Here is a 56,601-nt window from a genome sequence, read left to right as displayed (position 1 = left end):
TTGATTGACACCCGCTCTATCGGACATACCGCCATACCAGAGACGGAATCTCAGCGCGTATTGTTCGAGGTGGATCGTGCCCATGATGCGCTGGAGCTGCTTCAAGGCCAGGAAGCGGGTATTGATAACGGCTTGATATGGATCAACTCTGATCGCGAGGGCATCGCTGCTGCTAATGCAAGGCTGGTAGCCGCCGGCTTCAAGGTATATGCGATTCGCGTCCAGAACATATCGCTGGAGGATCAATTCCTCGAAATGACTGGAGGCGGACGAATTGTATAATTTCCTGCAGCTTGTACGTAATGAGAATATGAAAATATACAGTCGCGTGCAGACATGGATCATGATCGGTTTAATCGTTTTATTCCAGCTTGGTTTAAGCTTGTTATTCCTGTTTGCTTCCGAGGATGTTAAGATTGACAGCTGGTCGGCCATGTATGATGAGACGTATATTATTTTCTTTTTCGTTGCTCTCTTCACAGTAGTCGTCGCATCCAATAGTGTGGCGAACGAATTTTCCAGCGGGACGATCAAGCTGCTGCTAATCAGACCGTGGAGCAGATCCAAAATTCTGCTCTCCAAGTATATTAGCATTCTGTTGTTCGGGCTGCTGCTGGGCGTCATCATGTTCGTGCTTACTTGGGGTGTCAATCTGCTGCTGTTCCAACTGGACAATAGCCAGTCGATCGTTGAGAATAAGTTCGGGTCAACGAAGGATATAACACCACTGCAATACATGCTGCTATATTATGCCAACAAATTTATTGAGCTTGTTATGCTGATTACCATTTCCTTTATGATCTCAGCAGTATTCCGCAGCAGCATGCTTGCTATCATTATCTCGTTATTGATTCTTACATCGGGCGTTTTGATTTCGCGGGCGCTGTTCGCGTTTGGGTTCGAGTGGGTTGATTATGTGTTGTTCTTGCATATGAATTTCATTCGCTATCTGGACGAAAACCCGCTTAAGGAAGAGTTCACACTTGCCTACTCCGTAGCCGTGTACGGTGTATACTATGTTATTTTTATGGCAACGACATGGTTTGTATTCAACAAGAGAGATGTCTCCAACTAAAACAGCAAGTGGCTATACAGGGACCTGAGCCCTGTATAGCCACTTTTCTTTTCTGCTATAGGACAGCCTCGAACGGTTAGTTATCCGGCTTGCCGGGCTTTCTCATTATTAGCTCCGTCCTTGCTCTGCTGGGTCTCTGTGGAAGATACAGCGGCGGATTTGGCTTCTGGTATGGGTGCCCGCTCCATCCGGCAATTGCCGGTGAACACGCCCCCGTCTTGAATGAGCAGCGTGCCGGCGGTTATGTTGCCGTGCAGCTGTCCGGTTGCTGTAACGGTCAGACGGCCTTTTGTTGTAATGTCTCCGAAGATTTTGCCGGCCACGGTCACATCTCTGGCAGTAATATTGGACCTGGCTATGCCGCATTCCCCGATGATGACATCGCCTTTGCATTCGATATCGCCCCGATATTCACCTTCAATGCGCAGTCCGGCTTCGCTGATAAGCGTACCATCGACATGCGTCCCCTGACCAATTAGAGTGTCGGTGGAGTCATATCTCTTCTTATCCTTGAACATGGGCATTAATCCTCCTTCACCAAGCGCAAATATTTGAGCGGATTGACAGGCTCGTCATTCTGCATGATTTGAAAATGAAGATGGGGCGCGGTGCTTCGTCCTGTCGTTCCGAGCAGCCCGATCTTCTCGCCTTTAACGACCGTATCGTTTCGTTTGGCATCAGCGCGCTTTAAATGATAATAGACCGTCTTAAGCTTGTTGTGATGTGTAATTACGATATAATTACCTTTACTGGCATTGGAGCCTGTCTCCGTCACAGTGCCATCAGCTGCAGCGAAAACAGGATCACCCTCCTGACCGCCGATATCGACACCTGCATGAAAGGTTGAGCGACCCGTGAAGGGGTCCTTCCGATAGCCGAAGCTGGACGTTAGCTTGTGTGATTGGGTTGGCCAGCCTGACGGCAGGGCAGCCAGCTCGGCTTGACGGAGCTTTGTCTTGCGAAGCGAATCCGCCATCGTTACTTCCATCGTATCAACCAAGTTTGCAATCGCGCGAAAATCCAGATCGGAATCTGTTGCCAGCTTCGCCAATGCGCGCGCTTCATCTGCCGCAGAATAGCTGCTCGTCGATACCTCCTTCTTTCGGGCGTTCACGGATTTGGACGGGCGGACTGTGCTGCCGTATGTTTCGGTGAACTGCTGCAGCTTGGCCTCCAGCTGCTTCAGATCGGTGAGCTTTGTCTTCATCTCCGTCGTTTGTTTCCTGAGGCGTTCAACCTCGTGTTGGAGTGAGACTACACTCTCGTCTTTCTCATTGATCGTATGGACATAAGTATTCACTTGGGCCGCCATGACATCCTCTACGCTGCCTAGCTGGTAGGCAGAGCGTAGCTGAAGCAGGGCGATACAGCCCGAAACCGCAAGTACAGCAGCGGCTGGTGCAGCGACGACCGATCGTTTCGACACACGGAATTGTTTCACATTCTGATCCGCGTCGCGCAAGATCAATAGCGACCACTTACTTTTCCGAGCTCGTTTCAATAGGCGTTCTCCTTCCGGCCGGCAATGAGTTTCGAACGTTCTATAGCTATTTATTCCTGAAAAGCTGGAAACATGCCTAATAATCAGCGAATATGTCAGGGATGCGGAGCCAAAACTATATAAACATGTCAAGATTGACAGGGGCGGAAATATGATCTGGTTAGCGCTGGCACTGCTTATTTTTATTTTCCAAATTGCTACGATTCTTATTCTGGAGTTTCGTCATCCTTCCAAGACGGTAGCTTGGCTGCTTATTTTATTTATTTTCCCAATCATCGGGTTCGTCATGTATTATTTTCTGGCAAAAGAATATCAACGCCGGCGGACTGTTCGCAAGAGCCGTGTAGTAGCGGAGGAAATTCGGCTGCAGGCGCTGCTTCGCTGCAAGCTGGTCAACCGGCCGACCGATATCAACAGCGGGCAGTTCGCTCATCAGGAGCGGCTGTACCGGATGCTGCAGAGCATGGCGCTGTCTCCCATAACAAGCTGCAATGAGACGCGGGTGCTGACCAATGGGGAGGAAACCTTCAGCGCGATATTGGAAGCGATCGATAGTGCGAAGCATCATATCCATTTGGAGTATTACACGATTCGGGATGACGGCATAGGCCGGAAGTTCAAGGATGCGTTAATACGCAAGGCGCATGAAGGCGTCGAGGTGAGAGTTATTTATGATGGAGTAGGCAGTCTGGAGCTTAGCTATCAATATTTGCGGGATTTGCATGATGCGGGCATTGAGACGACCTGCTTCCTGACGCCGCGCCTGGCGTTCTTCGATAAACGAATGAATTATCGCAATCATCGTAAAATCGTCGTCGTTGACGGTCTGATCGGCTTTGTGGGCGGCATTAACATTGGGGACGAATATTTGGGCGGGAACAAGAAGCTTGGCTTCTGGCGGGATACGCATCTGCAGGTAAAGGGGGATTCTGTATATTTTCTGCAGGATATCTTCATGCGGGACTGGTGGTTTACGACTAAGAAGCGATTGAGTGATTCTGCCTATTTGCCGGAGCATGCGTGTACATCCAACGAACAGGTGCAAATCATCTCCAGCGGACCGAACAGCATCGCAGACTCTATTCTGGAGGTTGTGTTCGCGGCTGTGTCCGTAGCGAAAACGAGAATATACATAACGACCCCTTATTTTATCCCCGATGCCAGTGTGTTGATGGGATTGCGGACAGCGGCGCTCAGCGGAGTGGATGTGCGGCTCATTATTCCTTATGTGGCAGATTCGAATTTGGTGCTGTACGCCTCCTTGTCCTATGTGGAGGACATGCTCGCGGCGGGTGTGCGCATTTATCGGTACAAAAAAGGCTTTGTCCATTCCAAAGTGCTGATTATTGACGATTTGATCGCTTCTGTAGGTACGGCGAATATGGATATGCGCAGCTTCTTCAGCAATTTCGAATTGAATGCGCTGCTGTTCGACCAATCGGCGATCGACAAGCTGGTACATGATTTCAATGCAGACATGAGAGACAGCGAGGAAATTCATCTGCATGTATTCAAGCAGAGGCCGCGATGGCAGCGTGCGAGCGAGGTGATTGCGAGGATGCTGTCTCCCCTGCTATAGCCCGCCGTAGGCAGATGAAATGCTGCAGAGCTGAGATGTTAAAAGCTAAAGGGCTGAAAAGCTGAAAAGCTGAAAAGCTGAAAAGCTGAAAAGCTGAAAGCCCTCGTCATCGCAAAGCGCGAGGCGAAGGCTTTTTTTTACTGGGAAGAAGGGGACTGATCTTATACTCGATTGAGCTGGGTGGTGCGGTCAAGCTTTACAATATGGGCGAGCTGATGGTCGTCCCCTCGTATAAGGTCGCGAAGCAGGCAAGAGGCGATCATGCTGTAAACAGAGCCATTGCCTCCGTACCCCAGACAATAGTAAACACCGGGCCATGCTGGATCTTTGCCGATGAAGGGGAGGTTGTCCCGCGACTCCCCGAATGAAGCTGTCCAATCATATGCGATTGGAGCAGTGAAGGCTGGGAACAGGTTCTGCAGCTGCTGAAGCAGCTTATCTGTTCTTGCATGCCGCTGCTGATCATTATGGAGGGGCTCAGAATTATTCTCATCCAAACCGCCAACGATAACGCGCCCATCGCCGGTTGTTCGCATGTAGATGTAGGGGCGTGCGGATTCCCAGATGAGATATTGCTCATGCCAGGGGGCGATATCTCTTTGCGGCTCGGTTACGATGGCATAAGTGCGGTTAATATCCGCTTTAATCAACTGGCCGCGCAGCTCTTCCGGCTCATAGCCGATAGCATAGATCACATGGTCTGCTTCAATGACTGCGCCTGTGGCGGCCGTTAACCGGTGCAAGCCGAAATCTTGTGTATCATGAGTAGTTATATCTGTATGCTCATATATAACAAGGCCAAGGCTGGTAGAAGCCTCTGCAAGAGCATGAACGAACAGTAGCGGGTTAATCTCAGCATCTCCGTGTGTGACAATAGCTCCGGGCTTGCGGAATGGAAAATGCCGTTCAATTGTATCCGGCTCCCAATACTCCACTGGAAAACCATTTGCAAGCAGCGTTTCATATTCACGTTTCAGCTTGGGAACTTCTTCCTCGGTGCTTGCATAATAGAGGCTGCTTCTTCTCGCAAACCCATCACCGATGTTGAGCTCATCGACAATTTCGCCAAACTGCTCCACTGCTTTCTGGCAGGCTTTATAGAATTGAACAGCATCGGCCTCGCCAATTTCTTCAATGAGATCGGTGAGCATAATATCATTGCAGAATTGAAGCAGCCCCGTGTTGGCGGAGGTACTGCCTCCGGCAACCTCGCCGCGCTCCAAAATGACAGTGTTGATCCCGCTTTTGGCTAATACATATCCGCATAGCAAACCGGAAATTCCCCCTCCGACAATAGCGACACGATAGCGCGCGTTCAATTGAAGCGGTGGATAGGAGCAATTATTGCTCAGCGTTGTGGGCCAATACAGATTTCCATTATGTAGATCCTTCATTGGATTAAACCTCCCCATCATATCGTGCCCAATTGCGCCAATATATTAAGCGTATCATGCATATTTGCTGCTGCACGGGTCTTCAGTTCTTTACAATGGGTAGAAAAACAGAGGGGTTTCCCCCTCTGCATGATCCAGCGTTATTCTTGTATGGGATCAGGAATCCATCCATCCTCTTGAAGCTGGGAGTTGGTCTTCATCCCTTTCATATCATTGCCAAGCCGCTTCATATCCTGCTCATCTTGAACCATGGAGCCGTTCCTAGCTTGCTCAATCGGTTCTGTTTTGCGTCCCGCTTGGCCTGAGGCTGGCTGAGAGTTAGGGTTGAGACCTTTCAATTGCCGCTCCGTTCGATGATCCATTGGGACTCACTCCTTCTTCATTGCGCTTCATATTCTGGAAGACAGTAGCTGTTTGCTCAGCAGCTGATGCTACTTTAGTGGCCGCTGCTCTACCGATTTCATTTACTCGGGTGCTGACATCACTGGCTTTGTCTTTTGCCTGGGACGCTAGTGTGCCGGCACGGTCACGGGCTGCTGTGGACAGCTCGGAGGATTTGCGGCGAATCGTTTCCCGCATATCCTTGCCTGATTTAGGCGTCATCAGCAGTGCAGCTGTTGCGCCCACCGCGCTGCCAATAATGAGGCCTTTCAACAATTTACTGCCACCTGCTTGTCGATTATTCACGTTTTCCATGATCGTCAACTCCTTATATTTTGAATGGTGAGAGAATTGGCTTAGAAGCAGTGCTTCCGCCTTGATGTTTTGCCTTCATGTTTCTTTTATACCCCCGTCCTACGACAATTGAAACGAACCGCTCCAGGAACGAATAGGTTGAATGCAATGGAGGAAACGTAGTCGAAAGGTGAAAAGTTCACGCTATACCAGCCATTTGCGGCAGGAAGGAGAGACAGGGCAATGTCGAAAGAGAAGGGATTGCGAGCTGTGAAGGTGTGGGAAGGAGAATCGGGATGTGGTGGAGAGATCGGACGGGAGGGCAGGGACGTGATGGCGATGTCGGACGGGAGGTAGAGACGTGATGGAGATGTCGGATGACGGACTGCGGGATGTGGCTGTAGAGATCGGAAGAAGGACAGGGGTTGCTGAGATGTCGGACGGATGGTAGGGACGTGATGGAGATGTTGGATGACGGACTGCGGGATGTGGCTGTAGAGATCGGAAGAAAGATAGGGGTTGCTGAGATGTTGGATGACGGGCAGAGGGATAGGATGGAGGCTTTGAATAGAGAGCAGTTGGATATGGTGGAGGCTTCGGCTGGAGAGCAGGGGGGCAAGATGTCGATGTCGGTTGATGGGCAGATGGACGGGATAGAGGCTTTGAACGGAGGACAGGGGGATCAGGTGGAGATGCGGAATAACCGCCTGTGGGCTTCCGTTGAGAGTGTATCTGGTGCAGCTTTGGTCTATACGACTAGGGGGGACTTGGTGGAAAATGTTCATCGGGGCCATGTCGCTGTCGTGCGGGCAGATGGAGAGCTTGCCGCAGAGGCCGGGGATGCCAATGTGTGGACTTATATGCGATCTGCAGCCAAGCCTATTCAGGCGATGGTTGCTTTAATGTCCGGTGCTGTGGATGCGCTCGGTCTGGATGATGAGGCGTTGGCACTCATGTGCGCCTCTCATCAGGGCGGGACAGCGCATATTAAGGTTCTAGAAAGAATGCTGGCCCAGACGGGCGTAATGGAAGACGAGTTGTCATTCCATCGAACGCTTCCTAGCGGATTAGTGGAGCGAGAGACTTTCCTTCGCAGCGGAGGCGAGCGACGCAAGCTGTATCATGTTTGTGCGGGCAAGCATATTGCGATGCTTGCCGTGAGCAAGCATCAGGGCTGGTCGCCAGCTTCCTACACCGAGCCAGATCACCCGCTGCAGCAAAAGGTGCTGCACAGCCTGAGCTTGTTTGCAGGCTTGCCGCCGGAGGAGCTTAGGCTCGCTGTCGACGGCTGCGGCCTGCCTGTTGCTGCGCTGCCGCTATGGCGGCTCGCGCTAGCCTATGCGCGCCTTTCCGTCCAGCCGGAGGCTTGGGCGGACGCGGCGCTGAGAGCCGCGGCTGCGCGTATCGCCGCGGCAATGAACCGCCACCCGGCCCTCGTCGAGGGCTCCGGGCGGCTGGCAACAGCCATGCTTGGCGACAGCAATGTCGTCGCAAAGAGCGGCGCGCAGGGCATCTTCGTCTTCGCCCTGCGTCAAGAGCAATTAGCCGTCGCCATCAAGCTGGACGACGGCGGAGAATCGGCTTGGCCGCAAGCTGCCTGCGCCGTGTTGGAGCAGCTCCGCGTTGGCGGCGACCTCGCCGATCGCATCCGCAGCCAGTTCCCGCCGACGATCGTCAACGACGTCGGCGAAACCGTCGGCAGCCGCGTACCATGTCTGCGGCTGCGACTATTATAGAGCGGCTCGCGGCAGCAGAGAGCCGCGCGTTGCTATTCCGCGTACAGCAGGGAATAGTAACGCGCGGTGTTCAGTAACAATGAAAAATCCATTTTACAGTTGGCAACTTGGAACTCCACCCATTGCATGCAATCTCCGTTACTGCGAAAATACAGTTAATAATGGGCAGAATGGACCGTTTTAAGCAATCGCCTGCAAAAGTGCAGCAAAATCGAAGAAAGCACCATTTATATGGGCTTCTGGGTCATATCTGATGTATTTTTGCAGTTACTCTGTCTGTTAGCGGCACTATTTGATGCAGGAGATGTATTTTTGCAGGTATGTGCGATTGATAGCACGCATAGTTGGGGGTTGCAACTCATTTTGGTTTCTCAACAGCCTGAAATCCCGCAGTTACCTAAAATCCATATCCCCGTTCAGCGTAGCTCTATATTCCGTCATATAGCCAAACTCCAAATCCCGTAGCATTCTAGCCTCATATCTCGTCATAATCCAGCTCGATCCCCGCTCAGCGTAGCTTCATATTCCGTCATAGACAAACTCCAAATCCCGCAGCATTCTAGCCTCATATCCCGTCATAATCCATCTCTATATCAGCGTAGCTTTATATCCCGTCATAGCCTGGCTCCATACCCCGCCCAAATCCGGCCCTTCTGCCCAATAAATTGCTTGTTTTCGAAAAGCACTGGCATTGCAATTTTCGCTCTCTTACTTTTTCGGCCAGCGTTTCACCGTTGCGGACAATGGTGTATATGCAACATAGAACGTTGTAAGACGATTCCACAAAGGAAGGGTGAAAGTCTATGTTAGGATGGGCGCTACTATTTTTCATTGTTGCAATTGTAGCCGGTGTGCTGGGATTTTTCACACTTGCTTCAGCAGCGGCGGGCATCGCAAAAATCTTGTTCTTCGTATTCTTGATCTTATTCGTTGTCTCCCTTATTTTCGGCAGAAGACGAGTCTGACCCCGCACATAAGACTAAAAGACAGAATATAAGCTCTAACGCGAAGCTCCCAAGCTAACGCGAAGCTCCCAAGCTATGGGTATCTCCCTAGTTAACGCGAAGCTCCCAAGCTATCGGTAGCTCCCAAGCTATCGCAAAGCTTGCAAACCATCGCAGAACGTACAAGCTATTGACAAGCAGTATGGAAACTGGATAAGGCGGGATCAACCTGCACCTATGATGAGGAGGAATAAAATATGGCTATTACAACTAAAGTGACAAGTGTACATGCAGTGAGCACCATTCAAGAGGCAAGAGAGCAACTGGATCGCTATATACTGCAAGGCTACAGTAGAGACCAACTGTTCGTACTGGCACACGAAAAAGATCGAACAGAGCGAATTGCCGAGCAGACCCATGCCGAGGAGATCGGCATGAATGAGGAGGGACTCGGCACAGCTATCGCGAACATATTCCGCTCTCGCGGTGCGGAGCTGCGTGCCAAGATGAGGTCGGTCGGCATAAGCGAGGTAGAAGCCGAGCGGCTGGAATCAGAGATGGACCGTGATCGAATCGTGGTCATCGCTTGGGGCGGGAAGCCTTACGAGGACGATAACTACGATCCAAACATCATATACTACCCGCCGATTATTTAATCAATTCGCCGATTATTTAATCAATGATTAGTGGTCAACCGACCGGCTGTCATGCAGCTATTCTGCCACCGCAGCCGCTCCTGTTCCAATCGTTCGTCCATTGAGTTAAGCAGCAAGTAGACCGTTCATCCGCGAACGGTCTACTTTTCTATAGAAGAGGAGGGGGAGCTAATGCCGCAAAGCCGTTTGTTCCGTGTATCAATAACGATAGTAGCCATGCTGCTTATTATTTATTTACTGGCTAAAGTCAGCTTCCTGTTCCAGCCGATCATGGCGATGTTTCATCTCCTGATTGTTCCATTCATGCTGGCTGGCTTCTTCTATTATTTGATGCGGCCAATTGTCCAATATCTTATTCTTCGCAAAGTGAACCGAACAGCGGCAATTCTGCTGATCTATTTGGCGATGGCCGCTGTTGTTGCCATTTTTGCTATCGTCGTTTGGCCGACTCTAATGAAACAACTGGATACATTCGTCAAAGAAGCCCCGGCCTTCATAGAGAGCTTCAAAGGGCAGGTAGAGAAACTTCAGCACAATCGCCTTGTCGCAATGTTCAGCTTGGAGCAGGCGGATATCTCGACCAAGCTGTCAGAATATCTGGATCAGGCGATTACGACGGCTTCTGATTACGTGTCCAATGTCATTGCGGCCATCACGAGCTTCTTCATCGTCGTCGCGACAGCGCCGATTATTTTGTACTACATGCTCAAGGAAGGCGAGACCATCCCGAAATCAGCGCTGCATCTTATACCGAAGCGGTACAACAAGGATGGACAAGAGGTGCTGGAAGAGATTGATGCTGCGCTAAGCGGATTCATTATAGGGAGGGTCATTATCACATTTCTGCTGGGCGTTATGATGTATGTAGGTTTCATACTCATTGATCTGCCATACGCGCTTCTGGTTACGGTCATTGCAACCGTATTGAACATCATCCCTTATATCGGGTCGATCCTTGGCGCAATACCGTGTATTCTCGTCGCTTTTATCGATTCGCCGTCCATGGTGCTCTGGGTTATTATCGTCACAATTGTAACGCAGCAGATCGAAGGCAATTTGCTGTCCCCTCATATTTATGGCAAACGTCTGGACATCCACCCGCTCACAACGATCGTTCTGTTGCTTATTGCGGGCGAGCTATGGGGAATAGTTGGTGTTATTCTCGCGATCCCGATCTATATGGTGCTCAAAATCATTACAGTCCGGCTATATCGGCTATTTTTGGCCGAGAAGGTGGAGGAGCTCGTCGAATAGAACAGCAGTACTTCGCTTCTATTGCTTATCCATAAATTGCAGCCGCTGCATGGCTTCCCGATAACCGCTTGGAGAGTAGTCGTAGAATCGGCGAAACTGCTTGGAGAAATAGAGCGGGTCTTGAAAGCCGACAGAGGAAGCGATCTGTTCAATCGTCAGCTCGGTTCTTTCCCGCAGCAGCAGCCGTGCTTTGTCAAGACGGAGCTGAAGCAGGAAGGCTACAGGGGTAATACCTGTCCGCTGCTTGAACAATCTGGAAAGATATGCGCGGTTGTAGCCGAGCGTGCTTGCCATTCTCTCGATAGATACCGGCTCGGCATACTGTGATGACAAGTACCGAATCACCTGTTGAAAAAGCGCCTCGCCATTATCCGGGGCCACAATGGAAGGGTCGCTATTGTCGGCCGGCAGCGAGCTGAACTCCGCGAACAGCAGCTGCAAATAACCGGCTGAGCGCAGCTGGACAGCAGCTGCGGAGCCGCCTTGTCTGAATGTTCGCTCCATGCTGCGGAATAGGGCGCCGATACGCCGATTGGCGCCAGTATCGATAATCGGCTGCTCGGTCGACAAGCCTGCTGAAGCAATCAGCTCCTCGGCTTGCCTGCCTTCGAAAGCGATCCAACGATAGTGCCATGGAGCTTCAACGTGAGATTCATAGCTGATAAGCTGATCTGGCTGGATGAGAAAGGATTGCCCGGCATGCAGCGTGTAGGTTTGATCCGCACAGGTGAAAGTACCCGAGCCTGCAAGGACATGGTGCAGCAGATAGAAACCATATACTTTGGGGCCAATCCGATGGTTTGGTTTCGTTTGACTCTCACCAGTGAATAATACATATAAATCACCATGCAATGCAGGTACGGGATTGGATACGACGGTATAGCCTGCCTGTTTGCCCATTATGAGAACCCCCCTTGCATAATCCAGCTTTCAGGTTGCAGATATCATATCACATTGACTGCTGTCTATTCGACAAAAAGTCATATTAGTCCATGTGCGGCACACATCGCACCATTTCGCTGCCCTTGAATATCCGCTATACTATGGCTAGATAATGAAAACGATCCTTTAGAGAAAGCGAGAACTGTCATGGCTAACATCCAAGAGCTAATACGGCGTTTCGAGGAGCTATACGGCAAGTCCTTGTCAGCAGAACAGATCCGCGTTTTTCATGCGCCGGGCAGAGTGAATTTGATCGGTGAGCATACGGACTATAATGGCGGGTATGTTTTGCCAGCCGCGCTAACATTCGGAACAACACTGCTCATTCGCAAGCGGGAAGATAACCAGCTTGGAATGGCTTCGACGAACTTTGCCCTTCATAAACAGATTTCAATGGATGCCATCACGTATGATGAAGCAGACGAGTGGATGAATTATCCCAAAGGAATCGTCAAGGAGCTGCAGAAGAGCGGCTGCCGCTTCGAGAGCGGCTTTGACCTGCTGTTTCATGGCGAAATACCGAATGGCTCAGGACTTTCCTCCTCGGCTTCTATTGAAGTTGTGACCGCCTTTGCGCTGCATGCCCTGAGCGGCTGCTTCGAGATGGACACCATCGACATTGCGAAGCTTTGCCAGAGGTCGGAGAACGAATTCAACGGGGTGCAATGCGGCATCATGGACCAATTCGCGGTAGCGAACGGCAGGAAGGACCATGCGATACTGCTCATGTGCGACACGCTGGAATATGATTTGATCCCGTTCAACACCGGCAGCTACCAGCTAGTCATTGGCAACACGAACAAACGCCGCGGTCTTCTCGATTCCAAATACAACGAGCGGCGAAGCCAGTGCGAGCAGGCGGTTAGGGAGCTTCGTGCTGCCTTTCCAGACTTGACGCTGCTGGGCCAGCTTACGCTGGCGGAGTACAATGCGAACCAGCACCTCATAAGCGACGAAATCATTCGCAGTCGTGCTAAGCATGTCATTGAAGAGATTGACAGGGTCCATCGGTCTATTGAGGTGCTGCGGGTCAATGATCTGGAGGCATTCGGCAAGCTGATGAATGAATCACATGATTCTTTGCGCGATTTATACGAGGTAACAGGCGCCGAGCTGGATGCTATGGTCAATGCGGCTCGAAGTGTGCCGGGTGTGCTCGGTTCGCGAATGACCGGGGCGGGGTTCGGCGGCTGTACGGTATCGCTTGTGCATGAGGATCATATTGAATGGTTCAAATTAGAGGTAGGACGCAAATATACGGAGCTGACAGGTCTAAATGCTGAATTTTATACTTGCAAGATCGGCAACGGTGTGGAACAGTTGATATAGCAAAACAGATTACAGTAGTTAATAGGAGGTACTAATAATGGCAGTTCTGGTTACTGGTGGAGCAGGCTACATCGGCTCACACACCGTTGCTGCTCTTCTGGAGCGCGGGGAAGACATCGTTGTGGTGGACAATCTGCAGCAGGGGCATAAGGATGCGGTGCTGGGCGGCAAAATGTATGTTGGCGATCTGCGCGACAGCGATCTGATGGACCGGGTTTTTGAAGAGAATTCAATCGAGGCCGTCATCCATTTTGCTGCGAATTCTCTGGTCGGCGAGAGCATGAGCAATCCGGCCAAATATTATCATAACAATGTGTACGGAACATTATGTCTGCTTGAAAAAATGACACAATACAACGTCGGCCGTATCGTATTCTCATCAACAGCGGCAACTTACGGAGAGCCAGAGAGCGTGCCCATTCACGAGCATGATCGAACGATGCCGACGAACACATACGGCGAGACGAAGCTTGCGATGGAGCGGATGATGCATTGGTTCGATGTTGCACATGGCTTGAAATACGTTTCTCTGCGCTATTTCAATGCAGCGGGCGCTCACGCTAGCGGCGCCATCGGCGAGGATCATACGCCTGAGACGCATCTGCTGCCGCTTATTTTGCAGACGGCGCTGGGCAAGCGCAGCCATATATCCGTATTTGGCGAGGATTACCCGACAGAGGACGGGACATGCATCCGCGATTATATTCACGTTAGCGATCTGGCTGACGCTCATGTGCTTGCGGTTGAAAGACTGCGGCAAGGCGGTGATAGCGCGATCTATAATTTGGGCATCGGACAAGGCTTCTCTGTCAAGCAGATGATTGACATCGCAAGGCAGGTGACCGGTCGCGAAATACCCGCTAAGGCAGAACCAAGACGTGCGGGAGATCCGGCTGTGCTGATTGCCTCTTCCAGCCGCGCACGCGAAGAGCTCGGCTGGAATCCGACCAGAAGCAGACTAGAGGACATTATTAGCAGCGCATGGGGATGGCATTCTGCTAATCCTGACGGCTACAGCACCAAGAAGCAATAACAAGGCGCATCACCAAGAAGCACTACCAAGAAGCACTACCAAGAAGCACTACCAAGAAGCACTACCAAGAAGCACTACCAAGAAGCATTAGCAAGCAGCCGGCAATTAATAGCCATGTGCCCGCGCAATAGCCGAGAGGAGTACAATCATGACAGCAGAGCATCAGAATCACGGTAGTGAGGAAGCACGCATACTTATCGAACGGCTTATTCAGTTTGCGCTTCAACGGGATATGATTCAGCCACTGGACAGGTACGCCTCCCGCAACGGACTGCTGGATTTGTTCCGATTTACTGAGGGGTATGAAGGGGCAGTGCCTCAAGAAGAGCTCAGTAGCGCGGAGGAGCTGCTTGAGCCGCTGCTTGATTATGGAGCGGCGATTGGTCTGATTCCTCATAACACGACGATATACCGTGATCTTCTTGATGCGCGAATTATGGGATATCTCATCCCCAGACCGTCAGAAGCGGCTGCGAGCTTTTACAATACGGCGAAGCTAGAGGGTGTTGCCAAGGCCACCGATAAATTTTATCGGCTCAGCATCGATTCCAATTATATTCGGATGGGCCGCATTCGCAGCAATCTGTATTGGGAGCAGCCAACTCCCTACGGCAATCTGGAGATTACAATTAACCTGTCGAGGCCGGAGCAGGACCCGAGAGAGATTGCTTTATTAAGAACAATGACGCCAAGCCATTATCCGAAGTGTCTGCTCTGCGCGGACAATATTGGATATGCAGGTCGTCCCAACCATCCTGCTCGCCAGAATCTTCGTGTAGTGCCGCTTGAGCTGCTTCATGAGCCATGGTATTTTCAATATTCTCCTTATGTTTATTATAATGAGCATTGCATTGTCTTCCGCAGCGAGCATGTGCCCATGCGTATTTCGCATGATACATTCACAAGATTGCTGCAGTTTATTGATCAATTCCCGCATTATTTCATCGGCTCGAATGCAGATTTGCCGATTGTCGGCGGCTCCATTCTAGGGCATGACCACTTTCAGGGAGGTCGTCATGTATTCCCGATGGAGAAGGCGGATATCGAGGCATCGTTCATCGACCCGTCTGAGCCGGGTGTAAGCTATGGCATCGTGAAATGGCCGTTATCGGTGCTGCGAGTAAGCGGGATAAGCCAGGAGGCTGTGCAAAGAGCTGCTTCTCGGGTATTGGATGGATGGCGGGAGTATAGCGACCCTTCGGCGGATATTTATGCTTATTCGGACAAGGACGGGGAGCGTATACCGCATAACACGATCTCGCCGATTGCAAGGTTTCGCGACAGCCATGTCTATGAGCTGGATCTTGTGCTGAGAAACAATCGGACCAGTAGTGCTCATCCCTACGGGATTTTCCACCCTCACGAGCATCTGCATCCGATCAAAAAAGAGAATATCGGCTTAATTGAGGTCATGGGCTTGGCTGTACTGCCTGGCAGGCTTCAGACTGAGCTGGAAGCCATATCGCGGCTGCTTGTTGGAACGGTTTCGCTGGATAGCTTAACGACGACAGGTGAGGGCGATTCCGAGCATTCCGATAATTCGCTTCATAAGCACAGGGCATGGATAGAAGCAATGATCGATCATTACGGCACAGGACTGTCCCCAGCCGAGGCTGAAGAGGTGCTGCGTGATGAGGTCGGTCGCAAATTCATGGAGGTGCTGGAGGCTTCAGGCGTGTTCAAACGGACGCCAGAGGGCAGTGAGGCGTTTAGAAGGTTGATGTCTTCGCTAGGTTTGACTGCCTGCTGAAGCTCAAGCCCAGCCTGTTTATGAATAACCGCTGAGGAAATAGACGATGTCTATTCTACAGCGGTTTTTAATTTCTATATTTTCAAAAAATTCATTCTGAATACTCACATGGGGACGATTTCGCCAGCAGAGGAAATAAAATTAGTAGTCCAAAAAGCATGAATATTCACCATCTTACAGGACTTTTTGATCAGGCTTCTTACAAAATAACCGACGAGTCAACAAAATATTCACTCTGCAACCTCGCATTTATACCTAGATTGTAGATTATTATCGATATTACTGATTTGCATAGAATGAATGATTATGGTATTTTTTATAAAAAAGATAATGATTATTTATTTATGAATGGGTGTAATAAAATGAATGAAGCAAGTATTCTAGGAGGACCGATCATGCCTTTAGCAATAATGCCGCTTGAAGATTTTTTGAAACTGACTACAGATGAACAGGTTGAGAAGTTAAAACAATGGAAAATGGACTACACACTTAAGGACATCCGTGACGCTTGGGGCTTCAAGCATTCCGCGCAGTATTATATGCTGCTGAAGAAGCTTCGTATTTATGAGCGCGTCGTCAATAAATCGGATAAGTTTTTTCCAGAGCAGCTGCTCTCCGCACGCAATGGATCGGATGCTTATGGCATTCATAATTATTCGATGCATGAGCGCAAGGCGCCCGCGGATCAATTCGGCTATGAGCTGAATGTGACGCTGAATGGCCCGGAACTAGCGGACAAGCTGGAACGGCTTGCTCACTTCCTCAAGGGAGAGAACAAGAGCGTCACAATCAAAATGTCTATTACTGCGGCAGCGCCGCCGGTAGAGGCTAATCAGAATGAGGGCGAAATCGTCTAATTGCAGTCCTTGCAGCATCGATGGTTAATAAAGAAACCGGAGCCCTGTATAAGCAGCTCCGGTTTCTTATTAGCAATGATTGCTGATTAATGTAACATCTTGTAAGTTACTGTATTTAAATTTCATTTATTTCTCAGTTTGCCAAGCTCGGATACAAGCGCCTCTACTTCGCTGATGCTGAATTTCTCCTTGCTTGAAACAACCTCATACAAATCTTTAATGTCTTCATATTTCTCCACATTGAAGTGAGAGGCTTGCATCGCTGCGCCTGTGGCCATTCTCAGCTTGGTTTTAATCGTTTCTATCATAAACTCGACATTCTCCTGCGTCGCATCGTTCAAGTTTTTCACCGTTTTTCCTCCTTCATCGGTCGGCTGGACTGTCCGTATTGTATCATGACGAACAGTCTGCCGCCACCGTTCCCTTCTGCAGCGGAGCATTAGTTTGTAGCCAGAGCCTTAATTCGGTACAATTAAAGGGCCGCCACTGCGGTCTATTGAGCAACAGATATAGTGTGCTGCTCGCGCTGCGATTCACGTGCAGCTTTTAACCTGGAGTGACAGGTTTCACGCTACTGTCGGAAGGAAGCATCTTTTAATGGGCAACAGGTCCAAAAAACGCAAACCCCCAGCTCTGGAAGGGATCAACCCCAGATGGGCGGATAATAACGGTCTTGAACGATTTTTTCTGAATATTGCTGCCGAGGTTCCGCGAATAGAGGAGCTGGCTTTCGTGTGCATTGGCACAGACCGGTCTACCGGAGACTCATTCGGGCCTTGGGTAGGGACGCTGATTCATGAGCGGGGAATGCCCAATGTTATCGGTACGATACGACAGCCTTGCGATGCGGATCGCTATGATGGGATGACGAGGGACATCCCCGATTCCATGAAGGTGGTCGCGATAGACGCTTGCTTGGGACAGCGGGACCGCCAGGGAAGTTATCTGATTGATGAAGGCCCGCTATATCCGGCGAGGGCAACAGGAAGAGGTTTGGCGTCAATTGGACACTATAGTATAGCTGGTGTGGTTGGCCCATTAAGCATCAAGCCTTATTGGAGCTTGCAGCGGGCGTCCTTGTACGACGTAATGGGTATGGCGCGTTCAGTCGCCGATGCGATATGCATCGCATGGTCCATCCCTGTCAAAGATTCAGTTTCGCTGCGCTTAGGTGAATAGTGAAATACACACAATTGATGAAAGGGTGAGGTTGCTATGACGATTCATTCTCTGGCAAACAATCAAATGAAACTACGCGACGGGCTCCAAATATCGTACTATGATACAGGTGAGGCCAGCGGTGTTCTTGCCGAACAATCGGCAATTGTGCTGCTGCATGGCTATTGCGGAAGTTCAAGCTATTGGCAGAATATCATTCCGGGAATTACAGGCTTGGGACGTATTCTAGCTCCTGATCTTCGTGGTCATGGAGGAAGCTCGGCTCCTGATGATGATGTTTACGGGATGGATATTCTAGCAGAGGATCTGCTGCAATTTATCGATGCTCTCCAAGTGGAGTCGGTCTATCTGTTCGGTCATTCGCTTGGCGGCTATGTATCGCTGGCATTCGCTGAGAAGCATCCAGAGAAGGTGAGATCATTAAGTCTGGTTCACTCGACTGCGATGGCGGATAGCGAAGAAGCGAAGCAGAATCGGGACAAGGCTGCGGCAGCGATTCTAGCTGATGGCATCGAGCCGTTCGTAGACGGTCTCATACCCAAGCTGTTTGCTCCTGGCCATCGAGAGACGATGGCTGACAAGGTGAAGGAGATCGTTGCGATTGGTTATGGAACATCCGCCGCTGGCGCAGCAGCAACTGCGCGCGGCATGAAGGCTCGTCCTGATCGCAGAGAGGTGCTGGACAAGTTGGAGGTTCCAAGATTGCTCATTGCCGGCTCAGAGGATGCCGTCATTCCATCGGAGAAGACATTTACTGCGGAGGGGCCGAATGTTTCCCATGTTGTGCTCGATGGAGTCGGGCATATGGGCATGGTAGAGTCGCCCGCCGCTGTGGGAGAAAGAGTTGCCGCTTTTATTCGCTTTCTATCGACGATCAGGGAGTAGGATGAACGATGTTTCAACGGGATTACTTCATGCGAATGATCCAGCAGATGACGGAGGTCGTCGGGCAAATGATGGCTCTGCGTCAAGAGAAGAAGCAGGAGGAAGCGCTCCTTGCCATCGACGAGCTGCTTAGTCGGCAGTTTCGGCTTAACGGAAAATTGCTTCGTTCCTTGTCAGATGAGGATATTATTCGGATGATGACGGTAAGGGGTGTCGTGGAAACGACTAACTTGCACGCCATCGCTCTTCTTATGAAAGAGGAAGCCCAACTGCTGGAAGAGCTGGATGAGACGGATCAGAGCTATCTCGTCAGAGTAAAAGCGCTGCATCTTTTCATCAGGCTGGCGCTGCTTGAAGCCGAGCCGCTGCTGCGCACCCCTTCAGAGGAAGCGGGAGAGCTTGCCGCCAAGCTGGGCGAATATGAATTGCCGCAGGCAACGAAGGCGCTTTTGCTGCTGTGGCATGAAGCAGAGGGGCGCTACGATCAGGCAGAGAATGTGCTTGACGAGCTGCTTATGGATGGCTTAATGGCGCCGGAGCAAGCGGATGAGTTCTATGGCAGGCTGCTGCTGCTGACGGATGAGAAGCTGTTTGCTGGCGGCCTGCCAAGGGATGAGGTCATAGAAGGACAGCGAAGATTAGTGGGAAATGCTGCGATCAAGCAGCAGACGGAATTATTCCGAGCCGAATAATCGTCTCGGGACATGCTATTTTAGGAGTGAAGGAAGCTACATGGAACAATGGCAGGCGGATTTGCAGCATTGGGTGGATAACGGGGAACTGCGGCAAGCGGTCTTTAGCCAGCTTCGTCGCAAGGATGAAGGAATTCCGCCTAAAACGACGATCAGGGCAATTGAGCTGCGAGGCAGCCTTCATTATCAATTCGAATACCATAGCAATAACAAAGTAACACATGACAATGTTCCTCAAGCGGAAGCGGCGAATCGGCTGGCGCAATGGCTGGAGGGACACTACAGACAGGCGCTGTTCAAGACTGCGGGCGCTGATGTGCAAATTCTGTTCAATAAGAAGGGCAAGGCGACAGTGCTCCGCAAACCGCCGACCTCCAAGGCGCAGGAGGAGCCGCAGCAGCATAATCGGCTGAAGCAGCGCATTGTGCAAGAGGGTGAAGCAGCGCCATTCATGGTGGAGCTTGGCATTATGACGAAGAGCGGTCAGGTCATTGCCAAGAAACAGGATAAATTCAAACAGATCAACCGGTTTCTTGAGATGGTCGCAGATGTGCTGCCAAGTCTTCCGAGTGACCGGGAGATTAGAATCGTTGATTTTGGCTGCGGCAAATCCTATTTGACCTTTGCGCTCTATCATTTGCTGGCCATCAAGCAGAAGAGAAGGATCTCAATCGTGGGGCTGGATTTGAAGGAGGATGTCATTGCCTTCTGCTCGGAGCTTGCACGCAAGCTCGGATACGATCGCTTAAGCTTCCAGGTCGGAGATATAGCTCAGTACAAGGAGCATTCATCGGTGGATATGGTTGTCACACTGCATGCTTGCGATACAGCGACAGATGCGGCGCTTGTTCAGGCGGTGGATTGGGGAGCAGCCGTTATTTTATCCGTTCCCTGCTGCCAGCATGAGCTGTTCCGTCAGGTTGCCAATGACGATCTCCGGCCTCTGCTGTCCCATGGCTTGTTGAAGGAAAGATTCTCAGCGCTTGCAACGGATGCGGTTCGTGCCCAACTGTTGGAGGTGCTAGGTTATAAAGTGCAAATGCTTGAGTTTATAGATCCCGATCATACGCCGAAAAACATGCTGATCCGCGCTGCATTAGGTGTTGCGAATGAGCCGGAGCGCAAGTGGAAGGAGTATGTCGCTTTTCGCGATGCTTTGCAGCTTTCGCCTTATCTGGAGCGAGCTCTGTCCCACAAGCTCAGCGAGGCGTTGGAAAGTAAGGTTTTTGTTAAAGAAGGTTACACAACCGTTGTCGAATAAATACGTACTGTGATAGAATGAGAGGGTAGTAGGTCCCAGGAAGTAGTGCATATGAATAAGGTGAATTGGGTGGATCGGTTTGGGTCTGTTGACATGGCTTGATCTTTGTATCTTTTCTGTACTCATGGCATTGTTTCTGTACGTTTTTGTATATAACACAGTTACATTGCTGCATAAAGTATATTTGATCTTCCACTTCCTGATTATGATTTGGCCGTTTGGCCAATTTGCAGTCGGCATGACAGACAATCCCCACTTCCAGATGATATACACCAATGTCTCGTTTGTCTTCTTATCCCTTGTTGGATTTGGATGGCTGCTGTTTCTTAGATTCTTGATTAACCCTGCATATGTGCTCAGATTGGGATCGTTTCTGAATATGCTTCTTCCCGCTCTTATTATTGCGATCGGAATCGCCATAAATCCAGGAGGGGTATATATACCCGAACTTAATGGTCCATACACTACGTACGGTCCAATTTTCTGGTTTCTGGTCGCTACGCATCTAATATATTGTACCTACTCGGTTATCCTAATAAATCGCGCATATCGTTCGGAAGCCAATCCTCACTATAAGACGAAGATTGCCTATGCGCTTATCGGTTTGATTGTACTTGCCGCATTCGGACTATTCGATGTGATTTGGAATACGCTGCTTGCGAGTGTGCTGCCAGCAATACCCGGCGTATTCTCAATTGGAATCGCTATCGCGATTGTTTGTTTTGTAATCTCTGTTCACAAGCAGCGCTCTTACGACATTGTGGGGATCGCGAAGCAGGATGTGATTCATACCATTGCGGCAGGAATTATCGTGCTGGATGGACAAGAGCGAGTTGTAGAAATGAACCGTCTGCCTAGTCCGCGACTTCGAGTCAAGCTAGGCAAGCGACTGGACATGGAGCGGTATCTCCATTCTATAAGTGGAACGAAGGATGAGGAGTCCTTTCTTAGCGCCTATCGCAGCAATCCGCCGGAGCGAGCAGCGATGGAGATAGCGATTGAACAGGATGACAGCATCCTATATCTATCTTTACATGCAGCGCCGATTATGGGCGACCATAATCGAATCATTGGAAGGGTGATCACCTTCCAGGATGTAACAGAGCTTAGACTGCTTGTTGATCAGTCAAACGAGCAGTACGAGGCTATGCAAGAGAGGAATCGCGAACTCATTCAAATGCAGGATAAATTGTTTCAGGCCAATCAGAAGCTTGAGCAGATGGCTGTTACAGACAGCTTGACCGGCTGCTTCAATCGGCGATATTTGATGGGCCGGCTGGAGTATGAAATCAAGCGAAACCAGAGATATCGATTTCCCTTTTCTATCATGTTGTTTGATATTGATTTCTTCAAGTCAGTCAATGACTCCTACGGCCATCTCATTGGAGACGATGTTATTCGTCAAACGGCAGGAGTCGTTCGGGATTCATTAAGAGGGACAGATCTATTGGCCAGATACGGCGGCGAAGAGTTTGCAGTCTATTTGCCGCAGACGGATCGAGAGCAGGCCGATATGCTGGCAGAACGAATTTGCCAGGCAGTTGCTTGTAATCAGGTGCCGATCGGCAAGGACGATGCCTCTGTTTCGGTTACAATTAGTATAGGTGTCCTATCTGTAGAAGGACAAGCAGAGCATGATGGCGACAGCACGGAAGCCTATTTGCATGAATTATTCGCCAACGTAGATGAGGCGCTTTATGAAGCGAAGAAAGGCGGCCGCAATCGAATTGTACATTTTCCATGAATAGAGGGAGGTGGGCAGCATGGCTTTCGGGGGGCGCATAGCAGCTGGGGCAGTCGCAGTCGGCACAATATTGTTTACAGCTGGCTTCGGATTTTGGGCAGGAGGCAGTAATGGATGGTTGACGGCATTGTCCGGTGGTGCAGCAGCCTCAATCCTCTCCCTGCCTCTAGCGTGGATTCTGGGGAGCAAGTACGATCGGATCAAGTTGGAATCTACAACGGATTGCTTGACTGCTATATTCAATCGGGGATTTATTGAATCCAGCTTTCCCAAGCTGGTGCGGCAGGCGCAGCGCAAACGGAAGAAATTCTCGGTTCTGATGATCGATGTCAATGATTTCAAGGATGTCAATGACCGCTTTGGACATGACCATGGCGATACAGTGCTGAGGCTCATCGCACAATCACTGAAGGCTTGCTCGCATCGAGGTGAAATTGCAGCAAGATGGGGCGGCGACGAATTTATTGTAATCTGTCCATACAGCGATGAGAAACAGATCCAAGCATGGATAAAGGAATATCATGAGCAGCTTCAACAGCTTACCGGGCGAATGGGTCTAAAGCTGTCCGTATCAGTAGGAAGTGCGTGCTACCCTGAGCATGGAAGCGACTTGTTGCATCTGATCCGTTCTGCGGACAAGAGGATGTATGCGCATAAACATGTGCGTCGCCTGCATGCCAAATCTCATGAAGCGCTGCAAGCGTGACAAACAAGCACATTGTTAAAAAGGCGGAATCAGACAGATGAGAAAAGTGCATATTCTCTCGGTTAAGCCGGGGGAGAAGTTGGCTCGCCCAGTACTTCAAGAGAACGGGAATATTTTGCTTGGTGCCGGAGTGGAGCTCAATGACAGATTCATTGACCGATTAAAGAAGCTCGGTATCGATATGCTGTTTATCGATGATCCGATGACAGCGGATCTTGCCCCGAGTACTGCGATTAGAGACGATACGCGCAAGAAGGCGACAGATACGATTTTCAAGACGATGAATACGCTAATGGACCAGCCGAATATTAAAGGACGGGCCATTGCTCCGGAGATGGGGCGAGAGTTCCGCAAAGTATTCGGGGAGATTATGCAGGACTTGATTTCCAGAGAAGAGGTCATGGTTAATCTGACCAGCATACAGGTTGCGGACGGCTATTTATTCCAGCATTCCGTTAACGTCGCCATTCTAGCTGGCATTATGGGCTTGGCCAAGGGCTATAATCGCAATCAGCTGGAAGAGCTCGGCATGGGTGCATTGTTGTTCGATGTGGGAATGACACGGCTGCCCAAGGAACTGCTGAACAAAACTTCGCCGCTTACCGTTGAAGAACGGATTGCGATGGAGAAGCATACCGAGGAAGGGTTCAACATTATTCGCGCCCAGCATGACATATCGCTGCTCTCCGCTCATTGCGCGCTTCAGCATCATGAACGGTATGACGGCTCTGGATATCCCAGAAGGCTGAGCGGGAAAGCGATCCATGAATACGCCCAAATTGTTGCACTGGCAGATGTGTTCGATGCACTCACATCTCCACGGCCGCATCGCAGGCGCTATACGCCAACAGAAGCAATCGAGTATTTATTCGCTGCCGGGAATACGGTGTTTGATTTGGAGTTGATCAAGACATTCTGCAAGCATATTTCGATCTACCCTGTAGCGACTACGATATTGCTAAGCTCAGGCCAGGTAGGAGTAGTTGCGGCGAATAACCCGCTCGCTGTACATCGGCCAACGGTTCGCATCATACGGGAAGCAGACGGCTCCATGCCGGCAATGGCTTATGAGATAGATCTGAAGGATGAACACAATGTCATGATTATCAAAGAGATGTAAAGAACGGCATGGGGACTGACAACAGCATACATCGTAAAGGCAAACTTGTCGAAAGGCAAGGACGCAAAGCTATAGGGTCTAATGTTCGCAACGCGAACGAATGACAGCCTGGCTGCCGAAATGACATCCAATCCTGGGTGGTAGAAGCGGCTTGAGGCAAGCGGCTTTTTCTTTTTATATCACACATGAGTGAGGATGATAGTATGAATAGTAATTTTCCTGGCAGGGATGCATATGGCACAGAAAAACAGATGGTCTCAACAAAAGTGCTCGTTCATAGCCGGACCGTAGTCGAGAAGGACGGATATGTATCGACAGGCGTGCTGTCTCATGTGGAGGGCGAGATGATCGAGATTGAGATGTCCGAGTTCAAATCATTCGATCTTGGTGATCCCGTTAGTCTGACCATCTATTCGCCGGTTGGCATACATCGATTGCAATCGACAGTGATCGGCAAGGCTGATGGCTCGCTTGCAGTTATTTTTCCGCCCAGATCATTAATAGGATTGGAAGAGAAGCGGGAGATGCCTCGTATTGAGGTCTACCATGACGGCTCGTTCAAACGAGTAGTGGACAAGAAGGGCGAGGCGCTGCTGCAAGAGGCGATCGACGAGGCAGAGGTGGATGCCTATATCATCGACACTGAGCTGACCGTTCGCAACATCAGCTACTCTGGTGTTGGATTTCAGGTAATGGGCGCGTCTATGCTGCAGCCTGACGATAGAGTGGAGGCAACGATCAAGATCGGGTTTGAGCTTAGCTGTACGCTCGAAATCATCCGCAAGGAGTCCGATGGCGATCAATTCTTTTATGGAGCAAGATTTCATAATTTGGACGAGCTGCAGCAGCGCGCTTTGCGAGCATTCCTGCTCCGCGAGCAGGTGGCAGCCTACTATAAGAAGAAGCAAGAGAAAGCGAAGCCGCGTTCCTTCTAAACTATGACTCGGCACCCGCGACGCATCTCCTCGCGGGATGCTGCTAGCCGCGTCCGCGCAAGCGTGCGTCTCGCGTAAGCCGCGTCCCGCGTAAACCGCGTCCCGCGTAAACCGCGTCTCGCGCAAGCCGCGTCCCGCGCAAGCCGCGTCCCGCGCAAGCTGCGTCCCGCGCAAGCCGCGTCCCGCGCAAGCTGCGTCCCGCGCAAGCTGCGTCCCGCGCAAGCTGCGTCCCGCGCAAGCTGCGTCCCGCGCAAGCTGCGTCCCGCGCAAGCTGCGTCCCGCGCAAGCTGCGTCCCGCGCAAGCCGCGTCCCGGCGTAAACCGCGTACATTTCTCGGCGTAGGTTATATCTGCCGCTTAACGCTTATTCGTTGCTGCAAAAATACAGTTAACTTGGCCCGAAGGGTCCATTTCAAGCCATTTAACTGCAAAAATACAGCAAAAAGAAAGAAAAGTGCCGTATACGCTGGGTTATGGAGATATTAGATGTATTTTTGCAGGTACTCCGGCTGCGAGCAGCTATTATTGATTCAGAAGATGTATTTATGCAGTAATGGCTTTTGAAGTAACTGCGCGCAGCTCCCAGCTCCCAGCTCCCAGTGGACGATGGGGCGACACAGTGTTGGCAGTCGACCACATTTCTAATTGGGATGTAACGAGCAAACAAATAAACGAACCGGTCTAAAGGAGTTCCTCTAGCGGTTCGTTTATTGTTGTAGCAGCATTGAAGCTTGAGAAGGACTGTTTGAATCGGTGCTCCGGCTATTATAAATGGGCAGCTCTACTGCTATAGATATAGACTAGATATCACGGCGCAATGCGCGAAGCACATCTATGCGAGTAGCTCTAGCTGCAGGCCTCATGCCTGACAGGACAGCAACCCCCAAGCTAATGCCTGCGCTAACTAGTGTCAGCGTAATTGGAATTGAAGAGAACATAAAGTTCTCGGGAGGCTTGCCGTCCAGCACATTTGCCAGAATAGGCGGCACGGCAGCGTTGATCAGGGCGCTTAATCCGTAGGAGACGATCGTGCCGATCATGACGCCAAGCAGGCCGATCCCGAAGCTTTCCAGAAGGAAGATGCTGCGGATTGTACGCGGATTGGCGCCAATCGCTTTCATAATGCCAATATCCTGCGAGCGCTCGGTTACAGCCATCGTCATCGTGTTGTAAATACCGATGGAGGCGATTAGAACAGCAATCGTTCCGACGAAAATGAGCCCGATCTTCATGACGAGAAAGACGAGGTCCATCTCCTTAATCGTGTCGGCAACGGAATAGACCGAGTAATTTTTTTCGCGGAGCTCATTGGATACTTTAACGACGTTATCCGCGCCATCGGCTATGACTTTAACATTCGCTTGAGGCAATTCTTCCCCGAATAATTTGTCATTATAGTTGTCTGACAGGTAGAGCAAAGCGCTCTCCATCCACTCTCTGTCAGGCTTCTCCAATATACCGACTATGGTGAGCTTGAACTCCCCGACCACGACCTCCTTGTTCGTATCCGGATTGAATTCCGTAGCTTTAAAAACAATCGTTTCACCAATAAGTTTGCCGTTATATATTTCATTAGCTAGAGCCACATTGTTTGCATCGCGTTTGGTCAAGCTTTTGGCAAAATGATACCCAACCACTGTTTCGTTGTCATTGGCTGGCGCTCTTCCTTCCTCCAGTTCAAGCCCGGCTTTCATTTCCTGTTGAAAATTGGACACGATAGCCTGCGTATTATTGAGGCTTTGGTATTCGCCTAAGCTTGTGGTTCCTTGAGACATGCGCTGCACGCTCATGGCTTTGATATGCTCGATATTCTGAATGGCATCGATATCCGCTTGCTTCAGATTATCATAGGTGTCCCCATTTTTGAGGGCGTGAACCTGAATTTCGGTAATGTTCCGATCCTGCAGCAGATCGTCGATTAGACTTTGTTGAAGTCCAAATGCTACGGAAGCGATCATGATGAGGAAGGAGCAGCCCATCGCTGTGGCGAGGATGGTCATGAAGACCCGTGACTTGTTTTTGCTCATATTTTGTCTGACGAATTTAAGCTTGTCTTTGAATTTCAAGGTTGAAGCACCTCCAGCTTGGATTGTTCGGCCGGTTGAAGCAAGAGGCCATCTTCGATGCGCATTGTGCGGTTGCCGATGGAGGCAACCTTGTCATCATGGGTAATAATGAGTAAAGTAATGTTCCGCTCGCGATTGAGGGATTGAAGCAGCTGTAGAAACTGTGCTTCATTCTCGCTGTCGAGACTGCCTGTCGGCTCATCGGCCAGCAGTATGGGCGGGTTTAAAATAAGCGATCTTGCGATCCCTACACGCTGCTGCTGTCCGCCGGAGAGCTCGCTTGGATAGTGGTCGGCATAAGAGGCGATGCCGAGCTGCTCTAGCAGTGTCAGTGTTTGGCGACGCCTTTCATTCGGTGCAATGCCTTGCAGGACAAGGGGCAGTTCAGTGTTCTCATAAGCGGTCATGCTGGGAATAAGCTGAAAGTTTTGAAAAACGACCCCCATATGATTTCTGCGGAAGTCTGCCCATTGGGTTTCGGAATAGCTGGTAACATCCTGATCGGCAATGCGGACTTTTCCGCTGGTAGGACGCAAGAACCCGCCGACGATATGAAGCAAGGTGGATTTGCCGGAGCCACTTCGACCAATGAGAGTAACAATTTCACCTTTATTAACTGTCAAATCGATGCCTTTAAGTACAGGAACGAGCCGTTCGTTCCCCTTACGGCCGAGCTTGAACGCATGTTCAATTTGCTGCAAGTGTATCATGTTTGTACCTCCTAAAATTTTCTGCGCGGCTTCTTGATGAGCTTCTGTGTAAGCAGAAAATCGCATCGGAAGCGTGGGCATAATTTTCTGCGCGGCTTCCTGAATGTTAGCTGTGTTGTTAACGAGCAGTGTGAGAAAAAAGTTTTGGCGTGCGTGGTGATTTGCTGGAAAAGGATATGTCTATGTTACAATCTTGTAATAGGAAAGTGGTGTCATAAACGCGATTGTCGCTTTGAAATGGGGTAAGGGGATGCGTACCGTAGTCGTCGGAATAGCTGCTTTGTTGTTTGCAATAGTGCTGGCTTTCTCGACTTATCGATATGGCATGTTTTTTGATGTTAATTTCTACAAGCTGGAATGGATTGTTATTGTCGCAGCGCTGCTAAGCCCCGCGTTATTTGGGTTTGTCCACAGAGGAGGAGACGATCAGTACAAAAATGGATTGCGCGTCGGGAAGGGGAATAGCTTGCTGGCCTTCACGAGAAGCAGGGGGCTCCGCGCTGTGCCGCTCGCTGCCTATAGCCCGTTGGCGCTCGCTTTATTGTATTGTGTCGCAATGTTCAACCAGCCTGCATCCATGCTGGGCACGATTGAGCAAGCGCTGCGCTGGTCCGCATACAGCGCTTTTCTGATTATTTCTTATATTTGGTTTGGTGAGGAGCGGAATCGGGGCTGGTTGTCTGCATCTATTCAGGCTGCAGGTGCTTTTATCGTATGGGGCTCCCTGGCTTGTTGGATGGGGTGGACTTATTTCCCAGAGATGATTATGACAACAGGAGATGCGAGATTGTCTGCGGTTGGCGCACGGCTTGCCGGATTTGTGCAATATCCGAATGCTTTTGCCGCAATTGCAGCCGCTTATCTGGTATGGTGCTGGCTGCTGCTTATTCGGGCCCGGACATTGTTGTCGTTCGTTCTGATCGGACTTCAAGTGACTCCTATTGCGCTTGTGCTGCTGCTGACAGAGTCAAGGGCGGCATGGCTGTCTGCCGGGATTGGCTGGCTTGCTGGCCTGCTTGTCATAGGTCGTGCGGAACGCATGCAGTGGCTACTATACAGTGGCTGTACGCTTGCTGCGGCAGGAGCCGCTTACAGGTTTGTTTATGGGGCAGGGCTGCGGAACGGGCGTCTTGACGCTTTAGAAGCGCCACCTCAAGCTGTATTCTCTGAGGGGGCATTGCTACTGGCTATTGTGCTTGCCGGCGGCATTGGCTGCATCATGATTCGCAGCTTCGCTGCTCGCAGCAGCGGCAGATGGAGAGAGTTTGTGGCGTGGGGAGGCTGGGCCGCCGCAATAGCGGCAATGGCGATGTTGCTGCCTGCGGTTATTCAGGGCAGGCTGAGCGGATATTTTGAAACGCTGGGTGCGCGCTCGATGTTCTACGAGGATGCTTTCATACTGATCCGTGAAGCGCCGCTGCTGGGTCGTGGCGGAGATACCTGGCGGTCACTGTTCACGCAAATCCAGACCTATCCCTATATCGGCAACGAAGTGCACAGCGGGTATTTGGATGTGACGCTGGACCTGGGCATTGCAGGTCTGATTGTGTTCATTCTTGTTGTCGGAGCACTATTGCGAAGAGTGGCCTTGCATGATCGAACAGGTCTGGTGCCGATTGGTGTTCTGCTGCTGCACGCAGCAGTAGATTTCGACATGTCTTACGGCTGCTATTGGCTGCTGCTCTTCGGCTGGATCGTCCTCCATAGCAAACCTGCATATGAGGTGAAGAACGAGCCGATGGGAGCGAATGAGCTGGACAAGGGGAATGGGCTGGATACAAGTACTGGCGCGAATGCAGAAGCAGAAGTGATTGCAGTGACTGTCGTGAATGCAGAAGCAGAAGTGATTGCAGTGACTAGGGTGAATGCAGAAACCGAAGTGACTGGTGTGAATGCAGAAGCAGAAGCGATTGCAGTGACTAGGGTGAATGCAGAAACCGAAGTGACTGCAGTGACTGGTGTGAATGCAGAAACCGAAGTGATCAGAGTTAATGACATGAATGCAGAAACTGTAGTAAATACAGTGCTTGGTGTGAATACGCCAACTGCAGTGAACGCAGCGAGTGCAGTTAGAGGAGCGGCTGCATTGCTAGCCGCTGTCATATTGGTCACAGCCGCCATCTATAGCTGGCGGTTTGACGAGGGGGTGGCGCAGCGCGAGGCGGCGGTTGACGCGGTCGGCGCCGAGCAGCTTGCGGCGCTTCGCGCCGCGCTCGATGCGAATCCGTATTGGACACGGATTCGCATCGAGCTGGCAGAGCTTGCGCCGCCGCCGGAACGGGCGGCGCTGCTCGCGGCCGGACTGCGCTATGAGCCGCAGTCCGTGCCGCTCATGCGGGCGCTCGGCCGTGTATACGCCGAGCGCAGAGACGTGCCGCAGGCGACGGCGCATCTGCGCCTCGCACTGCGGTACGACCGATACGACCGCGAGAATCAGACGGACGCGGTCGTAATCATGGCGCAGCTCGCGCAGCGCATGCGCGCGAGCGGCAAAGAGCGCGAGGCGCGCGAAGCCGCGAAGACCGCGCTGAGCTTCTTTGAAGCGTTCGAGGCGCAGGGGATTGACGCGGAGGCGGCTGGCCGCGACTTTGAGGTCACGCCCGAATCGCTGGAGGCGGCGAATGCAGCTTACATGCTTCTTCGCCAGCTCGGTCCCGGCACATCATATTGATAATTCTCCTAGATCAAGCTGCTCTGGTTCCGATATACTGACCATTCACAATCTCAGTTTAATTTCGTGAGAGTCGTTTTCATCAATAATTGTGATTTTTCCACAGATTACGATCCAACCCGATATATACTTTCAGCATCGCGTGTGATTATACGGCGAGTGTGGGGTATTGGCGGAGATTATAAGCGGACAAAACCCGCTTACAGCTACTGAAAGGTGCGCGATCTGTCGTGTAAGCAGGAAAAATCGTCTTATCTCCTGAGCGAGTGTGTGAAAGGGGTAACGGCGGAGATTATAAGCGGACAAAACCCGCTTACAGCTACTGAAAGGTGCGCGATCTGTCGTGTAAGCAGGAAAAATCGTCTTATCTCCTGAGCGAGTGTGTGAAAGGGGCAACGGCAGAGATTATAAGCGGACAAAACCCGCTTACAGCTACTGAAAGGTGCGCGATCGGTCGTGTAAGCAGGAAAAATCGTCTTATCGCCTGAGCGAGTGTGTGAAAGGGACAACGGCGGAGATTATAAGCGGACAAAACCCGCTTACAGCTACCGAAAGGTACGCGATCTGTCGTGTAAGCAGGAAAAATCGTCTTATCGCCTGAGCGAGTGTATGAAAGGGGCGACGGCGGAGATTATAAGCGGACAAAACCCGCTTACAGCTACCGAAAGGTGCACGATCTGTCGTGTAAGCAGGAAAAATCGTCTTATCCCCTGAGCGAGTGTGTGAAAGGGGCGACGGCGGAGATTATAAGCGGACAAAACCCGCTTACAGCAACCGAAAGGTGCGCGATCGGTCGTGTAAGCAGGAAAAATCGTCTTATCGCCTGAGCGATCGGAGGTCGTGCATTTCACAGGTGTACTGACTAGGATATGGAGTATGGAGTATGGAGCGTAAGGGGGAATTTTCCTGATGATTTTAGCGGGTAGCTTTTTAGCGGCGGATAGTGATGTTGGATCGTGTGATAGTAATCAGGTTGTGAGGAGAGGAGCGGATGCGAGGCTTGTCTTTGCGTGGTTCGTGAGAGGATGTGAAGCGGTTTGACAGCATGATGCGTTTCGTGAAAGCTGATGTCGTCGTGTCAAGCCATTATGCTCTGATTTTGAGATAGAGTCCAAAAATAGAAAATAGGTAGCGACAGCGTAGGTTTGTCCAATCCTCCTCATAGAAACTAGCATATGCTGATATAAACCTGAGAGGAGTGATATTGATGGCATATACACGCATCAAACCTAAGCTGTATTCGACCAGCAGCAACGGGAAAGTCATTCGTACTTCAAAGCCCCAAGGACTGTACCAGCAGACAGGGCCAATCTTCAATCGACTGACGGTTGTTTGGGTTCAACGGAACGGCGTACCGTTTAATACGTCGGGCTTCTTTGCCCTATTGATTCGCAATGGTCGAGTCGTTTCATCATCAAGCTTTGACCGCTTCGGTGTCGTTCGTTTCAACAACATTGGAACGTTAACGAATGTTTCGTACACGATTCGCACTTTCTCTTCCAGCGGCGTATTGTTCCGCAGCAGAACAATACCAGCAGGCGTAGAAACCTTTGCAATTATCGGATGATGTGCCAACAACGAATCGGCATAGGAAAGGCAGCCAGCACGGCTCTCCAAGAGCTGCACTGGCTGCCTTTCGTTTAAAAAACTTTAGTGTAGCTTTTCGTTTAAAATGCTTTAGTATTGCTTGCCTTGCCTTGCCTTGCCTTGCTTTGCCTTGCTTTACTTTACGTTTCCTTGTCCTGCTTTACGCTGCATTAATGCAGCGTTACATTTTCGTTCTACGTCACTGCGCCACTCTTATGCTGTTCAAAATGGAAGAGGGACCGCCCCATCCAGGCGGTCCCTCTTTATGAAATTCTAACCGCCGAAAGCCTCACGGAACGCCGCACAGAGCTTGCTCTGCTCAACCTTCCACAGCTCGGAAATTTCCTCGCTAACATTCTCGTCCCACCAATCGGACAGCTTCTTGCGGTGGCTGGCATTCTCTGTTACCCATTGGATATTCAATAGGACCTTGTTTACATACAGCTTCTCGGCTTGCTCGACCTGTTCCTTGGGGATCCAAACGCCGAGCCGCTTGATTGTTCGATACAGCTCATTTTGACAGGCGCGCCTGACTTTGCGGGCGGTAGGGTAGACGGTTTGATGTCTTTGGGGGGAAGGCTTCATGGCGAACGACTCCTCTCTACCCCCTTTATATGCGCGCTGCCGTCCTCTGGTCACAGCAATTACTGGACGACGATATAACCTACCATCGGGCCGCTATTCTCCATCGTATCGTGTGTGAGACAGAGGATCGGATAGGTTCCTTTACGCTCTGCTGTGAAGCGAACGACCGTCGTCTTGCCCTTGACCACCTCACCCTTAACATCTAATCCCTCGATGACAAAAGGATGCGATTGTCCATTGACTCCAGCTATTCGAAGCTCGACAGGATCTCCTGCATTCACGACAATGGTCCCCGGGTCCCAGCGGTAAACTTCAAACTGCCTGCCTTCTTTAGTCGTTGTTTTGAATTCTCCTGTCACAAGATGAAAGACGCGAGGCTCTTGCGATGCGCCGATCGCTTCCCTGGATTGATTCCATTTCAGACAGGCGGCAGCAATAAGGACGATGAGAATGATGGCGGCGAATAACCGGATTTGCTTTTTCGTTACAACAAAAATTTTGGACATGAAACATTCCACCTCTTCCATACGTATGAATTACAGCTAGTCTATGCGGAGGCTTGTCAGCACATGCCAGCTGTGGAGGCATCTATTGAAATGTGCTAGAATACCGTAGAGAGACGAGCATACAAATTTTGTTTGAAACGGACAGCCTTCCAGCCTTCGACAAAAAGGCATGGGCGAAAGGCTGCAGTGAGAGGAGAGACAGATGGATTGGATTCGGGAAGTGTTGCATGATTTGTTATTGTGGGTTGAAAGCTTGGGTTATTATGGGATTTTAATTGGTCTGTTAATTGAGGTTATTCCGAGTGAAATTGTACTTTCCTTTGGCGGTTATTTGGTTCACAAAGGCGAGGTAACGTTCTGGGGAGCGGTGCTGTTCGGCACATTGGGCGCCATTGGCCAGCAATGGATTCTTTACGCCATCGGCCGCTATGCAGGCAGACCCTTCTTTGATAAATATGGAAAATATATTAAGCTCAAGCCGAAGCATCTTGACCTCTCGGAGAAGTGGTTCCAGAAGTACGGGGCGGGCATCGTATTCACGGCCAGATTCGTGCCTGTCATGCGTCAAGCCATTTCGATTCCGGCTGGCATTGCCAAAATGAATTTCTGGCTATTTACGCTGCTGACGGCAATTGCCTCCGTGCCTTGGTCCATTATGTTCGTTTATTTGGGTTATACCTTGGGCGACAAATGGGAGACGATAGATCAGGAAGCGGCAAAATACGTGCAGCCGGCCATTCTGATTGCTGTTGCTCTTCTTATTGGCTATGTGCTGTTCAAATATTTGAAAAGCCGTGGCAAATCCGTCTAATTTGTCGGAGCGCTCATTGGTTTGGTACAATATAGAGGATCGGTTTCATCCAAATTGAAGGAGGCATACATATATGGCAAGCAGTGTAGCGGAGAAGCTTAACAAGGGAATCAGCCCGCAGCAATTTATCGATTCCATCGAGAAGAATAAAGAAGCGTTTATGAACTGGTACAACGGGTTCCAGTGGCCTAGCGAGGATGACCGCGAGTTTTTCGAATCGATGAACAATCGCGATGATTTGCGCTGTGTGATTCTGGCGGCGGAATGGTGCGGCGATGTTGTGCGCAATGTGCCGGTCGTCCTGAAGGCGCTTGATGTAACAGGCATTCCAACAGAGATTCTTATCATTGAAGAGCATCTTGATACGATGGATCAATTTCTGACGATGGGCGGACGAGCTATTCCAATCGTAATTTTCTCCGATACCGGCGGGCATGTGCTTGGACAGTGGGGACCGCGTCCGGCGCATGTGCAGGAGGCAATGATTGCGTTCAAGCAAGCGAATCCGGACCGTGAAGCGGCTGATTATCAAGAGAAGCTGGGAGCAGCAAGACAAGAGATGGGACGCCGTTACGGCGAAGGCACGGAATACCAGCAAGTCATTCTGGAAGAGCTGCGCAAGCTGCTGTCCTCCTTCTAATTTTATGCTGAGAATAGAGACATTTACTTTAGGTCCCTTGCAGACGAATGCTTATTTGATTACGGAGGAAACCGGCAGTCGAGGCATCGTCATTGATCCCGGTATGAATCCCAAGCGATTGATTGAGCGGATTCGCGATCTCACGATTGAAGCGATTGTGCTGACACATGCGCATTTCGATCATATGGGCGGGGTGGATGAGGTTCGCAAGGCAGCTGGCTGTCCGGTCTACCTGCATGATCTCGAAGCTGACTGGCTGACCGATGCCGGCAAGAACGGCTCGCTTCGCTGGTCTGAGGTTACAGCGCCGCTTACTACCGAGCCAGCAGAATATGCGCTGGACGAGGGACAGAAGCTGGAGCTGATCGGACATACGTTCAAAGTGATGCATACACCCGGTCACTCGCCAGGAAGCGTGAGCTTGCTGTGCGGCGAGCATTTGATCAGCGGCGATGTGCTGTTCCGCATGTCTGTTGGCCGCTCGGATTTGCCTGGCGGACGCGAGCGGGATTTGTACGATTCCATACGCAATAAGCTGTACAAGCTCGATGCGGGCACGCGTGTTTATCCGGGTCATGGGCCTCAGACAACGATTGGATTTGAAATGGCGAACAACCCTTACGTACCGGCTTAGGCTGGTGGTAAGGGTTTTTACCTCGTTTACGTGATGGAGGAATGGATATGGCTGAGATGAAACAGCAAGTGAAGGAAGAAGAGCTGGAGGGTGGCTCCGGCGGCAAGGTGGAGCTGACCCCTGAGGAGCGAAAGGCGGAGCAGGAGCGCATTGTGAAACGGATCAGCGTCGAGCTGAGCATACCGCTAACAAAGGTGAAAGCTGCGGTCAGCCTGCTTGATGAGGGGAACACGATTCCTTTCATCGCCCGTTACCGCAAAGAGATGACAGGCGAGCTTGACGAGAACGATCTGCGTTCCATTGAGGACAAGCTTCAATACATGCGAGGACTGGAGACGCGCAAGCGCGAGGTCATCCGGCTCATCGCTGAACAGGGCAAGCTGACAGACGAACTGCAAGCAGCCATTGAGGCTTCGGTGAAGCTGCAGGAGATTGAGGATCTGTACCGGCCTTACCGGCAGAAGCGGAAGACTCGCGCCAGCGTGGCGAAGGAGCGGGGGCTGGAGCCGCTTGCTGCATGGCTGCTGTCGCAGCCCCGCCAGGGCGAGCCGCTGCGCGAAGCCGAGCGCTATGTGGATGCCGATAAAGGTGTAACGACGGCTGAGGAGGCGCTTCAGGGCGCGATGGACATTATCGCAGAAGGGATTGCAGATGACGCCAAAATCCGCGCGTGGGTGCGCAGGCATACGTTCGAGCAGGGTGTGGTCAGAACGGAAGCGAAGGATGCGAAGCAGGAAACCGTCTACGAAATGTATTATGCCTATCAGGAGCCTGTCAAAAAACTGCCGCCGCACCGGACACTCGCCATCAATCGCGCGGAGCGCGAGGATGTGCTTCGCGTAGCGTTGGATGTGCCAAATGAGCGAATCCATGACTATATCGATCGTCAGATTGTTCGCGGCGGGACAACCGCGCCTATTCGCGACCTGCTCGTGCAGACGATCGAGGATGCCTATAAACGGCTTATCGCTCCCTCAATCGAGCGCGAGGTGCGCGGCGAGCTGACGGAGAAGGCTGAGGAGCACGCGATTGGCATCTTCTCTGCGAACCTGCGGAACCTGCTGCTGCAGCCGCCTGTAAGAGGGCATGTTGTGCTTAGCGTCGATCCTGCGTTCCGAACGGGTTGCAAGCTGGCAGTCGTGGATGAGACCGGCAAGCTGCTGGATGTTGCCGTTTGTTACCCGACTGCCCCGCATAACAAAGTAGCCGAAGCAGAGAAGCTGATCGGCGGACTGATTGACAAGCATGGGGCAGAGCTTATCGTAATCGGCAACGGGACGGCCTCGCGTGAGACGGAGCAGTTCATCGCCACGCTCATCAGCAAGAGAAAAGCGGCTGGCGCGGATCAGGAGCGGGAGCTCAAGTACATTATCGTCAACGAGGCGGGCGCGAGCGTCTATTCCGCATCGAAGCTTGCGCAGAGCGAGTTTCCATCGCTTGATGTCGCAGAGCGCAGCGCTGTATCCATTGCGCGAAGGCTGCAGGACCCGCTTGCCGAGCTGGTTAAGATCGAGCCCAAGGCGATTGGAGTCGGTCAATATCAGCATGATGTCAGTCAGAAGCGGCTGGAGGAAAGCTTGAGCGGCGTCGTGGAGTCTGCGGTCAACCATGTTGGCGTAGATGTCAACACAGCATCGCCTTCCCTGCTTTCTTACGTGGCGGGCATTAATGCGACGACCTCCAAGAATATCGTGAAATATCGTGAGGAGAACGGCAAATTCAACGACCGCAAGGCGCTTCAAAGCGTGCCTCGGCTAGGAGCCAAAACGTATGAGCAGTGCATCGGCTTCATTCGGGTGCTGGAGAGTCCCAATCCGCTGGACCGTACGCCGATTCATCCGGAGTCATACGGTGTTGTAGACAAGCTTTGCAAGGAGCTGGGGCTGAAGCTTGCTGAGCTTGGCTCAGAGGCGTTCAGAGCGGCGCTGGAAGCGGTCGACACGGAAGATGTAGCTCCGAAGCTTGGGGTCGGCGTACCGACGCTGCGGGACATTCTGGACAGCCTGCTTCGCCCGGGACGTGACCCCCGCGAGGAGCTGCCGCCGCCAATATTCCACACCGAGGTGCTGGATATTGACGATCTGAAGGCGGGCATGGAGCTGCACGGCACAGTGCGCAACGTCATTGATTTCGGCGCATTTGTCGATATCGGGATCAAGAACGATGGTCTCGTCCATATTTCGCAGATGAGCACAAAGTTCATTAAGCATCCTATGGATGTGGTGTCCGTAGGCGATACCGTGACTGTCTGGGTGCTCAGCGTCGATACCAAAAAGGGCAGAGTGAGCCTGACGATGCGCAAGCCGGATTAGGGAGAATTGCCGGCTGGCATCTGTATCGCCCTGCCGCGCGCTGTGCACCGCTTTCATGGGATGGGAGCGCGCTGCTGTGCTCGTGAGCATCAGGGTCTTTTTCCGCACCGCACGCGCCTCCCGGCGCGCGGTGCCATCGCGGCACGCGGTGCTCGGTCACACGTCGGCGGTCAAACCTCGTCCAATGCGTGCAGCTTGGCGCTGTGAGGCTCTGAGGGACAGCTAGCGAATTCATACAAGTGCAAATGGGGTGTTATCCCGAAGCAGCTAGACTGCCGACAGATAACACCCCATTTTTCGTCGTTCCGCAAAACATGTCACAGAACGGATACATTAGCATTAGCCGCAAAGTAGCTTTGGGCCCTTCTGTGTCACGGTATCCTGATCGCGCACCTGTCCTGTAAACGATCTTTTGAGACAGTCGATTAACTGTTTACATTTCAAACCATTCACTGAAATCGATTGAAATTCGCCTTTCAAAAGCGTATATATCGACTTTTTGGGGTGAAAAGCGGAGTTTTTCTCACCAAAAATCGATTTTTGAAGCTCAACTATTTTTGTGAACGAATTAATCGACAGTCTCAAAAACCTGCTTACAGCGTGCCGATCGGCGGCCACGAGCTGTAGTGGCAGTGTTAAGGCGGAAAAACCTGCTTACAGCACGAAAAGCAGCAACGTTCGAGTCTGTAACACGGAAAAACCTGCTTACAGCATACCAATCGGCGGCAAACGAGCTGTAGTGGCAGTGTTAAGGCGGAAAAACCTGCTTACAGCACGAAAAGGAGCAACGTTCGAGTCTGTAACACGGAAAAGCCTGCTTACAGCATACCAATCGGCGGCAAACGAGCTGTAGTGGCAGTGTTAAGGCGGAAAAACCTGCTTACAGCACGAAAAGCAGCAACGTTCGAGTCTGTAAGGGGAATATAGAGACTGTCGATTGACTGTTTTCAATTCAAAACTTTCACTGAAATCGATTGAAATTTACCTGTAAAAAGCGTTATATCGACTTTTTAGGGTGAAAAGCGAAGTTTTTCTCACCAAAAATCGATTTTTGAAGCTCAACTATTTTTGTAAACGAATTAATCGACAGTCTCTTTTTCCATCTTACAGTGATTATGCAGCCAACAGCCACCCTCGAACAAGTATCCTAAGAGCTGCGAATTATTTTCCTATAAGCTTGCGGTATCTCCGTCCGGGTGCTGCTTCGTACGGTAGAAATACCAGCAATCGTTAAGCAGACGAATCTGCCGGCGATCTTTTTTTAAGAAAGCGCTCATCAACTGATTGCACAGCCACTGCGGCACATTCATCGCCCTCCTTCCGCTGTCGCTTGTTGTAATAACTAGCTTATGGGGATAGGCGAATGTCCGTGCAGGTCCACTGGAATTTAGCTTTTGAAGCCCTCTGTGGCGCAATAACAGGTGCAGTGCCACTTTGTTAGCGTAGGCCAATAGCAAGCGGCCACAACGCGCCTAGCGGCACTACACTGCAGTCCTGCAGACATTTGTGGTAACTTCGAACCGATAGGTGTGCTTCGTTAATGTTTACGCGTCCATTTCCTCTTCGTACCATTGCTCTAATTGAGCTTGCAGAGCGCGAATTTCTGTTAACAGAGCGATAAGGGGATAGGCTTGCTCCTGAATGGAAGCAAAGTCCTTCTCCAGTTCATTCATATAATCAAGGCCGGATTGGATCGTTATCGATTTGTCGTGCAGCTCCAGGTCAGCACACTCCGCGATCGCATATGGAAGTGACGGAACGTTGCTTGCGGTCAGCTTGTCGATCTCCTTATGCAGCCGCAGATTGAGCGCGCTAAGCTGGTACGCATGCGATTCAGGCATCTCTACAAACGAAAGTTGTTGCTTGTCCTTCATAACAATATAACGCATCAGTGCCATAGTTAAGTACACTCTCCCTTGGAATCCAACAGGTAAATACTACTTGACAGTGTAGCGTATTCATCCTTTAAAATTCAAGTAGGAGTCCGTTTCTTATCCACAATTATAGGTTGCAATAACCTTTAGGGAGAATGACAATGGAAGATACAATGCTTCAAGCATGGATAGAACGAGTATCGCTGCAAAGCTTCGGACTGCCGTTCCGACACAAGGCATCCTTTAACAGTCGGCTTACAGCGACAGGGGGACGTTATTTTACAAAATCGCATAATATCGAAATTTCCCCGCATCAGCTTGCCAACTATGGACCAGAAGAGACAGAGAAAATTATCAAGCATGAATTATGCCATTATCATTTGCACATTATGAAGCGGGGATACCGGCATCGGGATGCCGACTTCAAGCAATTGTTGGCGAAGGTCGGCGGAACGCGCTTCTGCAAATCACTTCCTGGCCGTGAAGAACGCCGGGTGCAGCCATATCGGTACAAGCTTGTTTGCCGGAGCTGCAGCGCAGAGTACTTGCGAAAACGAAGAATTGACCCTGATCGATTCGCCTGCGGAAAATGCCGCGGAAATTTATTGTTATATACGCTTGACTTAAAAGTTCAAACATGATACATTATTTCTTGTCACTAAATTATATTCCCTGATAGCTCAGTTGGTAGAGCACTCGACTGTTAATCGAGTTGTCACAGGTTCGAGTCCTGTTCGGGGAGCCAATTCTTTTTTTGGAGAGATACCCAAGTGGCTCAAGGGGACCCTCTGCTAAGGGGTTAGACTGCGCAAGTGGTGCGAGGGTTCGAATCCCTCTCTCTCCGCCACATAAAGTTAAACGAGTGGGCCGGTCATCGTGGTCCTTTTTGTTTGCCTGAATGAGGCTTGTCTGATTGGTTTATAAGAAAAAGCTTGCACTTGTTAACGTAATTGGTTATAATAATACCTGTCGTCTTTTAAGCTGGGTGACTAATTACATTCATTGCGGCCCGTTGGTCAAGGGGTTAAGACACCTCCCTTTCACGGAGGTAACAGGGGTTCGAATCCCCTACGGGTCACCATCACATGAGTCATTAGCTCAGTTGGTAGAGCACCTGACTTTTAATCAGGGTGTCGTAGGTTCGAATCCTACATGACTCACCATTTGCTTTACCTCAAGAGCAAATGTATACTTTAGAAGCAACAACTGAATATGCGGTCGTGGTGGAACGGCAGACACACCATCTTGAGGGGGTGGCGTCCTATGGACGTGAGGGTTCAAATCCCTCCGACCGCATCCCTAGAAGAACCTGGAATTCCTTGTTGTAGAAGGATTTCAGGTTTTTTTGTTCTTGATATGTATGTGGAGTAAATTAATGTGGAACTTTATAGATATCTCCACCTTTTCGTTGGCGTATGGAACTCAACATTAGATATCTCGCCCATGGTGGAAGCACCGCTTTGGGCGAATGTAAAGAGGTCTGGGAGCAAGAAGTATATGCTGCCGCCTAATTCGGCTGAAGCAAAAGAGAATTCGATAGGGGCAAGGGAATTTTCAAGAAGTAGTCTACCCATTTCTAATTTTACGGAATTCCTTAGGAGTACGGTTACAATGTTTTTTGAAAGACTGGATAAAATGATTGACATGATTGAAACCAATTCTCCGAGCAATTTCAGTTATCGTATATTCAGTGGATTCTAACAACTCGCAGCTCCTTTTAATACGATATTTAACCAAGTAGTCATAAGGAGTCATATGAATGCTTTTTTTAAAGCTGCGCGTGCACTCCGAAACGCTCAAATGGGCTGCGTCAGCAATTTCTTTCAACGTTACAGGATCACTATAGTTTTGATGTATAAAGCTAAGCATTACTTGCAGCCTCTCTTGTTGGCGTCTGTTGTGTTTGGAGGACTCCTCTGAAGAAAGAGATATATTTGATATTAGAATCAACCATAACTGAACCGTTTTGATCGAAACCTTATACTGCCATCCCCAAGCTTTTTTCTTTTCAAATTCCTCTCTCATATCCCAAAGGATTTGCAAAACTTGATTTTGCCACTCCTCATCTCCTTTGATTTCCAGCGAAAGAATAAACGAATTCGTATAAGGAAGTACAAAGCTTTTTTCCATGATACTGTCTGAATAGAAGGCGAGCAACTTCTCCGGAAAATTAAAGCTGACATATTCTCCGTCATGAGTGAGGTGTGAAACAATGTGCAGAACACTCTTATTGATAAAAATGGCTTGTCCGGCTTTTAAATCATAATCGATTCCGTTGATTTGTATCGTTAGTTTCCCTTTGGTCACTAAAGTCATTTGCAATTCTTCGTGCCAATGCAGATCGTTAACGCCTCTGCCTTTGGGAGTCGACCCTTGATTCGTATGTGTGTGCATAATGTATGGGAAAGCCTCGTCAGGATATTGAATGGTTTCAAATAATTGTTTTTCCAAGGGACAGACTCCTTTATTAGACGATATTTCAATATAATTGAATGATATATTTGCACAAAATAGACGTTGGTGATGATATTATTATATCCATCTTAGTACTAACCTACAATTCTGTGCACAGGTAATTGTCTAATGCTTGGAGGATCTATGGTTAAATTCAATAAATCTTCGTTATTTTCTCATCCGTTTATTTTACTATTCATCAGTATATTGTCTGTTTCGATCTCTTCCATCATGATCAAGTTTTCAGATACGCCGACTTCTGTAGCTGGGATGTACAGATTGTTTATCTCAGTCATCATCATGCTTGCTTTGGTGCCTTGGAGAAGGCTTCGCTCCATAGATATGAATAAAAAGGATTGGAGTATCGTTCTGTTAGCCGGCCTTTTACTAGGGTTACACTTTCTATTCTGGATGGAATCCTTGAGCTATACCTCTGTCGCAAGCTCCATGGTCATCTTGGCGTTGCAGCCATTATTTGTGATGACTGGTTCATATTTTTTATTCAAGGAACAAGCTAAATTGCCAACTGTTCTGTGCTTGATCGTTGCTGTTGTGGGATCAATCCTTATCGCTTGGGGAGACATAGGAGTGTCCAAAGAAGCGCTAATTGGAGATGGTTTATCGTTAATAGGGACATTCTTCGTTTCCGCATATTTGTTGGCGGGGCAGAAGGTAAGCCATAAAATCGATGTCAATATATACAGCATCATCGTCTTTTTTATTGGCGGCGCTGTCATGCTCGTCTACAATTTGATTTATAACTACTCATTAATTGAATACGACTCATCAGAATGGACCTACTTTTTGTTGCTTGCGATAATCCCGACTATCTTTGGACAATATATTTTCAATCTATTATTGAAATCAATTGGGGCTACGACTGTCTCTGTAGGTATTATCGGAGAACCTGTACTTGCCATCATTCTTGCGTATCTGTTATTAGGAGAAACCATTTCGTTATTTCAGTTCTTAGGCGGTATGCTGACTTTATTCGGTATGGGCATGTATTTTTGGTCAAAATCATTAAGCTACAATGTGGATGGAGGAATAAAAAATGGCAACAATCGATGATTTCTTGAAGCTCGATATTCGTGTTGGAACAATTACAAACTCGGAGTTTTTTTCGGAAGCAAAAGTACCCGCTATTAAACTTGAAATTGACTTTGGAGCAGAGATCGGAATTAAAACATCGAGTGCACAAATTGCGAAGCGGTATAAGGCTGAGGAAATGGTAGGGAAACAAATAGTAGGTGTCGTTAACTTTCCTGCTAGGCGTATAGCTGGTTTTAAATCAGAAGTATTAATTCTTGGAGGAATACCGGAAAAGGGGGACGTGGTTCTCTTGAAACCAGACATTACACTACCGAATGGAACACTCATTGGGTAATTTAAATGGGCAAGACTATAATAGGAATAAAGACGAGGAGAATGTATAGTGGAAACAAAACGTTGTAGCATTGAAATTACAAATCAAGCTGACTATATTGATTTAAAAAAATTATATAATGATACTAAAGTATGGGATTATTTGGGGGGTCATAGAAATTTAGAGCAAATTGAAGATAGAATTACTGAATGGATAAATCCTCAGGAAAATTGCCAATACTGGACAGTGAGAGAATTAGGTTCTGGTGCATTTTTAGGAAGCATCTTATTAACACCACACTATGATGGAGAATATACTCAAATTTCATATATGTTTTTATCAAGTGTTTGGGGTAATGGTTTAGCATTTGAGGCGGTTAGTGAGGTGTTGTATCATTCCTTCAAAGATAAAGCATTTAATAAGCTTATTGCTGAAGCACAATCAGCAAACACTTCTTCATGTGCCTTATTAAAAAGACTTGGCTTTTATGAAGTAAAGAGAGTTAATCGCTTTGATGCAGAGCAAGTAATTTTTGCTATAGACCAGACAGGTATATAATCATTGAATAATCGTCGAAACGATAGCGGCCGAGCAAGAGTTGCCCCTTGTTCAGCCGCTTTAAACGCACATTATCCGCATCTGTATCTACCGTATTCGCATCCAAATGCTTCATTAGCGTATACGGTGTATCCATATCCCGTTGCTATGTTCACCTACAGCTTGCTGTTCATTGCGGCAAACTGTTCGAAGTTGATCATTTTTGATTCCTCTGTAAGCAACCATTCGCCCGATTCGGATTTTCCGAGAATAACAACGAGGTCGAGGCGGTATCCGGCGCCGGTGCTGTCTTGGGTTGTCTGGGAAACACGAACGGCAGCCTCTGTTCCGGTAAAGTGGACGATCTGTGTTTTTTCGACGATCGCCGTAAGATTCTGCTGCTCGAAGGTTTGCTTCAACAGCTCCATTACTACGTCAAGTCCGGGAAATTGAGGGTCCATCGTGGAGCGATAGGCTGCAATGTCCTCATCATTAATTGCCTGGATCTGTTTGTCGATGACCGCTAACAGACTTTTTTTGTCTTCTTCGGGAACGGTTGGTTCCTTGCCCAATACTTCTTCTGTATTCAAATATTGAATAGCTCCGGCAGGCTCAAGCAAATATACCTTCCAATTCTGGGCTGCATCCTGTGTCAACGTCAGCTTATAGTCAACGGAGTTGTCCAGGTAGAAGCTGTCGCCGCTAATTTTTTTGGTAACCATGTTCATTGTAATTATGGCTTGGCCGGGTTTCCAGTCGAGAATGCTGACCAGCTTTGATTGTGACTCGGTTTTTACATCCAAGACGTCCTCGGGCATATTCTTAATCGCTTCATAAATGGGTGAGGCGGGGTCGAAATATTGAAGTCTGTCCACATACTCTGACTTGCTTAATTGATCAAGAAAGGCTTGAAGCTTGGCGCGGTCCTTGTCAGTTGGACTGCTGTTGCTGCTGGCGCCCTTGCTATTGATTTTGATCGTTTGCGCGGCTGCATTCCAATCTACGAGCATTCCTGTCGCTTCCCCTACAAATCGGAGGGGAACCAATGTCCGTCCTTCTTTCACGATTAGCTGAACAGCTTTAGAAGATACCTTCCCGTCGATTACAGGTCTGTCTGATCCGATGCGGAACTGAATCGTTTTGCCTGGCGCTGTGCCTGCGATGACCTTTTCTTTTGCGTTATAATCGATTGTGTAGCCAAGAGCAGTGAACAGTCCTTTGAACTCGACATAGGTAGTGCCTTCCTCGATTAATGGCGGTACATCAAATTCGATTTTTCGGTCATTCACCCAGACCCCGATGTCTTTCTTTGACGCGGCTCCAGCCGATGCGGCCCCTGAGAATGCAAGAATTAGTGCTAGCGCTGCCAGAATAAAAACATACCCTCTTTTCAATATTGCTGCTCCTCTCATTCACTCATAATTATGGTAACATGACCCACTACTGGGAACTATACAATAATACCAATTGTAAAACCAATCTTGCAATGATATAAATGACCTAGAAAAGTTTTGCAAACGACACAATACTCCCTTTGTCTGGGAGCATTGTTTGCGCAGGAGGTGTTGTTGTGACTAGAAAATATATTAATTTAACGATAGGCATTATTATGCTTATATTTTCCGTGGTTCAAGTGATAGACGGGAACTCAATCTTTTATTTCATTGGGTGTATTAGCTTGATCGCTGTTGGAATTAACGTATTCCTGTGGAAAAAGAAGGTCTAGCCGGGGGCTATTCTTGACAAAAAACCTTATTCAGCGCCCTCTTGGGGGTGGTTTGAAGCTGCGGTTTCGTCGCCGGGATGACTTTCCTTCTTATATGCGACGAGGATGATGGCATCGCCTGTTGAGTTGGACAAATCACGTTCCATCTCGTTGAGCTGCTGGATTGCTGCTGTTGAGAGTCGGGCTGTCGTGTAATTCATTCTTGCTCCTCCTTCTTGTTCAATTATTAGGCTATTATGTCCTGATTAAGACCTTGCTAATCGGGATGTTTACGTAAGCGGTAGCGGCAATGACCCATAGACTATTCGCAAATATATGCTATCATTACAGGAAGGCTCCGTGCAGGAGCCTATTTTGTTATAGGGAGGAAAACATATGTGCAGATGTATTGCATATCTCATGCCAGGAGAGAGGACGCGAATCGGAGGTGAATCGTTCTATGAACCGTAGTCTGTCCGATCCCATCACAGCCAGCTTGGTAGAGCAGCTTGTGTTCTTCGATGAGCAAAAAACATCGCTTCTAGAAAGACACTTCCCCGAGCATCATCGTGATCGCAGAGGTATGGAGTTATTGATAAACAGGTACAGGGAGCGTCTAGAAGCAATCGTTGCTGAGAATAATAGGGACGTACTGAGTCAAACGGTTCTCATCGGCAGCAACGTGACCGTGCGAAGCGACGAGGACGGTACGGTGGAGTCCTACACCATTGTGATGCCGGAGGCTGCGAATATAGAGGAATGCTGTATCTCATTCTTATCTCCATTGGGCCAGGAGCTGCTCTTGTCAGAGAAAGGCCAGATCATTACGGTACAAACGCCGGCTGGAAGCTATGAGCTTACAGTAGTTGATATTACAAGCGGGTTGCCGGCCTGAATGAGACGCAGGCGGCTTGTCGGGCCACGCTTCGCGTGTGGTGCGACTTGCCATTTTGCAGCTAAATGGAAGGTACAATAATTGGGAAAGGGTGACTATGCATGATACAAATTAAAGAATTTATCGACTCCGATATTTATTACGCCGAGCGGAAAGCGAATGAGTTTCTAGCGACGATTACGGAAGAGCAATTCGTGGATATCCGCTATGGAACGTTAGTGAAGACGAATCCTCAGCGGACAGAGTATCAGAGAAGCACGATACTGGTTATTTATAAAACAAGCGGCTAGCTGGCTACCCATTAGGCGAAATGTGCGCGGGAGGGATATAGATGCAGCTGGAGAAGACTGATAAGGAACGGGGCTCGGAACGCCTTTATAAGGTTTTTCTTGGGATTTCCATATCATCGGCAGTCGCATTTGTACTAGTTATTGCTGGCTATCTCATCTATAAGTTTGTGTAAGTCTTCGATATCGGTTGACAATGTGAATAATTATGTCATAATGATAATATCAATATGACATAATTATTTTTTTGTTGTCATTTATCGGCTGGGAGGCGGTTAAAGCAGGATGGAGAATGAGCATACCTATTCGGCAAGCAGTTATCGAACGCCCGATGGAGCGCCTACCGATATCGTTATTTTCACCATAACAGCCCAGGATCGGGAATCAGGGAAGAAGTCGCTGCCGCTGCGGGAGCTGCAGTTGTTATTGATTGAGCGGAAGATATGGCCGTTTCAGGGGGTGTGGGCATTGCCTGGCGGGTTTACGCAGGAGACAGAGACGGTTGCGGAGTGCGCGCAGCGGGAGCTGAAGGAGGAAACGGGCATTTCGGATGTGCGCATCGAGTATTTCAATGTATACAGCGCACCCGGGCGCGATCCCCGTGGATGGATGATCTCGCACGCCTTCCTCGCGCTTGTGAAGGAGGACCTGCTCAGAGAGCGCAAAGCCTCGATTGATGCGGCGGATGTACGGCTGTTTCCAGTGAGCGAGGCGATGAATATGAAGCTTGCCTTTGACCATCATGACATTATTAGGGACGCTTTGGACAAGATTCGGGAGAAGATGCTGACCACGACGATAGCGAAGGAATTTCTTCCTGAGGAGTTTACGATTGGCGAGCTGTATCAGGTGATACAGACCGTTGTTCCCGCGTTCGAGGAGAAGAATTTCATCCGCAAGGTGACTTCGACTCAGATAAGGAAGGGCATTATTGAGGAGGTCAGGGACGAAGCGGGCAAGCTGAAATCCTCGAATAAATATTCGCAGAGGGCGGCACAGCTGTACCGGTTCACGGATTATGAGCCGCAGCTGTCCATCTATAGTTAGCGAGGCTGCCGAGGCGGCGAGCTGTTATGCGGCAATACAGCACATGACTATGGCGCAAAAAACCTTCAGGAGAGTGATCCATGTGATTTGGCTGAATGAAACGAAGCTGGAGAACAAGCTTTTTCCCAATGGGGAGACGTTAGTGAATGGAGAGCAAATGCTTCAAGCGGCAGTGGATGGTCCCAACACCGTTGCGTTCAAATACAGGCATGACGGTGATCTGATCGGACTGATGTTTGTGAAAAGATTTCTGGATGATCATGGCTTCCGCGCACGCCTCGTCATTTATTATATGCCTTACAGCCGCATGGACCGGGTGGAGGGCTCATCGGTATTCACGCTGAAATATGTGGCTGATTTCATCAATACGCTGCAGTTCGATACGGTTACGGTTATTGAGCCGCATTCGGATGTTACGCTGGCTCTGCTGAACAAGAGCCGCGCTGTGTATCCATCGGTCGAGCTGCTGGAAAGAGTCGCTGCGGAAGTGAATTTCAACTTGGAGGAGGACTATCTGTTCTTCCCGGATGCAGGCGCACAGAAGCGCTATAGCAAGGTCAAGGGCTATAAGGGGCTTGTTGGCTTTAAGGTGCGGGACTTCCAGACCGGGCAGATCATGCAGCTTGATATTGTCGGCAAGGTGGATGACAGCAAGAAGGGCTTCAAGGCAATCATTGTTGATGATCTATGCTCGTATGGCGGAACGTTCTTGATGAGCGCTGAGAAGCTGAAGGAGATCGGAGCAGCACAGATTTACTTGCTGGTCGGCCATTGCGAGAACTCGATATATGAAGGAAAGCTGCTGAATGCCGATTTCATTGATAGAGTATTTACGACGGATTCGATTCTGGAGCAGCCGGAGCCTGGGACTGAGTCGGAGCATGACGTTATAAAAGTGTTTCCATTAGGAGGTTATTAATATGACAACGCGCAATTTTGTTTATCCTGCGACACTGCTATGTGATTTCTATAAGGTGAGCCATAAGAATCAATATCCGAAGGGAACGGAGACGGTCTACTCGACCTGGACGGCTAGAACGAGCCGGCTTGAGAATATGAACGAGGTTGTAGCCTTTGGCTTCCAAGCTTTTATTAAGGAATATTTGATCGATTACTTTAACGAGCATTTCTTCAGCAGGACGCGGGAGGAGGTTGCGGCAGAATATCGAAGAGTGCTTCAATACGCGCTGGGCGTCCAGTCGCCTGATGCTTCGCACATTGAGGAGCTGCATGATCTGGGCTATATGCCGATCAGAATTAAAGCGATCAGGGAAGGCACGCTCGTCCCCGTCAAGGTGCCGATGCTGACCATTGAGAATACGCGGCCGGAGTTCTTCTGGCTGACGAATTATTTGGAGACGTTGATGTCGTGCCAGCTGTGGATGCCTGCTACGAGTGCAACGCTAGCTTTTGAATATCGCAAAATTCTTGAGCAATATGGCAGAGAGACGAATGGCGATACGTCGGGCGTTCCCTTCCAGGGACATGACTTCTCGATGCGCGGCATGAGCTCGCTGGAAGCGGCCAAGAGCAGCGGCGGAGGGCATCTGCTGTCGTTCACAGGAACGGATACGATTCCGGCTATTCTATATTTGGAAGATTACTATGGCGCGAATATGGAGAAGGAATTGGTAGGGACATCGATTCCGGCGACCGAGCATAGTGTTATGTGCGCGCATGGCAAGGACGAGATGGCATCGTACAAATATTTGATCAACGAGGTTTATCCGAGCGGATTCGTATCGATCGTCTCGGACACATGGGATTTGTGGAGCGTGCTGAACGTTGTTATTCGGGGGCTCAAAGAGGATATTCTGGCCCGTGACGGCAGAGTTGTCATCCGCCCGGATAGCGGCGACCCTGTGAGAATCATTTGCGGTGATCCAGAATCGGACAACGAATCGGCGCGCAAAGGCGTCATTGAAATTCTGTGGGAGATTTTCGGTGGGACGATGACGGAGAAGGGCTACAAGCAGCTGGACAGCCATATCGGCGCGATCTACGGGGACGCCATTACGCTGAGCCGCTGCCGGGAAATTTGCGAGAAGCTGGCGGCCAAAGGCTTCGCTTCGACGAACATGGTCTACGGCATCGGCTCGTACACGTATCAGTATAATACCCGCGATACATTCGGCTTCGCGCTGAAATCGACGTTCACGATCGTGAATGGAGAGGAACGCAAGATCTATAAGGACCCTGTAACGGACAGCGGCAACTTCAAGAAGTCGCAAACCGGATTGGTGTTGGTTACGGAGGAGAATGGCCGGATCGATTATATCGACAATCTTAGCGTTGCGGAGTATCAAAGCAAGGAAGCGGCAGATTTGCTGGAAATCGTATTCGAGGACGGCAAGCTTCTGCGTGACCAGACGTTGGCCGAGATTCGGGCGAATGTGCTGGGGAATTTGTAAATCGGATTGATCCTGCATCCTGATTCGACTGCCAAACATGGTTTGGCAGTTAGAATCAGGATTTTTTTGCTCAGTGAGAGCGTAATAAAATAATCTTACATTCACACCTGCCTTCAAATTATGACATATTATGTGTATTTTTTAGTATAGTATGATTATGAACAAACAAAGAATGGGGCTATAGATAGCAAGGGGAACTTGCGAGGTTATGCCTCTTCCCCCTATTCTAAATTTGGAGGGCGTCAAATGTCAGCATTTATTTTTGTTGCTACAGCGGCAATCATATTTTTCTTACTCACTGTTTTTCTCAAGGATAGGAAAAAAAAGCCGTATCATTTGATTGTTTTTAACCTAATTGTCGCTTTTATTAGTGCGACACTAGGAATTATTATGCCGAATGAGATGAGTTTGAACGGTTTTTTAGTTTTTATTTTATATATTATTGTATCATTTGGTTACATTCTACATGGCATGAAAATGAATAATCGGGTTAAAAGTTAAAGTCAAACGATTGAGCAAGGGTCAAAATATGAGATTCTGCTTCAAATCAGGAAAGCGGCATCTAATAAACACGCCTTCATTCAAGCCGGCGACCACAAGCTGCGTTATTCGCGCAAGCAAGCGTGGTCCGCTTGAATAGGACGTGTTTATTTTTTATGCCAATCTTATTTCTCCTGCTCCCTGTAAACCGCTGGCGATACGCCATATTTGCCCCGGAAGATGCGGAAAAAATACGAGTAGCTGCCGAAGCCGCAAGTCTCGGCAATATTCTCCAGCGACATCGTGCTGTATTTCATCCGTTCGATAGCCATTGATAAACGGACATTTTGGGTATATTGAATAATGGTTATGCCGAAGCAATCCTTAAACAGGTGAACCGTTCTGGAGACGCTGAGTCCGACATGATCGGCGATATCCTGCAAGGAGAAGGATGTGCCTGCCTGTTCATCGATAAAGTTCTTCATTCGCGTTGCGACGAAGGATCTGCCCTTTAGTGCGGATTGCGTATTGATGGAGCGGTCCACGGCCAGACATAGTGAGCGGAGTAGATAATCGGCAAGCTCCGGGTCCTCTTCCTCAAACCGGCGTTTCTCCAGGATCAACGCCCGCCAGATGGACAGCAGCCGCTCATCAGGGACGACCTTGACCTTCTGGGACCGCTCTCTGCGGCGCCACCACTCGTCCAGCCACGGACCATTGCAGATTACATAATAATCGCCGCTGGATACGGTCGCGCTGCCGTCCGTGCTGACAACATTAAGATGATAGGGGTCGCCGGGCTTGTACAGCAGCAAATCGCCGGTTTCAATTAGGGTCATTCTTCCATCGACCAGCGCTTGGCATGAACCCTCTGTTTGGAGGCGCAACAAATAGGTAGACAATGCTTCCTCATACCCTATCTGGAAAGGAGTGGAATGATAGGAGAAGCTGCAGCTCAGAATTTCTGTGGACATCGCTCTGACTCCTTTATTGATAGCAATATTGTTCATGTCATTATTATATTATACATCCACATATAAAGCCATTTCCATTAAAATTAGTATCAGATCGGTAAAGTGAAAACGGAGGGTGATCAGGATGAAACTCGGGCTGCAAATGTACACGCTGCGCGACGATACGGAAAGAGATTTTGAAGGGACGCTTCGTCAGGTTGCGGAAATGGGCTATGAAGGAATTGAATTCGCGGGGTATGGCGATGCGTCAGCGGAGGCCATGCGTGATTTGCTGCAGGATCTGGGTTTGGAGGCTTTCGGAAGTCATGTGAGCTTTCAACGACTGCAAGAAAATATGGAGGAAGAAATCGCTTATTTGAAAACCGTTGGAGCCCGCTATGTTGTCTGTCCGTATTTTACAGAAGAGCAGCATAGTGGCGGGGAACCGTTCTGGCGCGATATTTTCAAGCAATTCACGGAATTTGGAGAGCGGCTGCGTAAGGAAGGGCTGCAATTCGCTTATCATAATCATGATTTTGAATTTGCCAGCCGAATGGATGGAGAATATATTTTTGATGCGATGTATAGTCAAGTTGCTGCGGATTTGCTAAAAGTGGAAATGGATATCGGCTGGGTGCAATATTCGGGGCAGGACCCGCTCGCTTATATTGCCAAGTACAAGGGACGTCTGCCGCTGCTGCATCTGAAGGATTTCCGCAAGGGCGAGCCTGGCGCCGAGATTGACACTGTTGAACTTGGTCAAGGGGACCTGGCGTTGAATGATATTATCGCTGCGGCTCGGCAGGCAGATGTGGAATGGCTGATCGTGGAACAGGATCATTGCGCGAATCCTCCTCTTGACTCGGTCAGAACAAGTATTGAATGGTTGAAAGCGAACGGCCATACAGGTTAAGATAGTGTTATCAAATAAACTATCATATTAAGAGGAGCCATATTTTACAATGAATAAAATTAAAGTTGCAGTTATCGGCTGCGGAGCGATTGCCGAAAGAAGACATATTCCGGAATATGCATCGAACCCGAATGTGGAGTTAATCGCTTTCTGCGATCCGAATCTGGAGCGCGCTCAGAACTATGCGAATCGATTCGGCGCTCAAGCATTCGCTAATTATGAAGATATGCTCAGCGAGCTGAAGCCCGATGCCGTCAGCGTATGTACGCCGAACTACCTGCATGCGCCTGCTTCAATTGCGGCAGCGAACAAGGGCGCTCATGTGCTCGTTGAGAAGCCGATGGCAGTTAGCGATGAGGAAGCAGTGGCGATGATTGATGCTGCTGCCAACAATGGCGTTAATTTGATGGTTGGCCACAACCAGCGCATGATGCCGCCGCATGTGAAGGCCAAGGAAATTTTGCAGAGCGGCGTGCTGGGCAAGGTGCTGACATTCCGTACGACCTTCGGACATCCGGGGCCGGAGGGCTGGAGCCTTGACGGAGCTGGAAGCTGGTTCTTCCGCAAAGAGGAAGCTATTATGGGCGCTATGGGCGATCTTGGCGTGCATAAGTCTGATTTGATTCGGTATTTGCTCGAAGATGAGGTAGCGCAAGTAACTGGATTTATCGGCACGCTGGACAAGAAGGATACTGAGGTGGATGATAACTCTTCCTGCCTTCTCCGCATGAAGAGCGGTGCGATCGGCACGCTGGTAGCGAGCTGGACGTATTACAAGGGCGAAGATAACAGCACGATTCTCTGGTGCGAGAATGGTGTTATGAAGATCGGAACGGATCCGCATGATCAGGTTATTGTTGAGCTTCGCAACGGCGAGGTCAACCGTTACAATGTTGGCGCTATCGCTACCAATGAAAGACAAGAAACAAGCGGAATTATCGACGCCTTCGTTGACAGCATCCTGACGAATACGACGCCAAGCATCTCTGGCGAAGAAGGCCGCAAATCGCTGGCGGTCATTCTGGCTGCATTCGAATCGCAAGAGACAGGCAGAATTATTAATCTGTAAGCAGGGATTTTTATATATTTACAGATCAAGGCTGTCCGAAAGTAGTTGCAACTACTTTCGGACAGCCTTTTTGACTGATATCGTTAGGGGAGCGCTCTATTTGCTGCTGTGCGCCTTGCGCCTGCTTGTGTTTGTTTGTGCTAGTTTGTGCTAGTTTGTGTGCCGACCAGTGCCTGAGTGTGCCCGTCAGTGAGCCATAGCGTGCCCGCCAGTGGCTGCGCTGGCGCGATTAAGGAGAATGGTCAGATGCCGTTCAGCGCTGCTGAGAGTACGGCAGGTGGTTGTTGCAAACCGTTCGTCATTACTGCAAAAGTGAAAGTGCAGCAAAAAAGCTGGAAGTGGCTAAAATTACGCCTTGTAGCTGCAAAAATACAGCAACTAAACCCAAAAAGCGTTGATTACTTGGGCAACGGAGATATTTGAGTGATTATTGCAGCAACTTTTATGGAATGGAGCTATATGGGGTACAAGAACTGTATTTTCGCAGTTGTGCACTTATGCGCTACTCCAGTCTGCGCTCTGTCTGAGAGCTCGGTCTGTTCTCGTCAGTGCTAGCCTGCGCTCTGTCTGAGCTGGGTCTGTCCTCGTCAGCGATAGCCTGCGCTCGTCTGTGCTCGTACTGTACTTCGCTCTGTCCTCGCTCTGTCCTCGTTCTGTCCTCGGTCTGTACTCGCTCTGAGCTCGTCTGAGCTCGGTCTGTCCTCGGTCTGTACTTCGCTCTGTCCTCGTTCTGTCCTCGCTCTGCGCTCTGTCTGAGCTCGATCTACACTCATTAGCGCTCGTCTGCTCCAGCTTGTGTCCATCGGCGGCTGTTCTTGTTCCCGCTTTCGCACCGCGCGCAGCTCCCAGCGCGCGGTGTTTCGCTGCATGACGGCGGTCGGTCGACCACAGCGCCCGTGCCTGTCAGGGCGTTACATTGATCGATTGCAGCTGCAATGTTACAATTTGAGGGAATAGGAGGGTGCGCTAATGAAGGCTATATACGCGGGAAGCTTCGATCCCATCACACTAGGCCATGTCTCTGTTATTGAACGGGCATTCAAGCTATTTCAGCAGGTGCACATCGTAGTGGCTAATAACCGCTCGAAGAATCATTTGTTCACACTGGAGCAGCGGACTGAGCTGGTAGAACGCTCCATACCGAGTCTATATGCTAATCGCACTGTTATTATGCCTTTCGAAGGCATCGTCGCAGATTATATCAATGAGAACCGTATTGATGCAGTCATTCGGGGCATTCGCAATGCAACGGATTTGGAATACGAGCTCCAGTTGGAGCAATATATTCGTAATACAACAGCGGCAGAAACGGTTTACCTGTCTCCCTATACGCAGCACATGCAGACCAATAGCTCGCTCGTACGGATGTTTTTCCAGTCGGGCAAGCATGAGCTGGCTAGTCATTACATGAGTCCAGATGCCTATCAGCTGGCGCTGCTCTATGAATTGGGGGCGCGTTAGGACGATGAGAATGACGGTGCTTGGACCTTGGGGTGCTTATCCGAAGGCTGGGGAAGCGACTGCCGGCTATCTGATTGAACACGAAGGCCACAACATACTCATTGACTGCGGCAGCGGCGTACTGGCCAAGCTGCAGCAATATAAAACATTGGATGAGCTGGATTACGTCTTTATTTCGCATAGCCACTATGACCATATCGCTGATCTTGGTTGTTTGCAATATGCGTGCCTCATTGATATGGATCTGGGACGACGTTCGGAACTGCTGCCCATCTTTATGGCTGGGGAGAAGGCGGAACAGATTTCGTTCAAATCGATGAGCGGCTCGGAAATCCGGCGTATAGAGGCGGGGCAACGTGTTGACTGCGCAGGTTTGCAAATGACGTTCTTCAAGACGTTCCACGGCGCGTATTGTCTGGGGATGGATATTCGAGTGAACGGCCTGAAGATTGTCTATACGGCGGATACTTACTATGATGATTCCCTAATACAATATTGTGCCGATGCCGATGTGCTCATTGCGGAAACCTCCTTCTACAGCGATATACGCGACGCGAGGAAATACGGTCATATGAATGCAGAGGAAGTCGGTCTGTTGGCGCGTGAGGCCGGTGTGAGAAAAGTGGTTCTGACGCATTTGCCGCACTTCGGCAAAGTCGAGCAGCTTGCTGAGGAAGTGGCAGCGATCTATCAGGGAGAGATTGAAGTCGCATATTGCGGAATGGTTATCGAGCTCTGAATTCTGAGCTTGACTTGATGAACAATAGCATTAACACGGATGCATGAAGAGGCTGTTCCTGTGAAGTAGAATATTTGCTTCGTGGGAGCAGTCTGTTTGTATGTGAATTGTTCAATTATTGTCCATATTTGTAAAAGCATTTGAATTATTTTAATTGACACTGATAATCATTATCAATTAAAATGAATCTATGCTGCTTAAAGCTGCAAATTTATATGGACGAGGACGTGTTGCGCTAGTGGGTGTTTTATTTGAGATTGTGACAGGCTCCAAAATGGATACAGCTAAAATCATTCATGATTCCATGGATGTTTCGAATAGTGATCATCAGCAATGTGATAACAAGCAGGAGGAGCTAGGCGCTGTGGATCTGCAAGAAGACAGCGGTGGGTCACCGAATTATGCAGTGTCCCGGCCAGTTCAAGAAACGATTCCTGTACATGCTTGATGTTAAGTGCAGGCAAGCCCTGCATGCAGTTACATAGCTTGTAATCGCCTGGCGGCAGCTGCCGTCAGGCGATTTTATTGTGCGCCACGCATGGCGCGTAGCTAGGCGGTGAAAGTCCGCTATGGGGGCTGGCAGTTGCCAACCATTAGCCAAGAGCAAGGGTGTCCATCGTGAGGTGGAATCTGAAGGAAGCT

59 protein-coding genes, 5 tRNA genes and 1 riboswitch (1 of these 65 only partly in view) are annotated in these 56,601 nt (G+C 49.6%); of the genes, 47 read left to right on the top strand and 17 right to left on the bottom strand.

Features of this window, described 5'->3' with window-relative positions:
• Window positions 1-282, top strand: partial view of an ABC transporter ATP-binding protein gene (locus L6H65_RS16280; RefSeq protein ID WP_236343702.1) — the end only. 591 nt of this gene lie to the left of the window's left edge; the window shows 282 of its 873 coding nt (coding positions 592-873); its start codon lies off the left edge, out of view; the stop codon is at window positions 280-282.
• On the top strand, window positions 275-1,075 hold the full coding sequence (locus L6H65_RS16275) for an ABC transporter permease (protein ID WP_236343646.1): 801 nt from the start codon (window positions 275-277) through the stop codon (window positions 1,073-1,075). Before L6H65_RS16280 ends, L6H65_RS16275 begins: the two co-directional genes overlap by 8 nt.
• An 80-nt stretch (window positions 1,076-1,155) precedes the next feature.
• On the opposite strand, the gene L6H65_RS16270 is transcribed toward L6H65_RS16275, so the two are convergent.
• Window positions 1,156-1,593: a bactofilin family protein gene (locus L6H65_RS16270; protein WP_236343645.1), complete on the bottom strand. Its 438-nt coding sequence runs from the start codon at window positions 1,591-1,593 to the stop codon at window positions 1,156-1,158.
• A gap of 5 nt (window positions 1,594-1,598) precedes the next feature.
• Entirely contained in the window at window positions 1,599-2,576 is a 978-nt protein-coding gene (locus L6H65_RS16265; RefSeq protein WP_236343644.1) for a M23 family metallopeptidase, read from the bottom strand.
• 151 nt (window positions 2,577-2,727) lie between these two features.
• Here L6H65_RS16265 and cls point away from each other — a divergent pair, with 151 nt between their 5' ends.
• Window positions 2,728-4,155 carry a cardiolipin synthase gene (gene cls, locus L6H65_RS16260; protein WP_236343643.1) on the top strand — a complete coding sequence of 476 codons (1,428 nt, stop codon included), beginning with the start codon at window positions 2,728-2,730 and terminating at the stop codon, window positions 4,153-4,155.
• A 161-nt stretch (window positions 4,156-4,316) separates the two neighbouring features.
• On the opposite strand, the gene L6H65_RS16255 is transcribed toward cls, so the two are convergent.
• The 3 genes from L6H65_RS16255 to L6H65_RS16245 form a co-directional block, all read right to left on the bottom strand.
• The gene (locus tag L6H65_RS16255) at window positions 4,317-5,549 is read right to left on the bottom strand and encodes an NAD(P)/FAD-dependent oxidoreductase (RefSeq protein WP_236343642.1); all 1,233 of its coding nucleotides are present in this window, start codon (window positions 5,547-5,549) and stop codon (window positions 4,317-4,319) included.
• Between the two features lie 140 nt (window positions 5,550-5,689).
• Window positions 5,690-5,911, bottom strand: a complete 222-nt coding sequence (locus tag L6H65_RS16250; protein WP_236343641.1) for a hypothetical protein — start codon at window positions 5,909-5,911, stop codon at window positions 5,690-5,692.
• Window positions 5,868-6,245: a YtxH domain-containing protein gene (locus L6H65_RS16245; RefSeq protein ID WP_236343640.1), complete on the bottom strand. Its 378-nt coding sequence runs from the start codon at window positions 6,243-6,245 to the stop codon at window positions 5,868-5,870. The genes L6H65_RS16250 and L6H65_RS16245 overlap by 44 nt, the downstream gene beginning before the upstream one ends.
• A 437-nt stretch (window positions 6,246-6,682) precedes the next feature.
• On the opposite strand from L6H65_RS16245, the gene L6H65_RS16240 reads away from it, so the two are divergent.
• From L6H65_RS16240 to L6H65_RS16225, 4 genes are all read left to right on the top strand, one after another.
• Window positions 6,683-7,960 (top strand): asparaginase, encoded by a 1,278-nt coding sequence (locus L6H65_RS16240; protein WP_236343701.1) that lies wholly within the window; start codon window positions 6,683-6,685, stop codon window positions 7,958-7,960.
• A gap of 803 nt (window positions 7,961-8,763) precedes the next feature.
• Window positions 8,764-8,925, top strand: coding sequence for a DUF1328 domain-containing protein (locus L6H65_RS16235; protein ID WP_236343639.1), 162 nt, complete (start codon window positions 8,764-8,766; stop codon window positions 8,923-8,925).
• 236 nt (window positions 8,926-9,161) lie between these two features.
• Window positions 9,162-9,560, top strand: coding sequence for a YflT domain-containing protein (locus L6H65_RS16230; RefSeq protein WP_236343638.1), 399 nt, complete (start codon window positions 9,162-9,164; stop codon window positions 9,558-9,560).
• A 171-nt stretch (window positions 9,561-9,731) separates the two neighbouring features.
• Window positions 9,732-10,814 (top strand): AI-2E family transporter, encoded by a 1,083-nt coding sequence (locus L6H65_RS16225; RefSeq protein ID WP_236343637.1) that lies wholly within the window; start codon window positions 9,732-9,734, stop codon window positions 10,812-10,814.
• 18 nt (window positions 10,815-10,832) lie between these two features.
• Here L6H65_RS16225 and L6H65_RS16220 read toward each other — a convergent pair whose 3' ends face one another.
• Entirely contained in the window at window positions 10,833-11,714 is an 882-nt protein-coding gene (locus L6H65_RS16220) for an AraC family transcriptional regulator (RefSeq protein WP_236343636.1), read from the bottom strand.
• Window positions 11,715-11,903: 189 nt separating this feature from the next.
• Here L6H65_RS16220 and L6H65_RS16215 point away from each other — a divergent pair, with 189 nt between their 5' ends.
• From L6H65_RS16215 to L6H65_RS16200, 4 genes are all read left to right on the top strand, one after another.
• Window positions 11,904-13,085 carry a galactokinase gene (locus L6H65_RS16215; RefSeq protein ID WP_236343635.1) on the top strand — a complete coding sequence of 394 codons (1,182 nt, stop codon included), beginning with the start codon at window positions 11,904-11,906 and terminating at the stop codon, window positions 13,083-13,085.
• A gap of 37 nt (window positions 13,086-13,122) precedes the next feature.
• Window positions 13,123-14,118 (top strand): UDP-glucose 4-epimerase GalE, encoded by a 996-nt coding sequence (gene galE, locus L6H65_RS16210; RefSeq protein WP_236343634.1) that lies wholly within the window; start codon window positions 13,123-13,125, stop codon window positions 14,116-14,118.
• A gap of 148 nt (window positions 14,119-14,266) precedes the next feature.
• Complete coding sequence (locus tag L6H65_RS16205; RefSeq protein ID WP_236343633.1) at window positions 14,267-15,868, top strand: UDP-glucose--hexose-1-phosphate uridylyltransferase; 1,602 nt, start codon at window positions 14,267-14,269, stop codon at window positions 15,866-15,868.
• Window positions 15,869-16,263: 395 nt separating this feature from the next.
• Window positions 16,264-16,725 (top strand): hypothetical protein, encoded by a 462-nt coding sequence (locus L6H65_RS16200; protein WP_236343632.1) that lies wholly within the window; start codon window positions 16,264-16,266, stop codon window positions 16,723-16,725.
• Between the two features lie 122 nt (window positions 16,726-16,847).
• Here L6H65_RS16200 and L6H65_RS16195 read toward each other — a convergent pair whose 3' ends face one another.
• The gene (locus L6H65_RS16195) at window positions 16,848-17,075 is read right to left on the bottom strand and encodes a DUF1128 domain-containing protein (protein ID WP_290370439.1); all 228 of its coding nucleotides are present in this window, start codon (window positions 17,073-17,075) and stop codon (window positions 16,848-16,850) included.
• 247 nt (window positions 17,076-17,322) lie between these two features.
• Between L6H65_RS16195 and yyaC the strand changes: the two genes are divergently transcribed.
• The 8 genes from yyaC to L6H65_RS16155 all read left to right on the top strand — a co-directional run bounded on the left by yyaC (window position 17,323) and on the right by L6H65_RS16155 (window position 25,247).
• Window positions 17,323-17,904 (top strand): spore protease YyaC, encoded by a 582-nt coding sequence (gene yyaC / locus L6H65_RS16190; RefSeq protein WP_236343631.1) that lies wholly within the window; start codon window positions 17,323-17,325, stop codon window positions 17,902-17,904.
• A 36-nt stretch (window positions 17,905-17,940) separates the two neighbouring features.
• Window positions 17,941-18,789, top strand: a complete 849-nt coding sequence (locus L6H65_RS16185; protein WP_236343630.1) for an alpha/beta fold hydrolase — start codon at window positions 17,941-17,943, stop codon at window positions 18,787-18,789.
• 8 nt (window positions 18,790-18,797) lie between these two features.
• Window positions 18,798-19,481, top strand: a complete 684-nt coding sequence (locus L6H65_RS16180) for a DUF6483 family protein (protein WP_236343629.1) — start codon at window positions 18,798-18,800, stop codon at window positions 19,479-19,481.
• 40 nt (window positions 19,482-19,521) lie between these two features.
• On the top strand, window positions 19,522-20,742 hold the full coding sequence (locus tag L6H65_RS16175; protein WP_236343628.1) for a class I SAM-dependent methyltransferase: 1,221 nt from the start codon (window positions 19,522-19,524) through the stop codon (window positions 20,740-20,742).
• A gap of 79 nt (window positions 20,743-20,821) precedes the next feature.
• Window positions 20,822-22,486 carry a histidine kinase N-terminal 7TM domain-containing diguanylate cyclase gene (locus tag L6H65_RS16170; protein ID WP_236343627.1) on the top strand — a complete coding sequence of 555 codons (1,665 nt, stop codon included), beginning with the start codon at window positions 20,822-20,824 and terminating at the stop codon, window positions 22,484-22,486.
• A 19-nt stretch (window positions 22,487-22,505) separates the two neighbouring features.
• On the top strand, window positions 22,506-23,192 hold the full coding sequence (locus L6H65_RS16165; RefSeq protein ID WP_236343626.1) for a GGDEF domain-containing protein: 687 nt from the start codon (window positions 22,506-22,508) through the stop codon (window positions 23,190-23,192).
• Window positions 23,193-23,229: 37 nt separating this feature from the next.
• On the top strand, window positions 23,230-24,312 hold the full coding sequence (locus L6H65_RS16160) for an HD-GYP domain-containing protein (protein ID WP_236343625.1): 1,083 nt from the start codon (window positions 23,230-23,232) through the stop codon (window positions 24,310-24,312).
• A 28-nt stretch (window positions 24,313-24,340) separates the two neighbouring features.
• Window positions 24,341-24,432: riboswitch (cyclic di-GMP riboswitch) on the top strand.
• 83 nt (window positions 24,433-24,515) lie between these two features.
• On the top strand, window positions 24,516-25,247 hold the full coding sequence (locus L6H65_RS16155) for a PilZ domain-containing protein (RefSeq protein ID WP_236343624.1): 732 nt from the start codon (window positions 24,516-24,518) through the stop codon (window positions 25,245-25,247).
• 799 nt (window positions 25,248-26,046) lie between these two features.
• On the opposite strand, the gene L6H65_RS16150 is transcribed toward L6H65_RS16155, so the two are convergent.
• Window positions 26,047-27,312 (bottom strand): ABC transporter permease, encoded by a 1,266-nt coding sequence (locus L6H65_RS16150; RefSeq protein ID WP_236343623.1) that lies wholly within the window; start codon window positions 27,310-27,312, stop codon window positions 26,047-26,049.
• Window positions 27,309-28,022, bottom strand: a complete 714-nt coding sequence (locus L6H65_RS16145) for an ABC transporter ATP-binding protein (RefSeq protein ID WP_236343622.1) — start codon at window positions 28,020-28,022, stop codon at window positions 27,309-27,311. The genes L6H65_RS16150 and L6H65_RS16145 overlap by 4 nt, the downstream gene beginning before the upstream one ends.
• Before the next feature lie 250 nt (window positions 28,023-28,272).
• On the opposite strand from L6H65_RS16145, the gene L6H65_RS16140 reads away from it, so the two are divergent.
• Window positions 28,273-30,693 (top strand): O-antigen ligase family protein, encoded by a 2,421-nt coding sequence (locus L6H65_RS16140; RefSeq protein WP_236343621.1) that lies wholly within the window; start codon window positions 28,273-28,275, stop codon window positions 30,691-30,693.
• 1,207 nt (window positions 30,694-31,900) lie between these two features.
• Window positions 31,901-32,260 carry a hypothetical protein gene (locus L6H65_RS16135; RefSeq protein ID WP_236343620.1) on the top strand — a complete coding sequence of 120 codons (360 nt, stop codon included), beginning with the start codon at window positions 31,901-31,903 and terminating at the stop codon, window positions 32,258-32,260.
• Between the two features lie 293 nt (window positions 32,261-32,553).
• Here L6H65_RS16135 and L6H65_RS16130 read toward each other — a convergent pair whose 3' ends face one another.
• Together L6H65_RS16130 and L6H65_RS16125 are read right to left on the bottom strand one after the other, a co-directional pair.
• A complete protein-coding gene (locus L6H65_RS16130) occupies window positions 32,554-32,865 on the bottom strand; it encodes a dehydrogenase (protein ID WP_236343619.1) in 312 nt (103 codons plus the stop codon).
• A gap of 59 nt (window positions 32,866-32,924) precedes the next feature.
• Complete coding sequence (locus L6H65_RS16125; protein ID WP_236343618.1) at window positions 32,925-33,371, bottom strand: cupredoxin domain-containing protein; 447 nt, start codon at window positions 33,369-33,371, stop codon at window positions 32,925-32,927.
• A gap of 202 nt (window positions 33,372-33,573) precedes the next feature.
• Here L6H65_RS16125 and uptA point away from each other — a divergent pair, with 202 nt between their 5' ends.
• The 4 genes from uptA (at window position 33,574) to L6H65_RS16105 (ending at window position 37,768) form a co-directional block, all read left to right on the top strand.
• Window positions 33,574-34,182, top strand: a complete 609-nt coding sequence (uptA, locus tag L6H65_RS16120) for an undecaprenyl phosphate transporter UptA (protein WP_236343617.1) — start codon at window positions 33,574-33,576, stop codon at window positions 34,180-34,182.
• A 73-nt stretch (window positions 34,183-34,255) separates the two neighbouring features.
• Window positions 34,256-34,822: a thioredoxin family protein gene (locus L6H65_RS16115; protein ID WP_236343616.1), complete on the top strand. Its 567-nt coding sequence runs from the start codon at window positions 34,256-34,258 to the stop codon at window positions 34,820-34,822.
• Window positions 34,823-34,826: 4 nt separating this feature from the next.
• Window positions 34,827-35,456, top strand: a complete 630-nt coding sequence (locus tag L6H65_RS16110; protein WP_236343699.1) for an MBL fold metallo-hydrolase — start codon at window positions 34,827-34,829, stop codon at window positions 35,454-35,456.
• A 56-nt stretch (window positions 35,457-35,512) separates the two neighbouring features.
• Window positions 35,513-37,768 (top strand): Tex family protein, encoded by a 2,256-nt coding sequence (locus tag L6H65_RS16105; protein WP_236343698.1) that lies wholly within the window; start codon window positions 35,513-35,515, stop codon window positions 37,766-37,768.
• A gap of 1,169 nt (window positions 37,769-38,937) precedes the next feature.
• Here the strand turns inward: L6H65_RS16105 and cmpA are convergent.
• On the bottom strand, window positions 38,938-39,072 hold the full coding sequence (gene cmpA / locus L6H65_RS16100; RefSeq protein ID WP_236343697.1) for a cortex morphogenetic protein CmpA: 135 nt from the start codon (window positions 39,070-39,072) through the stop codon (window positions 38,938-38,940).
• A 240-nt stretch (window positions 39,073-39,312) separates the two neighbouring features.
• Window positions 39,313-39,666 carry a hydrolase/acyltransferase gene (locus tag L6H65_RS16095; protein ID WP_236343615.1) on the bottom strand — a complete coding sequence of 118 codons (354 nt, stop codon included), beginning with the start codon at window positions 39,664-39,666 and terminating at the stop codon, window positions 39,313-39,315.
• A 137-nt stretch (window positions 39,667-39,803) separates the two neighbouring features.
• Between L6H65_RS16095 and L6H65_RS16090 the strand changes: the two genes are divergently transcribed.
• From L6H65_RS16090 to L6H65_RS16065, 6 genes are all read left to right on the top strand, one after another.
• Window positions 39,804-40,283, top strand: coding sequence for a SprT family protein (locus L6H65_RS16090; RefSeq protein ID WP_236343614.1), 480 nt, complete (start codon window positions 39,804-39,806; stop codon window positions 40,281-40,283).
• A gap of 28 nt (window positions 40,284-40,311) precedes the next feature.
• Window positions 40,312-40,387: transfer RNA gene (locus L6H65_RS16085), tRNA-Asn, on the top strand.
• Window positions 40,388-40,398: 11 nt separating this feature from the next.
• Window positions 40,399-40,489, top strand: a tRNA-Ser gene (locus L6H65_RS16080).
• A 159-nt stretch (window positions 40,490-40,648) separates the two neighbouring features.
• Window positions 40,649-40,723, top strand: a tRNA-Glu gene (locus tag L6H65_RS16075).
• A 6-nt stretch (window positions 40,724-40,729) separates the two neighbouring features.
• Window positions 40,730-40,805, top strand: a tRNA-Lys gene (locus L6H65_RS16070).
• Window positions 40,806-40,856: 51 nt separating this feature from the next.
• Window positions 40,857-40,938, top strand: a tRNA-Leu gene (locus L6H65_RS16065).
• Window positions 40,939-41,208: 270 nt separating this feature from the next.
• Here L6H65_RS16065 and L6H65_RS16060 read toward each other — a convergent pair.
• On the bottom strand, window positions 41,209-42,093 hold the full coding sequence (locus tag L6H65_RS16060) for an AraC family transcriptional regulator (protein ID WP_236343613.1): 885 nt from the start codon (window positions 42,091-42,093) through the stop codon (window positions 41,209-41,211).
• A gap of 147 nt (window positions 42,094-42,240) precedes the next feature.
• Between L6H65_RS16060 and L6H65_RS16055 the strand changes: the two genes are divergently transcribed.
• From L6H65_RS16055 to L6H65_RS16045, 3 genes are read left to right on the top strand one after another with little or no spacing between them, the layout of a single operon-like run.
• Window positions 42,241-43,167 (top strand): DMT family transporter, encoded by a 927-nt coding sequence (locus L6H65_RS16055; protein WP_236343612.1) that lies wholly within the window; start codon window positions 42,241-42,243, stop codon window positions 43,165-43,167.
• A complete protein-coding gene (gene csaA / locus L6H65_RS16050) occupies window positions 43,151-43,483 on the top strand; it encodes a chaperone CsaA (protein ID WP_236343611.1) in 333 nt (110 codons plus the stop codon). The genes L6H65_RS16055 and csaA overlap by 17 nt, the downstream gene beginning before the upstream one ends.
• A 48-nt stretch (window positions 43,484-43,531) precedes the next feature.
• Window positions 43,532-44,020: a GNAT family N-acetyltransferase gene (locus tag L6H65_RS16045; RefSeq protein WP_236343610.1), complete on the top strand. Its 489-nt coding sequence runs from the start codon at window positions 43,532-43,534 to the stop codon at window positions 44,018-44,020.
• A gap of 155 nt (window positions 44,021-44,175) precedes the next feature.
• Here the strand turns inward: L6H65_RS16045 and L6H65_RS16040 are convergent, their stop codons facing one another.
• Window positions 44,176-45,393, bottom strand: coding sequence for a copper amine oxidase N-terminal domain-containing protein (locus L6H65_RS16040; RefSeq protein WP_236343609.1), 1,218 nt, complete (start codon window positions 45,391-45,393; stop codon window positions 44,176-44,178).
• A 358-nt stretch (window positions 45,394-45,751) separates the two neighbouring features.
• On the bottom strand, window positions 45,752-45,925 hold the full coding sequence (locus L6H65_RS16035) for a hypothetical protein (protein WP_236343608.1): 174 nt from the start codon (window positions 45,923-45,925) through the stop codon (window positions 45,752-45,754).
• Window positions 45,926-46,164: 239 nt separating this feature from the next.
• On the opposite strand from L6H65_RS16035, the gene L6H65_RS16030 reads away from it, so the two are divergent.
• The 7 genes from L6H65_RS16030 (at window position 46,165) to L6H65_RS16005 (ending at window position 50,845) form a co-directional block, all read left to right on the top strand.
• A complete protein-coding gene (locus L6H65_RS16030; RefSeq protein WP_236343607.1) occupies window positions 46,165-46,599 on the top strand; it encodes a GreA/GreB family elongation factor in 435 nt (144 codons plus the stop codon).
• 101 nt (window positions 46,600-46,700) lie between these two features.
• Window positions 46,701-46,889 (top strand): sporulation protein Cse60, encoded by a 189-nt coding sequence (locus tag L6H65_RS16025; RefSeq protein WP_236343606.1) that lies wholly within the window; start codon window positions 46,701-46,703, stop codon window positions 46,887-46,889.
• A 41-nt stretch (window positions 46,890-46,930) separates the two neighbouring features.
• Window positions 46,931-47,062, top strand: coding sequence for a hypothetical protein (locus L6H65_RS26605; protein ID WP_290370438.1), 132 nt, complete (start codon window positions 46,931-46,933; stop codon window positions 47,060-47,062).
• 109 nt (window positions 47,063-47,171) lie between these two features.
• Window positions 47,172-47,933, top strand: coding sequence for an NUDIX hydrolase (locus L6H65_RS16020; RefSeq protein WP_236343605.1), 762 nt, complete (start codon window positions 47,172-47,174; stop codon window positions 47,931-47,933).
• Between the two features lie 82 nt (window positions 47,934-48,015).
• Entirely contained in the window at window positions 48,016-48,852 is an 837-nt protein-coding gene (locus L6H65_RS16015) for a phosphoribosyltransferase family protein (protein ID WP_236343604.1), read from the top strand.
• A 1-nt stretch (window position 48,853) separates the two neighbouring features.
• Window positions 48,854-50,344, top strand: a complete 1,491-nt coding sequence (locus L6H65_RS16010; RefSeq protein WP_236343603.1) for a nicotinate phosphoribosyltransferase — start codon at window positions 48,854-48,856, stop codon at window positions 50,342-50,344.
• A 246-nt stretch (window positions 50,345-50,590) separates the two neighbouring features.
• Entirely contained in the window at window positions 50,591-50,845 is a 255-nt protein-coding gene (locus L6H65_RS16005; protein ID WP_236343602.1) for a hypothetical protein, read from the top strand.
• Between the two features lie 164 nt (window positions 50,846-51,009).
• Here the strand turns inward: L6H65_RS16005 and L6H65_RS16000 are convergent, their stop codons facing one another.
• Window positions 51,010-51,798: an AraC family transcriptional regulator gene (locus L6H65_RS16000; protein WP_236343601.1), complete on the bottom strand. Its 789-nt coding sequence runs from the start codon at window positions 51,796-51,798 to the stop codon at window positions 51,010-51,012.
• A 115-nt stretch (window positions 51,799-51,913) separates the two neighbouring features.
• Here L6H65_RS16000 and L6H65_RS15995 point away from each other — a divergent pair, with 115 nt between their 5' ends.
• From L6H65_RS15995 to L6H65_RS15970, 6 genes are all read left to right on the top strand, one after another.
• Complete coding sequence (locus L6H65_RS15995) at window positions 51,914-52,690, top strand: sugar phosphate isomerase/epimerase family protein (protein WP_236343600.1); 777 nt, start codon at window positions 51,914-51,916, stop codon at window positions 52,688-52,690.
• A 49-nt stretch (window positions 52,691-52,739) separates the two neighbouring features.
• Window positions 52,740-53,759 carry a Gfo/Idh/MocA family protein gene (locus L6H65_RS15990; protein WP_236343599.1) on the top strand — a complete coding sequence of 340 codons (1,020 nt, stop codon included), beginning with the start codon at window positions 52,740-52,742 and terminating at the stop codon, window positions 53,757-53,759.
• 246 nt (window positions 53,760-54,005) lie between these two features.
• On the top strand, window positions 54,006-54,182 hold the full coding sequence (locus L6H65_RS15985) for a hypothetical protein (RefSeq protein ID WP_236343598.1): 177 nt from the start codon (window positions 54,006-54,008) through the stop codon (window positions 54,180-54,182).
• A 546-nt stretch (window positions 54,183-54,728) separates the two neighbouring features.
• Window positions 54,729-55,220: a pantetheine-phosphate adenylyltransferase gene (gene coaD, locus L6H65_RS15980; protein WP_236343597.1), complete on the top strand. Its 492-nt coding sequence runs from the start codon at window positions 54,729-54,731 to the stop codon at window positions 55,218-55,220.
• Between the two features lie 4 nt (window positions 55,221-55,224).
• On the top strand, window positions 55,225-55,959 hold the full coding sequence (locus L6H65_RS15975) for an MBL fold metallo-hydrolase (protein WP_236343596.1): 735 nt from the start codon (window positions 55,225-55,227) through the stop codon (window positions 55,957-55,959).
• Between the two features lie 238 nt (window positions 55,960-56,197).
• Window positions 56,198-56,407, top strand: coding sequence for a hypothetical protein (locus L6H65_RS15970; protein WP_236343595.1), 210 nt, complete (start codon window positions 56,198-56,200; stop codon window positions 56,405-56,407).
• Window positions 56,408-56,601: the final 194 nt, after the last annotated feature.

The organism is Paenibacillus plantiphilus, assembly GCF_927798095.1.
Classification (GTDB): domain Bacteria; phylum Bacillota; class Bacilli; order Paenibacillales; family Paenibacillaceae; genus Paenibacillus_Z; species Paenibacillus_Z plantiphilus.
Note: the sequence above shows the minus strand (reverse complement) of the source record. Positions and strands in the feature narration are given on the sequence as shown.

Excerpts from the sequence above, each read along its gene's own strand:
- L6H65_RS16270 (WP_236343645.1), bottom strand. The coding sequence starts at position 1,593 with ATGTTCAAGGATAAGAAGAGATATGACTCCACCGACACTCTAATTGGT.
- L6H65_RS16175 (WP_236343628.1), top strand. The coding sequence starts at position 19,522 with ATGGAACAATGGCAGGCGGATTTGCAGCATTGGGTGGATAACGGGGAA.
- L6H65_RS16185 (WP_236343630.1), top strand. The coding sequence starts at position 17,941 with ATGACGATTCATTCTCTGGCAAACAATCAAATGAAACTACGCGACGGG.
- L6H65_RS15990 (WP_236343599.1), top strand. The coding sequence starts at position 52,740 with ATGAATAAAATTAAAGTTGCAGTTATCGGCTGCGGAGCGATTGCCGAA.
- L6H65_RS16035 (WP_236343608.1), bottom strand. The coding sequence starts at position 45,925 with ATGAATTACACGACAGCCCGACTCTCAACAGCAGCAATCCAGCAGCTC.
- L6H65_RS16055 (WP_236343612.1), top strand. The coding sequence starts at position 42,241 with ATGGTTAAATTCAATAAATCTTCGTTATTTTCTCATCCGTTTATTTTA.
- L6H65_RS16095 (WP_236343615.1), bottom strand. The coding sequence starts at position 39,666 with ATGGCACTGATGCGTTATATTGTTATGAAGGACAAGCAACAACTTTCG.
- L6H65_RS16220 (WP_236343636.1), bottom strand. The coding sequence starts at position 11,714 with ATGGGCAAACAGGCAGGCTATACCGTCGTATCCAATCCCGTACCTGCA.
- L6H65_RS16155 (WP_236343624.1), top strand. The coding sequence starts at position 24,516 with ATGAATAGTAATTTTCCTGGCAGGGATGCATATGGCACAGAAAAACAG.
- L6H65_RS16180 (WP_236343629.1), top strand. The coding sequence starts at position 18,798 with ATGTTTCAACGGGATTACTTCATGCGAATGATCCAGCAGATGACGGAG.
- L6H65_RS16225 (WP_236343637.1), top strand. The coding sequence starts at position 9,732 with ATGCCGCAAAGCCGTTTGTTCCGTGTATCAATAACGATAGTAGCCATG.
- L6H65_RS16205 (WP_236343633.1), top strand. The coding sequence starts at position 14,267 with ATGACAGCAGAGCATCAGAATCACGGTAGTGAGGAAGCACGCATACTT.
- L6H65_RS16245 (WP_236343640.1), bottom strand. The coding sequence starts at position 6,245 with ATGGAAAACGTGAATAATCGACAAGCAGGTGGCAGTAAATTGTTGAAA.
- L6H65_RS16250 (WP_236343641.1), bottom strand. The coding sequence starts at position 5,911 with ATGGATCATCGAACGGAGCGGCAATTGAAAGGTCTCAACCCTAACTCT.
- L6H65_RS16255 (WP_236343642.1), bottom strand. The coding sequence starts at position 5,549 with ATGAAGGATCTACATAATGGAAATCTGTATTGGCCCACAACGCTGAGC.
- L6H65_RS16135 (WP_236343620.1), top strand. The coding sequence starts at position 31,901 with ATGGCATATACACGCATCAAACCTAAGCTGTATTCGACCAGCAGCAAC.
- L6H65_RS16240 (WP_236343701.1), top strand. The coding sequence starts at position 6,683 with ATGGAGATGTTGGATGACGGACTGCGGGATGTGGCTGTAGAGATCGGA.
- csaA (WP_236343611.1), top strand. The coding sequence starts at position 43,151 with ATGGCAACAATCGATGATTTCTTGAAGCTCGATATTCGTGTTGGAACA.
- L6H65_RS16130 (WP_236343619.1), bottom strand. The coding sequence starts at position 32,865 with ATGAAGCCTTCCCCCCAAAGACATCAAACCGTCTACCCTACCGCCCGC.
- yyaC (WP_236343631.1), top strand. The coding sequence starts at position 17,323 with ATGGGCAACAGGTCCAAAAAACGCAAACCCCCAGCTCTGGAAGGGATC.
- coaD (WP_236343597.1), top strand. The coding sequence starts at position 54,729 with ATGAAGGCTATATACGCGGGAAGCTTCGATCCCATCACACTAGGCCAT.
- L6H65_RS16165 (WP_236343626.1), top strand. The coding sequence starts at position 22,506 with ATGGCTTTCGGGGGGCGCATAGCAGCTGGGGCAGTCGCAGTCGGCACA.
- L6H65_RS16090 (WP_236343614.1), top strand. The coding sequence starts at position 39,804 with ATGGAAGATACAATGCTTCAAGCATGGATAGAACGAGTATCGCTGCAA.
- L6H65_RS16145 (WP_236343622.1), bottom strand. The coding sequence starts at position 28,022 with ATGATACACTTGCAGCAAATTGAACATGCGTTCAAGCTCGGCCGTAAG.
- cls (WP_236343643.1), top strand. The coding sequence starts at position 2,728 with ATGATCTGGTTAGCGCTGGCACTGCTTATTTTTATTTTCCAAATTGCT.
- L6H65_RS16010 (WP_236343603.1), top strand. The coding sequence starts at position 48,854 with ATGACAACGCGCAATTTTGTTTATCCTGCGACACTGCTATGTGATTTC.
- L6H65_RS16005 (WP_236343602.1), top strand. The coding sequence starts at position 50,591 with ATGTCAGCATTTATTTTTGTTGCTACAGCGGCAATCATATTTTTCTTA.
- L6H65_RS16110 (WP_236343699.1), top strand. The coding sequence starts at position 34,827 with ATGCTGAGAATAGAGACATTTACTTTAGGTCCCTTGCAGACGAATGCT.
- galE (WP_236343634.1), top strand. The coding sequence starts at position 13,123 with ATGGCAGTTCTGGTTACTGGTGGAGCAGGCTACATCGGCTCACACACC.
- L6H65_RS26605 (WP_290370438.1), top strand. The coding sequence starts at position 46,931 with ATGCAGCTGGAGAAGACTGATAAGGAACGGGGCTCGGAACGCCTTTAT.
- uptA (WP_236343617.1), top strand. The coding sequence starts at position 33,574 with ATGGATTGGATTCGGGAAGTGTTGCATGATTTGTTATTGTGGGTTGAA.
- L6H65_RS16125 (WP_236343618.1), bottom strand. The coding sequence starts at position 33,371 with ATGTCCAAAATTTTTGTTGTAACGAAAAAGCAAATCCGGTTATTCGCC.
- L6H65_RS16000 (WP_236343601.1), bottom strand. The coding sequence starts at position 51,798 with ATGTCCACAGAAATTCTGAGCTGCAGCTTCTCCTATCATTCCACTCCT.
- L6H65_RS16235 (WP_236343639.1), top strand. The coding sequence starts at position 8,764 with ATGTTAGGATGGGCGCTACTATTTTTCATTGTTGCAATTGTAGCCGGT.
- L6H65_RS15985 (WP_236343598.1), top strand. The coding sequence starts at position 54,006 with ATGCCGTTCAGCGCTGCTGAGAGTACGGCAGGTGGTTGTTGCAAACCG.
- L6H65_RS16230 (WP_236343638.1), top strand. The coding sequence starts at position 9,162 with ATGGCTATTACAACTAAAGTGACAAGTGTACATGCAGTGAGCACCATT.
- L6H65_RS16215 (WP_236343635.1), top strand. The coding sequence starts at position 11,904 with ATGGCTAACATCCAAGAGCTAATACGGCGTTTCGAGGAGCTATACGGC.
- L6H65_RS16140 (WP_236343621.1), top strand. The coding sequence starts at position 28,273 with ATGCGTACCGTAGTCGTCGGAATAGCTGCTTTGTTGTTTGCAATAGTG.
- L6H65_RS16105 (WP_236343698.1), top strand. The coding sequence starts at position 35,513 with ATGAAACAGCAAGTGAAGGAAGAAGAGCTGGAGGGTGGCTCCGGCGGC.
- L6H65_RS16200 (WP_236343632.1), top strand. The coding sequence starts at position 16,264 with ATGCCTTTAGCAATAATGCCGCTTGAAGATTTTTTGAAACTGACTACA.
- L6H65_RS15975 (WP_236343596.1), top strand. The coding sequence starts at position 55,225 with ATGAGAATGACGGTGCTTGGACCTTGGGGTGCTTATCCGAAGGCTGGG.
- L6H65_RS16025 (WP_236343606.1), top strand. The coding sequence starts at position 46,701 with ATGATACAAATTAAAGAATTTATCGACTCCGATATTTATTACGCCGAG.
- L6H65_RS16030 (WP_236343607.1), top strand. The coding sequence starts at position 46,165 with ATGAACCGTAGTCTGTCCGATCCCATCACAGCCAGCTTGGTAGAGCAG.
- L6H65_RS16020 (WP_236343605.1), top strand. The coding sequence starts at position 47,172 with ATGGAGAATGAGCATACCTATTCGGCAAGCAGTTATCGAACGCCCGAT.
- L6H65_RS16115 (WP_236343616.1), top strand. The coding sequence starts at position 34,256 with ATGGCAAGCAGTGTAGCGGAGAAGCTTAACAAGGGAATCAGCCCGCAG.
- L6H65_RS16160 (WP_236343625.1), top strand. The coding sequence starts at position 23,230 with ATGAGAAAAGTGCATATTCTCTCGGTTAAGCCGGGGGAGAAGTTGGCT.